This is a genomic window from Micromonospora sp. NPDC049903 (assembly GCF_044460945.1).
Classification (GTDB): Bacteria; Actinomycetota; Actinomycetes; order Mycobacteriales; family Micromonosporaceae; genus Micromonospora.
Map to the genome: position 1 here is coordinate 1 of NZ_JBITKL010000002.1, position 56,882 is coordinate 56,882.

Below are 56,882 nucleotides of genomic sequence, written 5' to 3' on the forward strand. Positions count from 1 at the left end.
AGCAGCACGTCGTGGGTCTGGTGCCACTGCTGGTAGGGCGCCCGGCCGGGCAGGTGGTGCTCGTCCAGGTTGAGATAGGGGTAGTAGCCGGCGCCTGCTTCAGATGGTCCTGGCCTTCTTCGGCACCACGCTGATCGTCTACGCGCTGATGTTCGCCGGCCAGGGCGACCCGATCCAGGCGCTCGCCGGTGAACGTCCGGTCACCGAGGCACAGCGGGCCTACCTCACCGAGAAGTACCACCTCGACGCGACCGGCGTCGGCGGCTTCTTCTACCGCTACGTCGACTACCTCTCCAACCTGCTCCGCGGCGACCTCGGCGAATCCCTCACCGGACGGTCGATCGGCGACATCCTCGCCACCGCCTGGCCGGTCACCATCAAACTGGCGCTGATCGCCATCGCGGTCGCCGTGATCTTCGGGGTCACCGCAGGCGTCCTCGCGGGCATCCGCCGGGCCGGCATCTTCGACAACGCCACCCTGCTGCTGACGCTGCTGGTGCTCGGCATCCCGACCATCGTGCTCGCGCCGCTCGCGCAGTACTTCCTGGGTGTCAGGTGGCAGGTCTTCCCGCCCACCGCCGGTGCCGACCCCGACTTCCGCTCCCTGCTGCTGCCCGGGATCGTGCTCGGCTCGCTCTCGCTGGCCACCGCGCTGCGGCTGACCCGTACCTCGGTGGCCGAGAACCTGCGCGCCGACTACGTGCGTACCGCCCGCTCCAAGGGCCTGCCGAACCGGCGGGTGGTCAGCGTGCACGTCCTGCGCAACTCGCTCATCCCGGTGATCACCTTCCTCGGCGTCGAGGTGGGCAACCTGATGAGCGGCGCGATCATCACCGAGGGCGTGTTCAACATCCCCGGCGTCGGCTTCAACCTGTTCCGTGGCATCCGCACCGAGGACGGCCCGCTGGTGGTGGGCATCGTCAGCGTGCTCGTCGTGGTCTACCTGGTCTCCAACCTGGTGGTGGACGTCCTGTACGCCGTCCTGGACCCGAGGATCCGCTATGAGTGAGCGCAGCGAACGAATCATCAGCTCAGCGGAAATGCCGAAACCGAGCGCAGCGAGGGGGCGGCATGAGTGAGCGCCAGCGAACGAATCATCGACGCAGCGGAAATGCCGAAACCGAGCGCAGCGAGGGGGCGGCATGAGTGAGCGCCAGCGAACGAATCATCAGCTCAGCGGAAATGCCGGCACCGAGCGCAGCGAGGGGGCGGCATGAGTGACTTCGAGACCGTTGCGGCGTCGGAGAACCAGGCCGCGCGACGCGGGCCGTCGGGTGAACCGGGCGCGCCCGACCAGGTCGGCCGGCCCCGCAAGCCGCGCAGCCTCGCCGGGGATGCCTGGCGCGACCTGCGCCGCAAGCCGATCTTCTGGATTAGCCTGGCGCTGGTGCTGCTGGTGGCCGCGATGGCCGCCGTGCCCGGGCTGTTTACCAGCAACGATCCGGGCGACTGCGTGTTGTCCCGGCAGCACGCCGCCCCGTCCGGCGGGGCTATCTTCGGATACGACTTCCAGGGCTGCGACACGTACGCCCGCGCGGTCTACGGCGCCCGGGCGTCCCTGCTGGTCGGCGCCCTCTCCGCGCTGATCACCGGGGTGATCGCGCTGGTCGTCGGGATGCTCGCCGGCTACTTCGGCGGTTGGGTCGACGCGGTGCTGAGCCGGGTGATCGACATCGTGCTCGGCATCCCGCTGCTGCTGGCCGCGATCGTGCTGCTCAAGCGGGTCGCCAGCGACAGCGCCACGGTACGCGTCGGTGCCGTCATCTTCGTGCTCGCGGTGCTCGGCTGGACCACCGCCGCCCGGGTGGTCCGTTCCTCGGTGATCACCGCGCGGGAGCAGGACTACGTCTCCGCCGCCCGGATGCTGGGCGCCGGCAACGGCCGGATCATGTGGCGGCACATCCTGCCGAACGCGCTCGCCCCGGCGATCGTGGTGCTGACCATCGCGCTCGGTTCGTTCATCGCCGCCGAGGCGACGCTCTCCTTCCTCGGCATCGGCCTGAAGGAGCCGACCATCTCCTGGGGCATCGACATCAACAACGGGCGGGTGCACATGCGCGAGTCGGCGACGCCGCTGGTCGTCCCGTCGACGTTCCTGGCCCTGACCGTGTTGGCGTTCATCATGCTCGGCGACGCCATCCGCGACGCGTTCGACCCGAAGCTGCGGTGACCGACATGACCACGACACCACCGACCCCGGCCACCCCCACCCCGCCCGGCGGTCACCTGCTCCAGGTACGGGACCTGCACATCGAGTTCCGTACCGGCGAGGGTGTGGCCAAGGTGATCAACGGGGTCGGCTACCACCTGGACCCGGGCGAGACGCTGGCGGTGCTGGGCGAGTCCGGCTCCGGCAAGTCCGTCACCGCACAGGCCGTGATGGGCATCCTGGACAGCCCACCGGCGCACGTCACCTCCGGGCAGATCCTCTATCAGGGGCGCGACCTGCTCGCCCTGCCCGAGGAGCAACGCCGGCAGGTCCGGGGCAAGGAGATCGCGATGATCTTCCAGGACGCCCTCTCCGCGTTGAACCCGGTCTTCCCGGTCGGCTGGCAGATCGGCGAGACACTGCGCCAACGGCTCGGCATGTCCCGCGCCGACGCCCGTCGCCGCGCGGTGGAGTTGATGGACCTGGTGCAGATCCCGGCCGCCGGTCGGCGTCTCGGCGACTACCCGCACCAGTTCTCCGGCGGCATGCGCCAACGCGTGATGATCGCGATGGCGCTGGCCATGGAACCCAAGGTGCTCATCGCCGACGAGCCGACCACCGCGCTCGACGTCACCGTGCAGGCACAGATCATGGACCTCCTCGCCGACCTGCGGCGGGACCTCGACATGGCGATGATCCTGATCACCCACGACCTGGGCGTGGTCGCCGACGTGGCGGACCGGATCGCCGTCATGTACGCGGGCCGCATCGTCGAGCACGCCGACGTACGTTCGCTGTACCGGGCACCCGCGCACCCGTACACCAAGGGACTGCTGGCGTCGATTCCGCGCCTGGACCAGCGCGGCGGGCCGCTCTCCACCATCCGGGGCCTGCCGCCGAACCTGATGCGCATCCCCAGCGGCTGCCCGTTCCATCCCCGATGCCCGTACGCGCAACAGGTCTGTGTCGACGAGGTACCGCACGACCTGGTCCTCGGCGACGGCCGGACCAGCGCGTGCCACTTCGCGCAGGAGGTACGTGATGACCGCGCCGGCTGAGCCCACCACGGTGACCGGCGAGACGATCCTCGACGTCGACCACGTGGTCAAGCACTTCCCGATCACGCAGGGGGTGTTGTTCCAGAAGAAGGTCGGCGCGGTGAAGGCCGTCGACGGGGTGAGCTTCCAGCTCCGCCGGGGCGAGACGCTGGGCATCGTCGGCGAGTCCGGCTGCGGCAAGTCCACCCTGGCCCGGCTGTTGATGCGGCTGGAACGCCCGACCGCCGGCCGGGCCACCCTGGCTGGGCAGGACCTCTTCGCCGCCTCCGGAGCCCGGTTGCGCCGGATCCGCCGGAACATGCAGATGGTCATGCAGGACCCGTACACCTCGCTGAACCCGCGAATGACCGTCGGCGACATCATCGGCGAGCCGTTCGAGATCCATCCCGAGGCCGCCCCGAAGGGCAGTCGCGAGCGGCGGGTGCAGGAGTTGCTCGACGTGGTCGGGCTGAACCCGGAACACGTCAACCGCTACCCGCACCAGTTCTCCGGTGGCCAGCGGCAGCGCATCGGCATCGCCCGGGCACTCGCGCTGCGTCCCGAGGTGATCGTCTGCGACGAGCCGGTCTCCGCGCTGGACGTCTCCATCCAGGCCCAGGTGATCAACCTGTTGGAGCAGCTCCAGGACGAGTTCGGGCTGTCGTACATCTTCATCGCGCACGACCTGTCCGTGGTGCGGCACATCTCGGACCGGATCGCGGTGATGTACCTGGGCCGGATCGTGGAGATCGGCACCGAGGACGAGATCTACCAGCGGGCCACCCATCCGTACACGCAGGCGCTGCTCTCGGCCGCGCCGGTGCCGGACCCGGACGCCCGGGAGCGCCGGACGGTGATCCGGTTGCGCGGTGACGTGCCGAGCCCGGCCGACCCGCCGAGCGGCTGCCACTTCCGGACCCGGTGCTGGAAGGCGCAGGAGATCTGCGCGGTCGAGGATCCGCAGGCGGTGCCGCGGGCCGCCGATCCGCACCCGTCCGCCTGTCACTTCGCCGAGCTGCGCCCATCGGTGTAAGGAAGGGTCCCCTGCTAACGCCTGGTGTATAGCAGGGGACCCTTCCTAACATCACAGCCGCAAGCGCGCACGGCGCCGCCGGTCGCGCGGCGGCGGGTCAGTGGAAGAAGTGCCGGGTGCCGGTCAGGTACATGGTGACGCCGGCCTGCTTGCAGGCGGCGATCACCTCCTCGTCCCGGATCGAGCCGCCCGGCTGCACGATCGCCCGGATCCCGGCGTCGATCAGGATCTGCGGGCCGTCGGCGAACGGGAAGAACGCGTCCGAGGCCGCCACCGCGCCCCGCGCCCGGTCCGCACCGGCCCGGCTGACCGCCAGCCGCGCCGAGTCGACCCGGTTGACCTGGCCCATCCCGACGCCGACCGTGGCGCCGTCCTGCGCCAGCAGGATCGCGTTGCTCTTCACCGCGCGCACCGCCCGCCAGGCGAAGGCCAGGTCGGCCAGGGTCGCCTCGTCGGCCGCCTCGCCGGTGGCCAGCCGCCAGGTCTCCGGGGCGTCGCCCTCGGCGTCGATCGCGTCGCGTTCCTGCACCAGCACACCGCCGGTGATCTGCCGCCACTCGGTCGGCAGCGGGCGGAACTCCGGTGCCCGCAGCAGCCGGATGTTCTTCTTGGCCTGGAGCACCTCGGCGGCCCCCGGCTCGTACCCGGGCGCCACCACGACCTCGGTGAAGATCTCGGCGATCTGCCCGGCCAGCTCGACCGAGACCGGCCGGTTAACCGCGATGACGCCACCGAAGGCGGAGACCGGGTCGCAGGCGTGCGCCTTGCGGTGCGCCTCGGCCACGTCCGCGCCGACCGCGATGCCGCACGGGTTGGCGTGCTTGATCACGGCCACCGCCGGCTGGTCGGCGAAATCGTTCGCGGCCCGCCAGGCGGCGTCGGCGTCGACGTAGTTGTTGTAGGACATCTCCTTGCCGTGCAACTGCTCGGCCTGGGCCAACCCGGGCGGGCTCGCCGGGTCCGCGTAGACCGCCGCGCCCTGGTGCGGGTTCTCGCCGTACCGCAGCACCGCCTGCCGCCGCAGCGCCAGCCCGGCGAACTCCGCTCCGCCGTCCTGCGCCGGGGCCAGGGACGTGGCGAACCAGCCGGCGACCGCCACGTCGTACTCGGCGATGTCGGCGAAGGCGCGGGCGGCCAGCGCCCGCCGCTGCGCCAGGGTGAAGCCACCGCCGTCGAGCGCGGCCAGCAGCAGCGGGTACGCGGCCGGGTCGGTCACCACGGCCACCGAGGCGTGGTTCTTGGCGGCGGCGCGCACCATCGCCGGACCACCGATGTCGATCTGCTCGACGCACTCGTCCTGGCTCGCGCCGGAGGCGACGGTCTGCTGGAACGGGTACAGGTTGGACACCAGCAGGTCGATCCCGGCGATGCCGTGCTCGTCGAGCTGGGCGACGTGGGTGTCCTTGCGCAGGTCGGCGAGGAGTCCACCGTGGATCTTCGGGTGCAGGGTCTTCACCCGGCCGTCGAGGATCTCCGGGAAGCCGGTCACCTGCTCCACGGCGGTCACCGGCACACCGGCACCGGCGATCGTCGACGCGGTGCTCCCGGTGGAGACGATCTCCACCCCGGCGGCGTGCAACGCCCGGGCCAGGTCGACCAGACCGCTCTTGTCGTAGACGCTGACCAGTGCCCGCCGGATCGGGCGGCGCCCGTCCTCGATGGAACTCACGGAACTGTGACCTTTCTCCCGGTGATCGTCCAACCCTCGCGGACCAGCCGGCCCACCTGCTCGACGAGTTGCTGCCGCTCGGCTTCCTTGATGCGTTCGGTGAGCGTGTCCACGTCGTCGTCCTCGTGCACCGGCACCGCCACCTGCGCCACGATCGGGCCGGTGTCCATCCCGGCGTCGACGAAGAAGAGCGTCGCCCCGGTGACCTTCACCCCGTAGGCGAGCGCGTCCCGGGGGCCGTGGATGCCGGGGAACGCCGGCAGGAGGGTGTTGTGGGTGTTCAGGTAGCGGTCGCCGAAGGCGGCGAGGAACCGCGTACCGACCAGCTTCAGGAACCCGGCGGAGACGACCAGGTCGGGCCGGTGCTCGGCGACCCGTTCGGTGAGCGCCGCGTCCCACTCCTCACGGGACGGGTGGTCCTTGACCCGCGCCACGAAGGTCGGCACCCCTGCGGCGGCGGCCCGGTCCAGCCCGGCGATGCCGTCGCGGTCCGCGCCCACCGCGACCACCCGGGCCCCGTACGCCGGGTCGGCGGTCGCGTCCAGCAGCGCCTGCAGGTTGCTGCCGGAGCCGGAGACGAGGACGACGATGCGGGCGGGCTCGGTCACCGGCACACCCTATCCGGCGGTGGATCGGTGCTGGTCCGGTGCCCACCCGGTGGGCCGCCGACCCTTCACCGACCACCGAAGTCGCACGGACCGGGTACGCTGCCGGTCGCTTGGGACCGGCGCGTGTCCGGCCCGCACACATCAGCGACACGTACGTGAGGAGCTCGTCACCATGCAGCCCGGATACCCCTCCCAGCCGCCCCAGCAGGTCGACAACAACATGACGATGTCGATCGTCGCCATCTTCCTCTTCTGGCCGCTGGCGATCCCCGCCATCATCAACGCCTCGAAGGTCAACCAGCTGCTCCAGCAGGGTGACTACGCCGGCGCCCAGGCCGCGTCCGCCGAGTCGAAGAAGTGGTCCAAGTGGGCCATCATCGTCGGTGTCGCGTGGCTCGCGATCGTGCTGCTCTGCTGCCTGGGCGGTGGCGTCCTCGGTTCGCTCAGCGGCTCGAACGTCTGAGTTACGGAACCACATGCAACCCGGTAACCCCGGTCAGGACCCGTACGGCCAGCAACAGCCGTACGGGGACCCGACAGCTCCACCTCCGCACAACCCGTACGCGCCGCCGCCGGCCAATCCCTACGCACCGCCGCCGGCCAACCCGTACGCCACACCTGAACCGCACACGCCTGCGGCCGACCCGTACCAGCAGGCCGACCCGTATCAGCAGGCCGACCCGTACGGTCAGCAGCCGCCCGCCTCGGGGCAGCCCTACGACCCGTACGGCCAGCAGCCGCCCACCTCCGGGCAGCCGTACGACCCGTACTCGGCCCCGCCCGCCGGAGCGCCGGCGTACGGTCAGCCGCCGACGTCGGGGCACCCCTACGGTGGCCAGCCCTACCATGACCCGTACGCCCCGCAGCCGTACGGCGGTGCGCCGATGTACCCGCACGCGGGCTTCGCTGGCTCGGGGGGACAGCAGAACACCCTCGGCCTGGTGTCGATGATCCTCGGCATCGCATCGATTCCGCTGGTCTGCTGCTATCTCGGCATCCCGCTGGGGTTGGCCGCGGCCATCACCGGTTGGATGGGCAAGCAGAAGGCCGATCAGGGCCTGGCGAGCAACTCCGGGCAGGCTCTCGCCGGCCTGATCTGTGGTGGCATCGGGCTTCTACTGGGCGTGCTCCAGATCGTAATGATCTTGATCAGCTTTGTGACCCGTGGCTAGAGACAACGACAAAGCTGGTCGAGGGGCGCTCCGCACTGCCAGAGCGCCCCTCGCCCGTTTCTGGCGTTCTCGCCGTGGTGACGGGCGGCCCAGCGGTCAGCTCGGGTGACGGGTGAGCCAGCGGGTGGCCGCCGCGCCGAGCACCGCCCCGCCACCCGTGATCAGCGTCGCGGCCAGCGCCACCTGCCAACCGACCGGGCCGACCTCGGCCAGCCGCCCGGCACCGAGCGGCCCGCCGGAGACCTCGGCGAGCACCCCGAGAAGCGCCCCGGCCACCGGGCCGACGAGCACGGCCGGCACCAGCAGCCGCCGCCAGCGCAGCGGTGCGCGGTCGGCCCCGGCGGACCGGATCAACCGGCGGGCCAGTAGCCAACCGGCGCCCATGCCCACCAGGACCGGCATCGCGAGAATCACGATCGAGCCGAGCCCGTCGACCGGCCCGCTCGGCAGTCCGGCGAACAACGGCAGCGCCGGTAGCGCGCCGACGGACACCTCGCTGGTGCGGACCGCCGTATCGGTGCCGACGGCGAAGCCGGGCCCGAGCAGGTAGCTGGTGGACCAGAGGGTGACGTTCGGCGCGTACGCCAGGCTGACCAGGGTGATGCCCGCCTGCCCGGCCACGCCGGTGCGATAGGCGCCGATCAGGTCGGCCGCGTCGCCCCCGCCGGTCGCCACGGCCAGTCCCGCCCCGGCCGCCCCCGCGCCGAGCAGCACCAGTGCGGCCACCAGGCCGGCCCGGGCCCCTTCGCGCACCGGCGTCGGCACCTGCCCGGCGAGCACGTCGGCCAGCTCGGTGGTCCGGGCCGCGCCGAGACCGGCGGCGAGTGTGCCGAGCACGGCGAGCGTCACTGCGGCCCGTGACCACGACACACCGGTGTCGCCGGTGCCCACGAGCAGCGCAGCGAGCAGCCCGATCAGGCCGTACCCGACTCCGACCGCCGCCGCGACGGCCAGCGTGCGTCCCGGCGACCGGCTGCCGCGCGCGCCGACCGCGCGGCTGGCGTGCACGCCGGCCCGGCTGAGCCGCCAGATCGCCAGCACGGTGACCGCGAGCGGGGCCAGGCCCAGGGGGCCGGCGGCGGTGTCCAGGGGTACGCCGTGCCCGAGCAGCCATCCGGCCGCCCCCGCGCGGATCGCGCCCAGCAGGGTGGCAGCACCCTCGCTGAGCTGGAACAACCAGAGCGCGAACGCCACCGGCAGCCAGGAGGTGAGCGCGGCCCCACCGGCGGCCACCAGCGCGGCGACCGCGAGGGGCGGGTGACGGCGACCGCCGGGCGTGCCCCGTTGCACCGGTACCCGGCGGGGCGGGCCGGCGCGACCGGGTGGCCGGGCGCCGACTCCGCGGGCGTCGGTGGCCCGGCGCGGCTGGTCAGGGGTGACGGAGGACATCGTCTCTACTCTGGCATGCCGGGGCCGCCCCGGCTGTCCGACACCACCCCGTCCGGAGGTGAGTTCGCCTGATCCGGCCTGCCGGCGGCAGGGGCCGGTCTAGCCTCGGCTCAGGGCCGTGACCGACGTCGCGGCAGCTAGTGTCCGAGAGGGAAGTGCCGTGAACGCTCCGTATCCACCGCCCCCGCCGCCACCGGCAGGCCGGGACCGCACCACTCTGTGGGGCGTGCTGGGCATCGTGACCGGGGTGCTCTGTTGCGGCATCCTCGGCATCGTCTTCGGCTGGTTGTCGATCCGCGACGCGCGCCGCTACCGGCAGTCCCCGGTGCTCGGCTACGTCTCGATCGGCCTGGGTGTGCTCAACATCGTGATCAGCCTGATCCTGTCCGCCACGGGCAACTACCCGTACTGGAACCGCTGAGGGGCCGACCTTCCGGTCGGCCCCTCGAAGACTGTCGTACCGGCTCAGCCGGCGGACATGATCTCCCGCATCAGCTTGGCGGTCTCGGTCGGGGTCTTGCCGACCTTGACGCCGACCGCCTCCAGCGCGGCCTTCTTCGCGTCGGCGGTACCCGCCGAACCCGAGATGATCGCACCGGCGTGGCCCATGGTCTTGCCGGGCGGGGCGGTGAAGCCGGCGATGTAGCCGACCACCGGCTTGGTGACGTTGGCCTTGATGTACTCGGCCGCCCGCTCCTCGGCGTCGCCGCCGATTTCACCGATCATCACGATGGCGTCGGTGTCCGGGTCGGCCTCGAACGCGGCCAGCGCGTCGATGTGCGTGGTGCCGATGATCGGGTCACCACCGATGCCGACGCAGGTCGAGAAACCGATGTCACGCAGCTCGTACATCATCTGGTAGGTCAGCGTGCCGCTCTTGCTGACCAGGCCGATCCGGCCGCTGCCGGTGATGTCGGCCGGAATGATGCCGGCGTTGGAGGCGCCCGGCGAGGCGATGCCGGGGCAGTTCGGCCCGACGATCCGGGTCCGCTCGCCCTTGCCCGTGTTGTACGCCCAGAAGGCGGCGGTGTCGTGCACCGGCACACCCTCGGTGATCACCACGGCCAGCGGGATCTCGGCGTCGATCGCCTCGATGACCGCGCCCTTGGTGAACTGCGGGGGCACGAAGATGACGGTGACGTCGGCGCCGGTGTCCTTCATCGCGTCCGCGACGCTGGCGAAGACCGGCAGCTCGGTGCCGTCGAAGTCGACGGTGGTGCCCGCCTTGCGCGGGTTCACACCGCCGACGACGTTGGTGCCGGCCGCGAGCATCCGCCGGGTGTGCTTGGAACCCTCGGAACCGGTCATCCCCTGGACGATGACCTTCGAGTCCTTGGTCAGCCAGATAGCCATTGTCAGACCCCCGCAGCCGCCAGCTCGGCGGCCCGCTCGGCCGCGCCGTCCATGGTGTCGACCCGCTGCACCAGCGGGTTGTTCGCGCTGTCGAGGATCGCCCGACCAGCTTCGGCGTTGTTGCCGTCGAGCCGCACGACGAGCGGCTTGGTGACCTGCTCCCCGCGCTGCTCCAGCAGGGCCAGCGCCTGGATGATGCCGTTGGCGACCTCGTCGCAGGCGGTGATGCCACCGAAGACGTTGACGAAGACGCTGCGGACCGCCGGGTCGGAGAGCACGATCTCCAGGCCGTTGGCCATCACCGCGGCGCTCGCACCGCCGCCGATGTCGAGGAAGTTGGCCGGCTTGACGTTGCCGTGCCGCTCACCGGCGTACGCGACCACGTCGAGCGTGGACATGACCAGACCCGCGCCGTTGCCGATGATGCCGACCTCGCCGTCGAGCTTGACGTAGTTGAGGTCCTTCTCCTTGGCGGCCTGCTCCAGCGGGTCCACGGTCGCCTGGTCGACCAGGGCCTCGTGGTCCGGGTGCCGGAAGCCGGCGTTCTCGTCCAGCGAGATCTTGGCGTCCAGCAGCAGCAGCGTGCCGTCACCGGTCTTGGCCAACGGGTTGACCTCGACCAGGGTGGCGTCCTCGGCGACGAACGCCTTCCACAGCCCCACCGCGACGTCGACGACCTGGTCGGCGACCTCGGCCGGGAAGCCGGCGGCGGAGACGATCTCCCGGGCCTTGGCCTCGTCGACACCCTTGACGGCGTCGATCGGGGCCTTGACGACCTTGTCCGGGGTGTCGGCGGCGACCTGCTCGATGTCCATGCCGCCAGCGACGCTGGCGATGCAGAGGAAGGTGCGGTTCGCCCGGTCCAGCAGGTACGAGAAGTAGTACTCCTCGGCCACGTCCGCGGTCACCGTGATCATGACCTTGTGGACCGTGTGACCCTTGATGTCCATGCCGAGGATGTCGGTGGCGCGGGCCACCGTCTCCTCCGCGCCCTCGGCGAGCTTGACGCCGCCGGCCTTGCCTCGCCCGCCGACCTTCACCTGCGCCTTGACGACCACTCGGCCGCCGAGGCGATCGGCGATCGCGCGGGCCTCCTCCGGGGTAGTGGCAACGCCGCCGGCGAGCACGGGCAGACCGTGCCGCTCGAACAGGTCCCGCCCCTGGTATTCGTACAGGTCCACGATTGCGCGTCCCGTCCCGTCTCCGCGGCGCACCGTCGCGCCGCCACCAGCGTATGGAAAGTAAACAGTGCGGTGCCTGACATCAGTCGAAGTTGACGCAGACCGCTGAACCTCGCGCGGCCCGAACCGCACGGCACTCGCGCACCGCGCCCGCCCCGTGGATCCTGCGGACCGTGGGCAGAGGTGGTGCGGGGTTCATTGGGCGCAGCCTAACGATGTCGGCACGGGCGGCAACCGAGCGGGTGCGGGGTGTGCGGTAATCCACAGCCACCACCGACGCTGCGTCACCGGCGTGCACCGCGCCGCAGCGGCCGCTCCGGTGTCACCCGTTCGAGCGATCTCGACGGGCCGGGCAGGGAACCCGGTGCCGGTCCGTAACCCGGTCGGCAGGGCCTCGTTGAGTCAGATGTCGGAGCGCTGAACGGCGCGAGGACGCAAGCGGCCGATGCCCTGTCGGTCGAGGGGTGGCGGCGGGGCATCGTGCATAGAGGGGCCGGACGTGTGAGGGGTGCGTCCGGCCCCTCCCCTTGCGCGCTTTTCCGCGTCGATTCCCGTGCGCGCCCGATCGGGTCCGCGCGTGTCGGGTTCAGCTCACCGGTTGGGCGACGTTGCTGCGGACCCACTCCACGATGGACTGGGTGGTCGCGCCCGGAGTGAAGATCTTGGCCACGCCGAGCTGCTCCAGCTCCGGGATGTCGGCGTCCGGGATGATGCCCCCGCCGAAGACCACGATGTCCCGGGCGTCGCGCTCGCCCAGCAGTTCGAGCACCCGGCGGAACAGCGTCATGTGCGCGCCGGAGAGCACGGAGAGGCCGACGGCGTCGGCGTCCTCCTGGATCGCGGTCTCCACGATCTGCTCCGGCGTCTGGTGCAGGCCGGTGTAGATGACCTCCATGCCGGCGTCCCGGAGAGCGCGGGCCACCACCTTGGCCCCACGGTCGTGGCCGTCCAGGCCCGGCTTGGCGACGACGACCCGAACACGAGAGCTCATCTGCGCATCCCTTTCACCGGCTCCGGGGCTTTCACCTGAACGAACGGTAACCCGCGACCCCGAACTCGGGGAACCGGGGCCGGGACCCGAGGGCGGACCCGCCGCCACGACGACCTCACACAGAGGCATGACCAACCCGGTCCGGGTCAAGGAGGACGACTCCGCCGATCGGTCACGGTGTGCGACGAACGGACGATAACGAGGGCAGCCCTCCAGTGCCGCGAGCCATGACATTAATGGACGGAAAGGGACAGAAAGGTCCAACGAGTTCGGCGCTCCGGCTTGTGGGGCGACTGACGGTTGGCTACCGTGTCCACGGTTGTCATCAGGTTTGCGGACGGGTGACGACGCGACCAGCCGGCGGACGGATCACTGATCCGGACGGCGGCCGAACGCTTCGGAACCCCGACAACGGAGGGTGTGCGTGCGCCAGCGCCTGTCGTCTGAGCCCGATCGATATCGCGGTCGCCGCCGCGTACCCACCCCCCCGCGTAGCCGCTACGCCGCAGTCGTCACCACCGCCTTCGTCGGTGCCGGTGTGGTGGCACTGGGCGCCGGCGCACTGCCGGACGCCAAGAGCGTCGAACAGTCTGTTCTCGACGAGCTGAAGCAGGCAGCGGTCAGCAGCCAGGGTGCCGCCGAGCGCGCCGACGCCGCCGAGCGGTCCTCCCGGGACAGCCGGAGCGCTCCGGAGACCGTCGAGGACTCCGGCGTCTGGCTGCTGCCACTGCAGGGCTACGACTTCAACTCCCCCTACGGCATGCGGTGGGGCAAGCTGCACACCGGCATCGACCTGGTCGCGCCGGAGGGCACCCCGTACGTCTCGATCCACGAGGGCACCGTCACCAAGGCCGGCTGGTTCGGCGGGTACGGCAACGCCGTGATCGTGCAGCACCCCGACGGCAGCGAGGCGATCTACGGCCACTCCTCGGCCGTCAGCGTCCGCGAGGGCCAGCAGGTCAAGGCCGGCGACCAGCTCGGTCTGGTCGGCAACACCGGACACTCCTACGGGGTCCACCTGCACCTGGAGATCCATGTCAAGGGCAAGCCGCTCGACCCGGTGCCCTGGCTCCAGGAGCGCGGAGTGGACATCAAGCTGCAAGTCGAGGCAATTTACAGCGAGGTAGCGGAGTCCTGACACCCCGTTGCACCCGTTAACCGCCCGGATCGATCGATCCGGGCGGTTTTCTGTGTGTGCCCGAATCGGAAAGTGTCCCAGGACACAGTCCCCATTGTGGCCGAGCGCACACCACGCCCGACCCCGCGACCCGGTCACCCGACGACAACCGGGGACAGAACCGGGCAGCGGCCCCGCCGCCATCGTTGCCCCGTCGAACCCCCGGTACCCGACACGCACCCGGCCGACACCAGGATTTCCAGGTCACGTACCCCTCGATCCAGTGAGGTCCACCCCGTGCAGGACGACAGCTCCACCCCGAACCCCGAGCTTCCCCACGCCCCCGCCCGGCACCGCCGCCGGATCGGCCGGCGCGGCCGTCGGCTGGCCGTCGGCGCGGTCGCCGTACTGGGACTCGGAATCGGTGGCGTCGTCGTGACCAATCTCGACGACAGCCCGACCGCGAGCCCCGTCTCACTCGACGCGCAGGCCAGCGCCGAAGCCGCCGCCCGCGCGGAGGCCGCCGACCGCGCCGACCGCTCGGCCCGCGAGTCGGCCGCCCCGGAGAGCCCGACGCCGACCCCGACGGCCAGTCCGTCCACGACACCCAGCGCGAGCCCGACCGCGAAACCCCGTCCGACGGCGACCAAGGCCAGCAAGGCCGCCACGAAGACCACCACGAGCACGGCACCGAAGCCCGACTGGGTCATCCCGATGGCCGGCGCCGCCATCACCTCGTGCTACGGCCCCCGCTGGGGCACGCTGCACGCCGGTATCGACTTCGCGCTGCCCGCCGGCACACCGGTGCGGGCCGCCTCCAAAGGCACCGTCACGAAGGCCGGCGACGTCGGTGACGGATACGGCATCTCGGTCGTCGTCGACCACGGCAACGGCTACCTCACCCACTACGCCCACCTGAGCACCACCCGGGTGAGCGTGGGCGAGAAGGTCAGCACCGGGCAGACCATCGGCCTGGAGGGCTCCACCGGCGATTCCACCGGGCCGCACCTGCACTTCGAGGTGCACCAGGGTCAGATGTGGAACCAGATCGACCCAGCGCCGTTCCTGCGCGCCCGGGGCATCGACGTGGCGTGCTGACCTGACGCCCAGCGTCCGGCGCACCGGCCCACCCCGGGCCGGTGCGCCGACCCGTCAGATCTTCTCGATCGGGGCGTGCCGCAGCACCAGCCACAACGTCTGGTCGCCGAAGTCGATCTGTGCGCGGGCACCCGGACCGTGGCCCTCCACCGTCACCACCCGACCGAGTCCGTACCTCTGGTGGTTGACCCGGTCCCCGGCGGAGACCTTGGGGCCCTGCGGCAGCTCGCTCGCGGTGGCCAGCCGACTGCCGTCCACGCCGAGCTTGCGGGCCAACTGGACCGCGCGGGGCGTACCGCCGGTGAAGCCGCCGCCCACCCGGTCCGCGCGACCGCCCACGCCGCCGCCACCGCCACCCCAGGAGGTGTACGACCCCTCGGTGCGCTCCCAGCGGACCAGCTCGGTCGGCAGCTCCTCCAGGAACCGCGACGGCGGGTTGTACGCCGGCTGTCCCCACGCCGACCGGGTCACCGCACGGGACAGGTAGAGGCGCTGCCGGGCCCGGGTGATGCCCACGTACGCCAGCCGCCGTTCCTCCTCCAGCTCCCGGGTGTCGCCCAGCGAACGCAGGTGCGGGAAGACGCCGTCCTCCAGGCCGGTCAGGAAGACCACCGGGAACTCCAGTCCCTTGGCGGTGTGCAGGGTCATCAGCGTGACCACGCCCTGGTGCTCGGGATCGTCGGCGGGGATCTGGTCGGCGTCGGCCACCAGGGCCACCTGCTCCAGGAAACCGGCCAGCGTGGCCCGCTCCCCCTCCGCGCCGGTCGCCTCGATCCGTTCGGTGTACTCCCGGGCCACACTGACCAGTTCCTGGAGGTTGTCCACCCGGCCCGCGTCCTGCGGGTCCAGGCTCTCCTCCAGCTCGGTCAGGTAGCCCGAGCGGGTCAGCACCGCCTCCAGCACCTCCTCGGGGGTGCCGTCGACGGCCACCTCCCGGGCGGAGTCGAGCAGCGCGACGAAGTCGGCGATGCCGTTGGCCGCGCGGGTGGAGATGCCCGGCGCGTCCTTGGCCCGGCGCAGCGCGGCACCGAAGGAGATGCGGTCCCGGCTGGACAGTGCCTCCACGCACGCCTCGGCCCGGTCACCGATGCCCCGCCGGGGCGTGTTCAGGATCCGGCGCAGACTCACCGTGTCGTCGTCGTTGACCACCGCGCGCAGGTAGGCCAACGCGTCGCGGACCTCCTTGCGCTCGTAGAAGCGCACCCCGCCGACGACCTTGTACGGCAGGCCGACCCGGATGAACACCTCCTCGAAGACGCGGGACTGCGCGTTGGTGCGGTAGAAGACCGCCACGTCGCCCGGCCGGGTCTCGTCGGCGTCGACCAGTCGATCGATCTCCCGACCCACCCAGTCCGCCTCGGCGTGCTCGGTGTCGGCGACGTACCCGACGATCTGCTCGCCCGCCCCGGCGTCGCTCCACAGCCGCTTCGGCTTGCGCGAGGTGTTGCGGTCGATCACCGCGTTGGCCGCGTTCAGGATGGTCTGGGTGGAGCGGTAGTTCTGCTCCAGCAGGATGGTGCGGGCGTCGCCGAAGTCGCGTTCGAACTCCAGGATGTTGCGGATCGTCGCGCCGCGGAAGGCGTAGATCGACTGGTCCGCGTCACCGACCACGCACAACTCCGCCGGGGCCAGCCCCTCCGTGCCGGAGACCAACTCCTTGATCAGCACGTACTGCGCGTGGTTGGTGTCCTGGTACTCGTCGACCAGCACGTGCCGGAACCGGCGGCGATAGGTCTCGGCGACGTGCGGGTGCGACTGGAGCAGGTGCACCGTCGTCATGATCAGATCGTCGAAGTCCAGCGCGTGCGCCTCGCGCAGCCGTCGCTGGTACAGCGTGTACGCCTCGGCCAGCGCCCGCTCGTTCGGCCCCGACGCCCGGCCCGCGAAGGTCTCCGGGTCGACCAGCTCGTTCTTGAGATTGGAGACCTGGGCCGCCAGGCCCCGCGCCGGGTAGCGCTTCGGGTCCAGGTCGAGCTCGCGGGTGACCATCTGCATCAACCGACGGGAGTCGTCCGCGTCGTAGATCGAGAAGGTGGACTTGAGCCCGGCGTGCTCGTGCTCGGCGCGCAGGATCCGTACGCAGGCGGAGTGGAACGTGGAGACCCACATCATCCGCGCGCGCGGACCGACCAGGGCGGCCACCCGTTCCTTCATCTCACCGGCGGCCTTGTTGGTGAAGGTGATCGCGATGATCTCGCCGGGGTGCACGTCCCGCGCGGCGAGCAGGTACGCGATCCGGTGGGTCAGGACCCGGGTCTTGCCGGAACCGGCACCGGCGACGATCAACAGCGGTGAGCCGGCATGGGTGACCGCGTCCCGCTGGGGACCGTTGAGGCCCTCCACCAACTCGGACGGATCGAGGCGGCCGGGAGCCGGCCGGCGCGGTGGCAGCGCCCGGTCGGGCTCGGGCGCGGACGGGGACGCGGGGATGTCGAAGAGAGGATGCATCGCAGGGCGAGTCTATGCCGCCGCCCCGACATCCCCGCCCCACGCCGCCGCCCGGTGTAAGGAAGGGCCCCTACTAACGCCTCGTGCATAGGAAGGGTCCCTTCCTAACCGGTTTCCTTGCGCGGCGGCTGCTGCTGCGGGCATACTCGACGGCGTGTTCGACCAGCGCTTCTACTTTTACTACGGCCCCGGGAGTCCGGCAGCCGTAGGTCGCGCCTGATCGACAAGACCTACGAAAAGCCCCGGGCTCTCGGAGTCCGGGGCTTTTGTCGTCCCGGGATCCGGGCACCGGGCACCACACCGTGAGAGGTACCCGAAGATGACAGACGTGATGGAGCAGAACGGCGTCCCAGGCGAGTCCGGCACGGCCCCGAACGGCACCGGCGCGGAGGGCAGCACCAGCCCCGGCGCGGACACCCCGGGCACCGGGACCGCAGAACCGGGCGCCGCCGCCCGCATCGCCGAAATCCGGGTACGGATCGACGAGATCGACCGCACGATCGTCGAGCTGTGGCAGGAGCGGGCCGCCCTGTCCCGCGAGGTCGGCGCGACCCGGATGGCTTCCGGCGGCACCCGGCTGGTGCTCTCCCGGGAACAGGAGATCCTGGAGCGCTTCCGGGTCGCCCTCGGCGCCGACGGCACCCAGTTGGCGCTGCTGCTGCTGCGGGCCGGTCGCGGCCCGCTCTGACCCGCGCGGGTCGCGGCCCGCTATGACCCGTGCGGGTCGATCGGCGTGGCACACCGGGGATCGGCCGTCCCCATGAGTAGGCGCCGGACCGACCGTGGGCGACCCGGCTGCGAGCGCCCCGGCCGTGGCGACCCTGCCGCAGGCGACCCGACCGTGGCGACCCCGCACGGCAGCCCTGACACGGCGGCCCGGACACGGCAGTCCGGCGCCAGGGCAGTCCGGGCACGGCGGCTCGGACGCGGACCGGGGCGCCGGCCGCTGGTGACGGCCGACGCCCCGAATCACTGAGGAGGCACTACCTTCACCGCCGCTCCCGGTTTGGATGACCGGCCACGACGGCGTCTGCGTGGCTACTCCGTCGCGTGCACCACGTCGCGTACCTCGGCGAAGTGGCAGGCGCTCGGGTGGCCGGACTTGTCCCTGATCTGCAGCAGTGGCTCCTCTTCCGCGCAGACGTCCTGGGCCTTCCAGCAGCGGGTGCGGAACCGGCAGCCGGACGGCGGGTTGGCCGGCGACGGCACGTCGCCGGTCAGGACGATCTGGTCACGGTGCCCACGCAACTTCGGGTCCGGCACCGGCACCGCCGACAGCAGCGCCTGGGTGTACGGATGCGTGGGCGTCTCGTAGATCTGGTCCTCGGTGCCGATCTCGACGATCTTGCCGAGGTACATCACCGCGACCCGGTCGGCGATGTGCCGCACCACGGACAGGTCATGGGCGATGAAGATGTACGACAGACCCAGCTCGTTCTGGAGCTTCTCCAGCAGGTTGATCACCTGCGCCTGGATGGAGACGTCCAGGGCCGAGACCGGCTCGTCACAGAGGATGATCTCCGGGTTGAGCGCCAACGCCCGGGCGATGCCGATGCGCTGCCGCTGACCGCCCGAGAACTGGTGCGGGTAGCGGTTGATGTGGTCGGGGTTCAGGCCGACCAGCTCCAGCAGCTCCTGCACCTTGGGCCGACGCTGGCCCTTCGGCACCACGTCCGGGTGCACCTCGAACGGCTCACCGATGATGTCGCCGACGGTCATCCGCGGGTTCAGCGAGGTGTACGGGTCCTGCATCACCAGTTGGATGTTCCGCCGGCCCCGACGTCGTTCCTCGGCGCCGACCTTGGCCATGTTCTTGCCCTGCACGAACAGGTCACCGGAGGTCGGCGTCTCCAGGCCGACGAGCATCCGCGCCAACGTCGACTTACCGCAGCCGGACTCGCCCACGATGCCGAGGGTCTCGCCGCGCCGCAGCTCCAGGTTGACCCCGTCGACCGCGCGCACCGCGCCGACCTGCTTCTTGAACACGATGCCCCGGGTCAGCGGGAAGTGCTTGACCAGGTCACGGGTCTCCAACACCACGTCACTCATCGCCCTTGACCTCCTTCCAGAAGTGGCAGGCAGCCGTCCGGCTCGGCGACACCTGGTACAGCGGCGGCGCCGGGTCCTGCTTGCAGACGTCCTGGGTGTAGCGGCAGCGAGGGTTGAAGGCACACCCCGGCGGGATGTTGGTCAACGCCGGGGGCAGCCCCTTGATGGCGCTGAGTTCCTGACCCTTGAGGTCCAGCCGCGGGATCGACTCCAGCAGACCCTTGGTGTACGGGTGGGCCGGGGTGGCGTAGATGTCGTCCACGCCGGCTTCCTCGATGACCCGACCGGCGTACATGACGGAGATCCGGTCGGCCACGTCGGCCACCACACCCATGTCGTGGGTGATCAGCACCAGCGCCATGTTCCGTTCCCGCTGGAGCTCGGCCAGCAGGGCCATGATCTGGGCCTGCACGGTCACGTCCAGTGCGGTGGTCGGCTCGTCCGCGATCAGCACCTCGGGGTCGAGCGCCAACGCCATGGCGATCATGACGCGCTGCCGCATACCGCCGGAGAACTGGTGCGGGTAGTCGTTCACCCGCTGCTGCGCCGCCGGGATCTTGACCAGGTCGAGCAGTTCGACGGCTCGGGCCTTGGCGTCCTTGCGGGACATGCCCCGGTGCTTGCGGAACAGCTCGCCGAGCTGGAACCCGACGGTGAAGACCGGGTTCAGCGCGGAGAGCGCGTCCTGGAAGATCATCGCGATCCGGTTCGCGCGCACCTTGCGGCGCTCGGACTCCGGCAGCTTGAGCAGGTCGACACCCCGGTAGAGGATCTCGCCACCGGTGATGAACCCGGGCGGGCTGTCCAGGATGCCCATGATCGCCTGGGCGGTCACGCTCTTGCCGCAGCCCGACTCACCGAGGATCGCCCGGGTCTCGCCGGCCCGCACGTCGAAGCTCACCCCGTTGACCGCGCGAGCCACGCCGTTACGGGTACGGAACTCCACCTGCAGGTTCTTGACCTGTAGTGGCAACGCGTTCGGGTCGAGGCCCGGCAGCGCGTCCAACTTGACGTTCACATCACTGCTCATGCCTGCACTCCGCTTCGCTCCGCGCCACCGTGTGGCACGACCGCCTTGTGCTGATGGTTGGCCCGCTGGGATCCGCTCATCGGAATCACCGGAACTTCGGGTCGAGGGCGTCACGCAGTGCGTCACCCATGAGGATGAAGGACAGCACCGTGCCGACCAGCAGACCACACGGGAAGAGCAGCAGCCACGGGTCCTCCAGGAAGTAGACCTGGTGCACCGAGATCATGATGCCCCACGACTGCGCCGGCGGCTGGAGCCCGACGCCGAGGAAGGTCAGCGTGGCCTCCGCGGCGACGAACGAACCGAGCACGATGGTGGCGTACACCAGCATCGGAGCGATCGCGTTCGGCAGGATGTGCCGGAACATCAGCCGCGAGTTGCGGGCACCGACCGCCTTGGCCGCGTGTACGTAGTCCAGGTCCTTCGAGGAGATGACGCTGCCTCGGGTGATCCGGGCGATGGTCGGCCAGGCGAGCAGGAACAGCACCAGGGTCAGGGTCCAGATGTTCTGCCGCTTGATGACCGTGAGGAACACGATCGCGCCGAGCAGGAACGGCAGCGACAGGACGATGTCCATCACCCGGGAGATGATCGTGTCGACCCAGCCGCCGTAGTAGCCGGCGAGCAGGCCGAGCGTGCCACCGACCAGCACGATGCCACCGGTCGCCATGACCGCGATGACCATCGACGGCCGCGCGCCGTAGATCGCGTGCGCGTAGTAGTCGCAGCCCAGGATGTCGTACCCGAAGGGGTGTTCCCAACTGGGCGAGATCCGGGACCGGTCGGTGTTGCAGGCACGCGGGTCCTGGCTGGTCCAGAGCTTCGGGAAGGCCGCCATCGAGCCCACCACGAGGATGTACAGGGAAGCGATCATGAAGACCGGGTCGCGCAGCAACTGCCGCCGGGCGTCCGCCCAGAGACTGGCGCTGCGCTCCTTGCCACCGACCGGCGCATCGGTCGTGGGGCCGTCACCGCCCACCGGTGCCCCGCCGACGGCGGCGCCCGCGCTACTCAGATCACTCATGCCGACGCTCCGCTTCGCTCCGCGCCGCCATGAGGCACCAACACACTGAGCCTGATGATTCGCTCGCTACGCACACTCATGTCCACACCTCGTTTCGCTCCACCGGCACCCGGGAGCGGTCGGAAGATCCTGCGTCGGCATCGTCACCACGGTCCGGTCACTCATAACGGATCCTCGGGTCGAGCACGGCGTACAGGAGGTCGACCAGCAGGTTGGCGATCAGGACGACCAGCACCAGCATGGTCACCACGCCGATCACCACCGAGGACTCCCCGGTACGCGCGGACATCGTCACCAGTCGACCGATACCCGGCACGTTGAAGATGGTCTCGGTGACCACCGCGCCGGCCATCGCGGCGCCGATGTCGACGCCCAGGAAGGTGATCACGGGGATCAGCGAGTTACGCAGCGTGTGCACACCGATGACGCGCTTGGTGGTCAGGCCCTTGGCCTTCGCCGTCCGGACGTAGTCGGCCCGGATGTTCTCCATGATGCTGGTCCGGGTGAGCCGGGCGGTGACCGCCAGCGACGTCGCACCGAGCACCATGCCCGGGATGATCAGACTCGCCCAGGGATAGTCGGGCTTGAAGCCGGGGCTGAACATACCGGTGGAGATCACGTCGGGGATCCAGCTCTGGCCCCGCAGCACGTTGCCGAACTTGACGCCGACGAACTCCCGCACGATCAGGCCGAGCACGAAGATCGGCACCGAGATGACGAAGACCGTGCTGATCTTCACCGTGTAGTCGGCGAAGCTGCCGCCGCGCAGACCGGCGAGCACACCGGCGGCGATACCCACGACCGCCTCGAAGACGATGGCGATGAGCAGCAGCTTGAGCGTGAACGGAATGGCGTCCGCCACCAGGTCGGTGACCTCACGCTGGCGCAGGTTGATGCCGAAGTCGAAGTTCAGGAAGATGCCCTGCAGCCGGTCCAGGAACATCCCGAAGCAGGGGTTGCCCTTCTGGTCGAGGCAGGGATCACCGTAGCCGAGTCGCTCGGTGATCGCCTCCAGCAGCGCGGGCGGCGGCGTCCGGTCCCCGAAGAGCGCCCGGACCGGGTTCCCGCTGAACTGGATCGCCAGTGAAGTCAGGTAGTGGAGCAGGAACATGGTGCCCAGCACGGTGGGGATGAACTGGAGCAACCGTCGAATGACGTAGCGCCCCATGTCGGGGTCTCCTCTCGGCGCTGACGTGGCGGCAACGATCACCCTGGTGGGGAGACCGTTGCCGCCACGTCGTGTTACGGCAGGATCAGGCGGTTGAAGCTCAGTTCTGCTTCAGCGAAATCGCTGCGTAGTCGGCGTCCGAGACGGAGTTCCAGACGAACTGGTCGACGTTCTCGCTGTAAAGGGCACCAACCTTGTTGAACCACATCGGGATGACCGGCAGGTCCTCACCGACCAGGTCCTCCGCCTTCTGGTAGGACGGGATCGCGGCCTGGATCGAGTCGGCCGAGTCACCCTCCTTCATGGCGGCGTCGAACTCGGGGTTGCTGTAGGTCGAGTTGTTGCTGCCCGAGCCCGTGGCGTACAGCGGGTAGAGGAAGGTCTCCATGAACGGGTAGTCCGGACCCCAGCCGAGGCGGAACCCACCGGTGAACTTCTTCTGGTCGGCGGTCTCCAGGTACTCGGCGAACTGCAGGTTCACCCGCAGCTCGTAGTCGATACCCAGGGCCTCCTTGATCTGGTCACCGACCGCCTGCAGCCACTGGTCGTGGCCGGCACCGGCGTTGGCCCACAGGATCAGCTTCTCACCGGCCGGCCAGCCGCCGGCCTCGGCGAGCAGCTGCTTGGCCTTCTCGACGTCCTTCACGGCGTACGGGGTGACGTTCTCCCGAGCGCCCTCGAAGGTCGGGGCGACGAAGCCGGTGGCCGGGGTGAACCGGCCGTCGAAGACGGCGTCGATGATCGACTGGCGGTCGATCGACAGCGAGAGCGCCTGGCGGACCCGCTTGTCCTTGAAGTTGTCCTGGTACAGCGGCATGCCGACGTAGGTGAAGCTGTCACCCGGCTGCTCGTACATCCGGTCGGCGTAGGTGGCCTTGGCCTCCTTGTACCGGGCCGGCGGCACGGTGTACAGCACGTCCAGCTCGCCGGCCTGGAAGGCGGCGTAACCGGCGTCGATGTCGGCGAAGATCCGGTACTCGATGCGGTCCGGCTTGCCGGGCTCGCCCTTCCAGCTGTCGCTGCGGACCACGTTGATCGCGACGTTGTGCTGCCAGTTGCCGTCGATCTTGTACGGGCCGTTACCGATCGGCTTCTCGTTGCAGGCCGCGATGTCGGCGATGCAGGCCTCGGCCATCGGGAAGAAGCCCGGGTAGCCGATCGTGGTCGGGAAGCCGGAGAACGGGGCCTCCAGCTCGACGGTGAAGGTCAGGTCGTCGACCTTCTTCAGGCCGGACAGCTCCTTGGCCTTCGGCTCCGGGGCCTTCTGCGGGCCGTCGCCGTCCGGGTCCTCGGACTGGACGTCCTTGATACCGGCGATCCGCTTCATGAAGTAGCCGTTGTTCTGGGCGTTCGGGCTGTAGGCCGCGAAGTTCCAGGAACGGATGAAGGCGTCGGCGTTGACCGGCTCACCGTTGTCGAAGGTGTAGCCGTCCTTGATCTTGATCGTCCAGAGCTTCTGGTCGTCCGAGTCGACCGACTCGGCCAGGTCCATCTCGACCGCAGCGCTCTCGGCGTTGTACTTGACCAGACCACGGAAGAGCGAACGGATCACGTACAGCGACGGCTCGTCGTCACCGCCGGAGGGCGTCAGGAACGCCGGCTCCGCGTTGTAGACGCGCAACGTACCGCCGGCCTGGCCGCTCGATTCGTTGTCGTTGTCGCTACCACCGCCACAGGCGGTGGCCAACATGGCGGTGGCGGTCGCCGCGACCGCCACCTTCAGGAATTTCCCGCGCATGGGAGTGCCTCCTCAGGGCGCTCGGCTCACGAGGGGGTTGTGAGGTGCCTGCCACTGTGACACCCGATGCGCCCAAGCCGAAAGGCGTGTTATCAACCCGATACCCGCCCGGGACGGCCTCGACATCGACCCGGAGCCCCGTCCACGCCGCCCGACAGGCATGCTATGAGCTGCCCGTCAACGGCTTTTTCGCGCCCGAATGGCCGATTGCCGGCGCGGCCGGAGCACCCCGAAGCATCGACCAGGAAACCTGAGGTGAATCCCGCCACGTCGCCCCGAATCCTAACCGAAAGGACGATGCCGATTCCAGACAGGAGACCGAATCAGTTCCTCGGGTGATCGTCTGCCCGAGGGGCCCGGACGAGCCCCCGTCCGCTCACACCAACCGGCGGTCGGCGGCCCAGCGGGACAGCTCGTAGCGGTTGGACATCTGGAGCTTGCGCAACACGTTGGAGACGTGGGTCTCGACCGTCTTGATCGAGATGTACAACTCCCGGGCGATCTCCTTGTACGCGTACCCCCGGGCCAGCAGCCGCAGCACCTCGCGCTCGCGGTTGGTGAGCTGGTCCAGCTCGGGGTCGGCGACCGGGGCGTCGGGGCGGGCCGCGAAGGCGTCCAGCACGAACCCGGCCAGCCGGGGGCTGAACACGGCGTCGCCGTCGGCCACCCGTCGGATCGCCGCGGCCAGCTCGTCCGGCGAGATGGTCTTGGTGACGTAACCCCGGGCACCGGCCCGGATCAGCCCGATCACGTCCTCGGCGGCATCGGAGACGCTGAGCGCCAGGAACCGCACCTGCGGGTGGCTGCGCCGCATCGCCTCCAGCACCGCACGACCGCCCCCGTCGGGCATGTGTACGTCGAGCAGCACCACGTCGGGTTCGGTGGCCGCGATCCGGGCGACCGCCTCGGACACCGTGCTCGCCTCGCCCACCACCTCGACGTGCGCGCCCAGCTCGGCGCGTACCCCGGCGCGGAACATGGCGTGGTCGTCGACCAGGAACACGCGCAGCCGCTCGGGTCCGGCTCCCGTCGGCTCGGCCGCTGGCGTCGACTGCTCGGTCATGATCTGTCCCTTTCCGCCGTGGCCGAGTCCCGACTGATCGGCAGGATCAGTCGCACCTCGGTCCCCTCCCCCGGCCCGGAGCGGATCTCCGCCCGGCCGCCGTGTCGCTTCATCCGCCCGATGATCGAGCCCCGTACACCGTGCCGGTGATCCTCCACGGTATCCGGATCGAAACCCGCCCCCCGGTCCCGTACGAAGACGCTGACCTGGTCGGGTTCCACCTCGGCATAGAGCGAGACGGTCTGCACCCCGGCGTGCCGGGCGGCGTTCACCAGCGCCTCCCGGGCCGCGGCGACGATCGCGCCGACCCGTTCGTCGGTCTCCCGGTCACCGACCACCACCGCCTCCACGGTGATCGCGAACGTGTCCTCGACCTCGGCTGCGGCCTGCTCCAACGCGGCGGCGAACCGCTCGGTGGGCGACGCGGTCGGCTTGTAGAGCCAGTTCCGCAACGAGCGCTCCTGGCCCCGGGCCAGCCGCTGGACGGCCTTCACGTCACTGGCGTTGCGCTGGATCAGCGCGAGGGTGTGCAACACCTGGTCGTGCACCATGGCGGCCAACTCGGCCCGTTCCTGTTCCCGGATACGTCCCTCACGCTCGGAACGGAGCTGGTTCCAGGTCCGCCAGAGCACCGGTGCCGTCACCACCCCGACCCCGGCCAGGCCGACCAGCGCGAAGATCACGCCGTTGATCACCGCGTCCAGGTTCTGCGCCGGGGAGTACACGGCGGCGACGCCGATGATGCCGACGGCGACCAGCACCCCACCACCGACGAACCGGAGCACGAAGGCCCGCCGGTCGCTCTCCTCCACCACCGCGCCGAGCCACGGCACCGGCAGCGACTCGCCCCACTGCCGCCGCCGTTCCGGGGTGGACTGGTGCCAGATCACGCCGGCCCCCACCGCGATGATCGCGACCAGCCAGCCGGCGGTGCCCGCGGCACCCACCGAGTCGAAGAGCACCACCTGGACCAGCAGGGCGCCCAGCCCGATCGCCACGAACGGCAGCAACTGCCCGAACTCCCGCCGGGGCGGTACGGCGGTGTCTCCCGGACGCAGCGGCACGACGGCCCAGAAGGCGGCGTAGAGCAGCAGGCCGAGCCCGCTCAGCCCGAGCAGCACCATGAAGGCGACCCGGACCCGGAGCACCGGGACGCCGAGGTGCTCGGCGATGCCGGTAGCCACCCCGGCGGCCATCCGGTGCTCCGGGGCGCGATAGAGGCGCGGTGGCTGACTGACGGTGCTGATCACGTACTCCCTGGTCAGGACGGATCGCGCCGGAGAAGGACGGTGCGGCGGCGCTGGTCCGATCGTCACACGCGCGGTGGTCGGCCGACCACGGGGACGCCCCGGACATCACCGGCCCACCGATCTCAGGGTGGGGTCAGGGTCGTCTCCGGAGGTCGCTCGGGTCCGCCGCGCAGCAGTATCGAGACATGACCGACGACGCTGCTCAGCCGCACCGGCCCGGGCCCACGGAGAAGGCACCGGGGCACGACGTCCCGGCGCCGGACGCGTCCGGACCACCGGGGGCCGTCCAGGACGGTCCCGACGCCCCGGCCGCCGAGCCGGACGGTTCCGGCACCTCGGCCGCACCGCCGCCGGCGGGGGGAACGGCCTGGGACGCGACGCCTCCGCCGGTCGGCACGCCACCACCCGCCGGGCCGGGGGGGCCGGGCGGGTCAGGCGGGTACGGCGAGTCGGCGTACCCCGGTGGCCCGTCGGCCGCCCCACCGCCCGGGGGAACCGGCACGCCACCGCCCGGGGGAACCGGCACGCCACCGCCCGGGGGAACCGGCACGCCACCGCCCGGGGGGACCGGCGCGCCACCGCCGTCGGACGGCCCCTGGTCGCATTTCGGCGGCGCCGGATTCACCTCGCGGTACGGGTTGGTCCGTCCCCGCGACGGCCGCTACCTGGCCGGGGTGTGTGCCGCCGTCGGTCGCGCCACCAACACCGACCCGGTGCTCTGGCGGGTGCTGCTCGCGGTGCTCGGCTTCTTCGGCGGCATCGGCATCCTGCTCTACGTCGCCGCCTGGTTGATCATCCCGGGCGAGGGTGACACCGCCTCACCGGTCGAGTCCATGCTCGGTCGGGGTCGGTCCAGCATGTCCCCGGTGACCGTGATCGTGCTCAGCATCCTGGTCGCGATCAGCTTCGGCTTCATCGTCACCGACGCCTTCCGCGCGGTGCTGCTCGGCGCGGCGATCCTGGTCGGCGGCGCGTTGCTGCTCAACCGCCACCAGCAGCGCGCCCCGCAGCCGGCGGGCGGTCCGGGCGGAGCACCGGTGCCACCTGCCGGACCACCCGGCCCGGTGCCACCGGTGAGCTATCCCGGCCCCGCCGGGTATCCGCCGCCGGCCGGCGGGTTCGGCCGCACCACTCCGGCGTTCGCCGCGCCGGCCGCCTTCCACGCGCCCGCCCCGGCCCCCGGAGCGGCACCCGCTCCGGCCGGGCAGAGCGAGGAGCCGACGCGGTACCTGCCGCCGACGCCCCCGTGGCCGTCCATGGGCGCGCCGACGCCACTGGTGGTGCCGCCGACCGTGCCGCCGCACTCGCCGACCTACCGTGCCCCGTTCGCCCCGCACGGACCGTACGCCGGGCAGACCCCGGTGGTACCGCCGCCGCCCAGGCCCAAGCCGCCGAAGAAGCCCCGCGAACGCTCCGCCCTCGGTGCGGTGACCTTCTCGCTGATCTTCGTCGCGCTGGGTGTGGTGGGCATCCTCGACCTGCTCGACGTCTTCCACGTCGGTGCGTCGGCGTACTTCGCGGCGGTGCTCGCCGTGATCGCGCTGGGCCTGCTCGTGGGCACCTGGTTCGGCCGGGCCCGCTGGCTCATCGCCCTCGGTCTGGTGGCCTCCGCCGCGCTGGCGGTGGCCACGGTCGCCGAGTCGTACGACCGGGTCCGTGGGGTGGACGGCACCGTGACCTGGGCACCGACCGACCACCGCGAACTCGCGGTGCGGTACGAGCAGAGCTTCTCCGACGCGGTGCTCGACCTGCGCGGGGTCGACTTCGACCAGAAGGAAACCGAGATCACCGTGGTCATCAACTTCGGCGAGGCCACCGTGGTCGTTCCGCCGAACGTGGACGTGACGGCCAACGCGCATGTCACCGCCGGTGACGCCAACGTCTTCGGCCAGCGTGCCGGCGGCCTGGACAACCGGCTCACGGAGATCGTCGACCTCGGCGCGGACGGTGCCGGTGGCGGCAAGCTCCGCCTCAACCTGCAGATCAACGCCGGACACATGGAGGTGACCCGGTGAGGGTGCATCGCACGGACCTGGTGTCGTTCGCCTTCGGGCTGCTCTTCCTCCTACTCTCCGCGTGGTGGCTGCTGGCCCAGGTGCTCGGCCTGGTCCTGCCGCCGGTGGGCTGGTTCCTGGCCGGCGGGCTGATCCTGATCGGTGTGCTCGGCCTGGTCGGCGCGCTGCGGTCCAGCCGGCACAGCGCGGCGGCGGACGAGGCCACCGCGGCCGACCCGGCCGGACCGTCGACCGGCGACCCGGACGCCGCTGCGGGCGCATCGTCGGCGACCGACCCGGACTCGCCGACGGCCTTCACGCCGACCGACCTCGACGCGCCGACGCCCTTCCGGGCGGCCGACCCCGACGCACCGACGGGCACCTGGCCGGACCTGGCCGACGACCGGACCACCGGGGCGGCGTCGGACCGGACCGAACCGGACGACCGGACCCTCGATCTCCCCCACCCCGACGACACGTCGCCCCCGTCGCCACGAGGGCCCGCCGCCTGACCATGCGACGCTTGTCGCCAGCGGCCTATGCTGGCCGGTGTGCTCCCGCCTCCGTCGGCCGGTCCACGCCGCAGGGCGTCCTGCGCTGGCCGCCGGCTCGCGCGGGCCGTCCGTGGCGGGCCCGGCCCCGCCGCTGGCGGTGATCTCGCGACAGTCGCCTCTACCTCGTCAGGAGCCCGTTCGACATGACCCAGTCCCCCGCCGTGCGTGTCCCCGGGCGGTCCGGTCCGGTCCGCCTCGGCGAGCGTGCCGCCCGTACCCTCGTCGCCGAGTTCGCTCGGATCAACGACCCGAAGGCCGCCCTGCTGGTGGGCGCCGCCCCGGAGTCCGCTGTGCTGGCCGCGGCGATCGACGCGCTGCTGCCCGGCGACACCCTCACCCTGGTGCCCACCGAGCGGGTCAGCGCGACGGCGCTGCGGGAACACGTCACCGCCCAGGGGCGCTGGGTCGCCGACCGGGTCCGCGTGGTGGACATCCTCACCGAGGCCGAGCCCGCCACCGTGGTCGTCGCCGGTGAGGCGTTCGTCGGCACCGCGGACGAGACCCGGAGCGCCGTCGAGGAGCTGACCAAGTACCTCGCCGACGGCGGAGTGCTGACCGTCTCCACGGCGGTCGCCCGGACCGCCGGCGCCGCCGCCGAGCTGGAGCGGCAGGGCGCACTGCACGGCGTCGGTGCCGATCTGGTGCTGCGCAACTCGCCGCCGGTACGCGTCTACCGGCTCCGCTTCACGCCGGCCGACGCCGCGTCGGCGGAGCGCCTCGCCCCCGCCTACCGGCCGTCGAGCGTGCCGCTGACCCGCGACATGCACATCGACTCCAACGGCGTGGCCGCCGCCGGCATCGCCCTCGGGCTCGCCGCCCTGACCCGCCTGGCCCGACCGAAGTCGAAGCTCTGGCTGCTGCCCGCGCTGGCCGCCGCACCCGTGGCCGCCTTCTTCCGCGACCCACAGCGGGACGTGCCGGAGGACCCGTCGGCCGTGGTGGCCGCCGCCGACGGCGAGGTGCTGTCGGTGCAGCGCCTGCACGACGAGCGCTTCGGCGACGGTGAGTTCCTGCGGGTCGCCGTCTTCCTCTCGGTGCTCGACGTGCACGTCAACCGCGCACCGGTGGCGGGCAAGGTGGTGGACTACTTCGTCGCCGACGGCGGGTTCGTCAACGCGATGAAGCCGGACGCGGAGCACAACGTGGCCGCGTACACGGTGCTGGACACCGCGCACGGCACCGTCGTGGTGGCCCAGCGGACGGGGCTGATCGCGCGGCGGATCGTGCAGCGGGCGCCGATCGGCGCGCTGCTCGCCCGGGGCGAGCGGTTCGGCCTGATCCGGTTCGGCTCGCGTACCGATGTCTACCTGCCGGCAGATGCCGCCGAGCCGCTGGTCGGGCCGGGCGACAAGGTCGTCGGCGGGGCGAGCGTCATCGCCCGCTGGCGCTGACCGACGACAGACAGGGGCGCCGCAGTCTTCACGACTGCGGCGCCCCTGTTCGTGAGGTCGATCAGGATCAGATGGTGCGACGCTGCCGGAGCCAGAGCACCGGGCCGCTGACCAGGTAACCCACCACGATCAGCCCGAACGTGACCCGGATGTCGATCAGCGCGCCGAGCACCGGGGCCACCCAGATCCACGGCGGCAGCTTGACCAGCCGTGCGAGCTTGGCGTACGGGAAGCTGCTGACCATGGTGAAGGCGAGCAGCGCCACCCCGGCGACCTGCACCACCCCCGGCACCGGCAGGCCGATCACGACCATCAGGGCGAGTACGGCAGCCGCCATGGTGGTCGGCACGCCGCAGAAGAAGCGGCCGTCCTTGGGCGAGACGTTGAAGCGGGCCAGCCGGATCGCGGCGCACGCCGCGACCAGTGCGGCGGCCACCCCGGCGGCGGCCATCGGCACCTCACCGGCGAGCGAGGCGTAGACCACCACCGGCGCGGCGAGACCGAACGAGCACATGTCGGCGAGCGAGTCCATCTGCGCGCCGAAGGGGCTGGAGACCCCGAGCTTGCGGGCCAGCGCGCCGTCCAGGCCGTCGAAGGCGACGCAGGCGATGAGCAGCAGGGCGGCCAGTTGTACGTCGCCACGCATGGCGACGAAGATCGCGTTGATGCCCAGCACCAGGCTGGCCAGTGTGCAGGCGTTGACCAGGGCGAACTTCATCCGCCGGGCCATCGTCCGCTCGCCGGGGAGCAGCGGGATCGGTGTCTGGGCGCTCTCCTCGACCGGAGCCGGCACGACGGCGGGGCTGACCGGGGCGATTGTCTCGATCCGGGTGCGGTGGAACCGCTGCAGGCCGTACCGGCGACGCGGGCGGTCCTGGTACCTCGGCTCGGGCAGCACGTCAGCCGTGCCGCCCCCCTCCACACCTCGACGACCGACGCGGACCAACAGGACCTGGCGGGCAAGACTGCCGCTGCGGCGCAGCGGGCCCGTCCAGTTGCGTCCGGCGGGACGCGGGCTGTCAGTGGTACGACGCCGGCGCCATGGGGCTCTCGGCACGCTTCCTCCATCACCGGATCGTTGGCCGCCACCTGGGGCCGGCGTCCGGCTCTCTCGTGCCGGGTCTCTTCGACCCGGCAGCCGTTTTGCGGAGTACACCATTGCATAGGGGGACGGGGATTGGCGATAGCTACCGGCGGTACTTATATCTGCCTCAACCGCGCAAACCGCCGTCTTATTCCCATCTCGGACTTCCTGCCCGTTTTTTGTAGTCAGCCCTGCCTCGACTGTACCGGAGCCGGTCATCACCGGCCTGGTGAGCAGTGGCCCGGGCAGCGACGCGACGCGCGTCACACGAACGCGTCGAACGCCCGGGAGGCGATCTCCGTCAACGGGAGTTCTCGCAGCTCAGGAACGGTGAACCAGGCGGAGTCGGCGGTCGAGCCGCCGGCCAGTTCGGTCACCGCCGCAACGGTCGGAAGGTCGACCAACACCCGATAGACGACGCGGATCCCGTGCCAGTCGAGCGGATAACCCTCCGGACCCAGCGCGGCCGGATTGTGCAGATTGTCCACTGCGATCAACTCGGTCACCCGACCCAGTTGTCCGGACTCCTCGACCAGTTCCCGTAGCAACGCGGTGACCGGCTGTTCGCCATGATCCGTACCGCCGCCGGGCAGGTGCCAGCGGCCGGCACCCGGATAGCCGTCCGCGATCAACGACAGCAACACCCGACCCGCCGGGTCGGTGACCACGCCGTACGCCCCGAAACGTTGCCGCCGGTGGGGCGCCGGAGGCGGGAAGGGCGCGGTCCGGCGCAGCGCCTGCGGCGGCAACGGGACCACCGGCAGACCGAGCGCCTCGGCGGTGAACGGCAGCAGCGGCAGCACGGACGCCTCAGCCGGGTAGAACCAGCGGGCGAGGTCGGTGCTGCCGACCCGCTCGGCGCGTAGCCGCCCGCCCAGCGGGGTCACGTCGAACAGCACCCGGTCGGTGTGCAGGGCCACCCCGAGGTCCGGGTACGGCGTCACGTCCGCGACCACCGCCCGCAGCCCCGTCACCTCGACGGTCAGGCCGGTCTCCTCGGCGACCTCGCGGACCACCGCGTCGGCGGGATGCTCGGCGTGCTCCAGGCCGCCGCCGGGCAGCGACCACACCGCCGGGAAGTCCGCCTCCGCCGAGCCCCGCACCAGCAGCACCCGCCGCTCGGCGTCCCGCAGCACCCCGTACGCCCCGACCCGCCGCACCTGTTCCACGCCCCCGACCCTACGGCCTGTTCCGCCAGCGCCAGGGTCGTCAGGCGTCAGGCGTCAGGTCAGCCGAGCCGCCTGCACGGCCTCGGCCGTGACCTCGGTGAGGCGGTCGGAGGGCAGGGCGCCCAGCTCCTCCCGCGCGAACCAGCGGGCCTCACAGGTGGAACCACCGACGTCGGCGACGGTGGGCGGGGCGGGCTTGTCCACCACGACCCGGTAGAAGGCACGGACGCCGTGCCAGTCGATCGGATAGCCCTCCGGGCCGAGCGAGGCGGCGTCCCGGTGGCTGGCGACCCCGAGCAGCTCGACCAGCCGCCCGTCCTGACCGGTCTCCTCGACCAGTTCCCGGATCAGCGCGGCACCCGGCTGCTCGCCGTAGTCGGTGCCGCCGCCGGGCAGGTGCCAGCAGCCCGCACCCGGGTACCCGTCGGAGACCCGGGTCAGCAGCACCCGCCCGTCCGGGTCGGTGACCACGGCGTACGCGGCGAAACGCTGCGCCCGGTGCAGCCCGTCCGGGCCGGGCACCGCATAGAAGGAGGGGAACTCCGGCGCCTCGTCGGGGACGATGTCCGCCGAGGAGGCGGTCAGCCCCAGCGCGCGGGCCGTGAAGGAGCGCAGCGGCAGGTGCTGCGCCTCCTCCCGGGTGACCCAGCGGGCCAGGTCGGTCGGCCGGTCGACCCGGTCGGTCAACGAGCCGCCCCGGACCGAGACCCGATAGAGCAGCCGGTCGGTGTGGATGGTGATGCCCCGCTCGGGCAGGGCACGCATGTCGGCCAGGACGTCCTGGAGGCCGGCCACGGCCACCGACAGTCCGGTCTCGGCGGCGGTCTCGCGGACGACGGTGTGGTGAGGGTCCTCGCCGTGGTCGACCGCCCCACCGGGCAGGGACCACGTGCCGGGTGTGCCGGAGCGCTCCGATGCGCGGACCAGCAACACTCGGTCAACCGAATCAGCACAGACTGCATATGCCGCGATCCTGCGCAGCGGCTCCAGCATGGTGGTCACGGGGCCAAATTCTCCCCGTGTCCGGTTACCGCTGCGGAAAAGAGTCGGATTCCTGACTGATCACTCGCCCCTGAGGGACAGGTCAGGGTAAGGCTCCGGGCCATCACCGAGGTCGATGAGCGCCGCGACGCGGACCGTGGAGTCATGACTTCCACATCGCAGGCCCCGTACAAGCAGTTGCGCCGCCCGACCACCGACCGGATGATCGCCGGTGTGGCCAGCGGCCTCGGCCGGTACTTCGCCGTCGACCCCACCCTGGTCCGCGTCGCCTTCGCCGTCGGCACGCTGCTGACCGGCGGGATCGCCGCGCTCGCGTACCCGGTCATGTGGTTCCTGATGCCCGAGGAGCCGGCCGACGCCCCGGCCTGGCCGCACCCGGCGGGCGCGCCGCCCTACGCCGCACCGCCGCCCGGACCGACCGGTGGTTCGTCGCACCCCGCCTGGCCCTTCCCAGGCCCCGGAGCAGCACCCACCGCCCCGGCACCCACCCCGCACGCGACGCCACCGGCCCCGCACACTCCGCACCCGACGGCTGTCCCGCAGGAGGCTCCGCAGGCGGCGACCGCCGCACCGGGAGCGCCTCCGGCGGCACCGCCCGCGTCGCCGACTCCGGACGTTCCGCAGGCGGCCACCGCCGCGCAGGGGCCGTCGACACCAGTCGCCGAACCGGGGCCGGTCGTCGAACCGGGGCCGGAGGCCGGGCCGCAGCCGGCCCCCGGGACCTCGCCTCAGCCGCCGGAGAGACCGGCCGCCTGAGGGGTCACTCCCACTCGATGGTGCCCGGCGGCTTGCTGGTGACGTCCAGGACCACCCGGTTCACCTCGGCGACCTCGTTGGTGATCCGGGTGGAGATCCGGGCGATCACGTCGTAGGGCAGGCGGGACCAGTCGGCGGTCATCGCATCCTCGCTGGAGACCGGGCGCAGCACCACGGGGTGACCGTAGCTGCGCCCGTCACCCTGTACGCCGACGCTGCGCACATCGGCCAGCAGCACCACCGGGAACTGCCAGACGTCGCGGTCCAGACCGGCGGCGCTGAGCTCCTCGCGGGCGATGAAGTCGGCCCGGCGCAGCAGGTCCAGCCGCTCCCGGTCGACCGCGCCGATGATCCGGATGGCCAGACCGGGACCGGGGAACGGGTGCCGCCAGACCATCGCCTCAGGCAGGCCGAGCTGGAGGCCGAGCGTGCGGACCTCGTCCTTGAACAGCGTCCGCAGTGGCTCGACCAGGGCGAACTTGAGGTCCTCGGGTAGCCCGCCGACGTTGTGGTGGCTCTTGATGTTGGCGGTGCCGGTGCCGCCGCCGGACTCGACCACGTCCGGATAGAGGGTGCCCTGCACCAGGAACTCGACGTCACCGTGCGCGGCGACCTCCCGAGCGGCGGCCTCGAAGACCCGGATGAACTCCCGACCGATGATCTTGCGCTTCTGCTCCGGGTCGGTCACCCCGGCCAGCGCGCCGAGGAACCGGTCCGCCGCGTCGACCACCTTGAGCTTGATGCCGGTGGCGGCGACGTAATCCTTCTCGACCTGCTCGGCCTCGCCCGCGCGCAGCAGGCCGTGGTCGACGAAGACGCAGGTGAGCTGGTCACCGACGGCCCGGTGCACCAGCGCGGCGGCGACCGCGGAGTCCACCCCGCCGCTCAGACCGCAGATGACCTCCTTGTCGCCCACCTGCGCGCGGATCCGGGCCACCTGCTCGTCGATGATGTTCTCGGGAGTCCAGGTCGGCTCGATCTCGGCGATCTCGTAGAGGAAGCGGGTCAGCATCTCCTGTCCGTGCGCGGTGTGCCCCACCTCGGGGTGGAACTGCACACCGGCCCGCCGACCGGCGAGGTCCTCGAAGGCGGCGACCGGCGCACCGGCCGACTCGGCGGTCACCGTGAAGCCCTCGGGCGCCTCGGTGACGCAGTCGCCGTGGCTCATCCAGACCGGCAGGTCGGCCGGGAGGTCGCGGAGCAGCACGCCCGGGTCGAGCAGGCGGGGCCGCAGCGGGGTGCCGCCGTACTCGCGGTTGCCGGTGCGGGCCACCGTGCCGCCGAGGGAGCGGGCCATCGCCTGGAACCCGTAGCAGATGCCGAAGACCGGGACGCCGGTGTGGAACAGCCCGTCGTCCACCTGCGGCGCGCCCGGCTCGTAGACGCTGGACGGGCCGCCGGAGAGGATGATCGCGGCCGGATTCTTGGCCAGCATCTCGGCCACGGGCATGGTGTGCGGGACGATCTCGGAGTAGACCCTCGCCTCGCGTACCCGGCGGGCGATCAGTTGGGCGTACTGGGCACCGAAGTCGACCACGAGGACAGGACGCGGCAGGCTCATGTGCACGAAGCCTACCGACAGTCACCGGTCGGCCTGGCCGCGCCCTGCGTGCTCCCACCGACCGTCGCGTGACCGGCGTCGAGGCGGCCAGAAGCCGCCCTAGTCGGGCAGGGCACCCGGCGCGCCGGGCGGCACCGCCGGACGGTGCGGGCGGACCGTCGCGAGCCGGCGGTACGGCGCGCCGAGCGGTGGACGAGGGTCCGCCTCGCCCCGGTTGGGCCAGAGCGACGTCGCGCGTTCGGCCTGGGCGGCGATGGTCAGCGACGGGTTGACCCCGAGGTTGGCCGAGACGGCGGCACCGTCCAGCACGTGCAGCCCCGGGTGGCCGAAGACCCGGTGGTACGGGTCGACCACCCCGTCGGCGGGAGACGCGCCGATGACCGCACCGCCCAGGATGTGCGCGGTCATCGGGATGTCGAACGGCTCGGTCAGCGCGCCGCCCGGCGTACCGTCGATCTCCTCCGCCAGTAGTCGGGCGGCCCGGTGACCGGCGGGGATCCAGGTCGGGTTCGGTGCGCCGTGACCGGGGCCGGAGACCAGCCGGCCACCGAGCGGACCGCGCCGCCACCGGGTGGTCAGCGAGTTGTCCACCGCCTGCATGACCAGCGCGATCACGGTGCGTTGCGACCAGCCGCGTACGGAGAGCATCCGCGCGGCCCGGCCGGGATGCCGGACGAGCTGCCCCACCCAGCGACGGACCCGGTGCGGCCCGCCCTCGACCAGCAGCGTCTGGAGCAGCCCCATGGCGTTCGCGCCCCGCCCGTACCGGACCGGCTCGACGTGGGTCTGCGGGTCGGGGTGGAACGAACTGGTGATCGCCACCCCCTCGGTGAGGTCGACCCCGCGCGCCCGGGCCTGCCTGCGGGACATCGAGGCGCCGAGGATCGCCTCCGAGTTGGTGCGGGTCAGCTCACCGAGGCGGGGTGAGAGTCCGGGCAGCGCGCCGACCGCCCGCATCTCGTGCAGCAGCCGCTGGGTGCCCAGCGCACCGGCGGCGAAGACCACCTGGTCGGCGTCGATCACCTGCCGACGCCGCCGCAGCCAGGCCCCGCTGTGCTCGGTGTGCACCCGGTAGCCGCCCTCGACCGGCCGGACCGCGGTCACCGTGGTCAGCGGGTGCACCTCGGCACCGAGCCGCTCGGCCAACCAGAGATAGTTCTTGACCAGCGTGTTCTTCGCGCCGTGACGGCAGCCGGTCATGCAGGCGCCGCAGTGCGTACAGCCGGTGCGGGTGGGACCGGCACCCCCGAAGTACGGGTCGGCGACCGACTCGCCGGGCCGCCCGATGTGCACGCCGACCGGGGTGGCGTGCACGGTGTGCCCCACCCCCATCCGCCCGGCCACCCGCCGCATCACCCGGTCCGCCGGGGTGACCAGCGGGTACGCGGTCACCCCGAGCATCCGCTTCGCCTGGTCGTAGTGCGGGGCCAGCTCGGCGCGCCAGTCCGTGAGATTCCGCCACTGGGGATCGTCGTAGAACGCGTCCAGCGGCTCGTAGAGCGTGTTGGCGTAGACCAGCGACCCGCCGCCGACACCGGCTCCGGACAGCACCAGCACCCCGCCGCCGACTCGGCGGTCGGCGGCGCGCAGCAGGGTGAGACGTTGCAGGCCGAAGCAGCCCAGCCGGGGCGCCCAGAGGAACCGGCGCAGCCGCCACGAGGTCCGGGGGAACTCGTCGTCGGCGAACCGCCGGCCGGCCTCCAGCACGCCGACCGAGTAGCCCTTCTCGGCCAGCCGCAGCGCGGCGACGCTGCCACCGAAGCCGGATCCGATCACGACCACGTCGTACCGCATGCAGGCATCATTACTCGTGAGTAGATCTCGCGCCAGGCGCGGTTTTCGCGCCATCATGCAGCGCACCCGACCGCCGTGGGCCCGACGCGTGCCACGACGCCGTCCCGGACGCCCGCGGACCGGTCGGAGGCAGTTCCGGTCCGTCGCGCGGCGGCGGCCCGGCATCGCAGGAGGAGGCGGGGGATGGCGTTCGGAGGAGAACGTAGACGGCTGACACTGGCGGTGGCCGGCCTGGTCACGGTGGCGGTGGTGGCCGTCGGCGCGGTGGCGGTGGCCCGGACGGTCCGCGACGACCGCGCGCCGGCCGCCGCGCCCACCGACGTCGCCACCTCGCCGACCGCGTCGCCCAGCCCCGTCCCGAGTACGCCACCACCCGGCGCCGACATCACCGGCCCGCTCAACCTGCTGCTGGTCGGCATCGACACCCGGGTCAGCGTGCCCGGCTGGCAGCCGAACGCCGACGCCGTCCTGGTGCTGCACGTGCCGGCCGGGCTGTCCCGGGGGTACCTCTTCTCGCTCCCCCGCGACCTGCTGGTGGACATCCCGGCGTTCCCGGCCGCCGACTACCGGGGCGGGCGGACCAAACTCACCCACGCGATGAGCAACGGCAGCCGGGTCCCGGGCCGACCGAACAAGCCCGACCCGGCCCAGGGGTACGAGTTGCTGCGCCGCACCGTCAGCGAGTACACCGGGCTGCGCATCGACGCGGGCGCGGTGCTCACCTTCGGCGGCTTCGACAAGCTGGTGGACAGCCTCGGCGGGGTGGACATCCGGGTCGACCAGCGGGTCGTCTCCCGGCACCGCCAGCCGGACGGCAAGCACCGCCAACCCGGCCCGGGCGTCGGCGGCTACGTCGGCCCGAGGATGGTCTACGAGCCGGGCGACCGGCACCTCACCGGCTGGCAGGCGCTGGACTACGCACGCCAGCGCTACCTGCCCGGCGGCGACTACACCCGGCAGCGCCACCAGCAGCAACTCGTCCGGGCGCTGATCGGCAGGATCCTCGCCGACGACCTGGCCCGGCAACCACAGCGCGTCGAGCAGGTGGTCGCCGCACTCGGCGACGCCATGGTCTATGTCGGCGGGCGGCGGATCGGGGAGTTCGCGTACGCGCTCAGCACGCTGTCACCGGAGACGCTCACGCTGGTCGGCCTGCCCGGGGCGTCGGTCGGCCGGGGCGGCGCGTACCGGGGCGAGGAACTGACCACCGTCGGTCGCCGGTTCCTGACCGCGCTGCGCGCCGGACGGGCGGACGCGTACCTCGCCGAGCACCCGAAGCTCACCGTGCCGTGAGCGGCCACCGGGGCCCCGTGCTCGGCGGTCAGGGCAGGCCGGGCGGGGTGGTGCCGGTGAGCCAGGTGTCGAAGAAGGCGCCCAGCGACCGCTGGGAGACCCGCTCGGCCAGGGCGACGAAGTCGCTGGTGGTGGCGGTGCCGTCCCGGCGTTCCGTGGTCCAGGAGCGCAGGATCTCGAAGAAGGCGTCGTCGCCCACCGTACGGCGCAACGCGTGCACCACCAGCGCCCCGCGCTTGTAGACGGCGGTGCTGAACATCTGACCCGGACCGGGGTCGAGGGTGGGCCGCGACCAGTCGGTGTCGGCGTACTGGATTTCGAAGCTGCGCTGGGCGGTACGCCCACCGTCGTGCTCCGCCCACAGCCACTCGGCGTAGCTGGCGAAGCCCTCGTTGAGCCAGATGTCGCCCCAGCGGGCCAGCGCCACGCTGTTGCCGAACCACTGGTGGGCCAGCTCGTGCGCGACCACCGCGTAGTTCGGTTCGCCCTCACGGAAGAAGCCCGGCCCGTAGACCGGCCGGGACTGCGTCTCCAGCGCGTACCCGATGCGGCTGTCGTCGACCACCACCCCGCCGTACGCCTCGAACGGGTACGGCCCGAAGCGCCCGGCCAGGAAGTCGGCGATCTCGCCGGTGCGCGCCAGTGACCGGGCCTGCGGACCGGAGGCGGGCATCCCGGTCGGCACGGCGGTCACCAGTGGCTTTCCGCCGTGCGTGCCGGTCTCGACCCGGTAGTCACCGATCACCAGCGTGGTCAGGTAGCTCGCCATCGGCGACCGCTCCGCCCACCGCCAGGTGGTCCAGCCGTCCGCGCTGGTCCGCTCCCCCGGCACCCCGTTGCTCAACGCGGCGAGGCCGTCCGGGACGGTCACCTCGATGTCGTACGTGGCCTTGTCGGAGGGGTGGTCGTTGACCGGGAACCAGGTCGACGCCGAGCGTGGCTGACCGAGCGCGATCGCGCCGTCGTCGGTGTGCTGGAAGCCGCCGCTGCCCAACACGTTGTCGGCGATCGGCTGCGGCACACCGGCGTACGTCACGTCGACCGTGAACCGGCTGCCCTCGGGAAGTCCCCGTCGCGGGGTGACGGTCAGCTCACCGTCGGCGTGCCGGTGCTGCGCCGGTGCGCCGTCCACGGTGACCGTGTCGACCGACAGGCCGGTCAGGTCCAGGTTGAAGCGGGACAGCCCGTGGGTCGCGGTCGCCCTCACCTCGGCCCGGCCGGTGAGCCGGTCGTCGGCCGGGTCGTAGCGCACCACCAACCGGTAGTGGTCCACGTCGTACCCGCCGTTGCCGCTGCCCGGCACGTACGGGTCGGCCAGGTCGACGCTGCCCGCCCGGAAACCGTCCCGGTCCGCAGGTTCGCGGTCACCGGTGCAGCTCACCAGCCCCACAGCGGCCACCACGGCCACCACGCCAGCCCGCCACCGCCGCACCGAACCCCTGCTCATCCGCCAGAGCCTACCGCCGCCCAGGTGATCGATCATGGAGTTGTGGCGGTGGCGAACCGTGCGAAATCAGCACAGCTCACGTGCCACAACTCCATGATCGACGGAGCGACGGGACGGCGGGCGCGCGGCGGGAGGGAGCGTCAGCGGTCGAGGACCAGGCCGACGCGCTGGAACTCCTTGAGATCGCGGTAACCGCACTTGGCCATCGCCCGGCGCAGGCCGCCGAAGAGGTTGAGCTGGCCGTCGGGCTCGTCGGCGGGGCCGAACAGCAGCCGCTCCATCGAGCCCAGCGGCTCACCGGCCACCTCGAACGCACCCCGGGGCAGCGACGGGTGGCTGGCCGCCGAGTGCCACCAGGCCCCACCGGCCGGCGCCTCGGCGCAGAGCGACAGCGGCTCGCCGAGCATCACCGCGTCGGCACCGCAGCCGAGCGCCTTGGCGATGTCACCGGAGGTACGGATGTCGCCGTCGGCGATCAGGTGCACGTACCGGCCACCGGTCTCGTCCAGGTAGTCCCGGCGTGCCGCGGCGGCGTCGGCGATCGCGGTGGCCATCGGCACCCGGATGCCGAGCACCGACTCGGTGGTGGACCACTCGTCCCCGCCGATGCCGACGATCACGCCCGCCGCACCGGTCCGCATCAGGTGCAGCGCGGTCTTGTAGTCGGTGCAACCGCCGACGATGACCGGCAGGTCCAGGTCGGCGATGAACTCCTTGAGGTTGAGCGGTTCGTCGGTGGTCGAGACGTGCTCGGCCGAGACGATCGTGCCCTGGATGACCAGGAGGTCGACGCCCGCGTCGAGGATGACCGGAGCCAGCGCCAGGGTGTGCTGGGGGGACACCCGGACGGCCACCGTGCTGCCGCCCTCCCGCAGCTCCCGGACCCGCTCGGTGATCAGGTCGGGCCGGATCGGCTCGGCGTAGACCTCCTGGAGGCGCTTCGTGGCGCGGGCGTCCTCGCCGAGGTCGGCCAGCTCCTCCAGCACCTTGGTCGGGTTCTCGTACCGCGTCCACAGCCCCTCGACGTTGAGCACGCCGAGGCCGCCCAGCTCGCCGAGCCGGACCGCCGAGGCCGGGCTCATCGTCGCGTCGGAGGGGTGCCCGACACAGGGGATGCCGAACTGGTACGCGTCGAGCTGCCAACCGGTGGAGACGTCGTCGACGTCCCGGGTGCGGCGGCTCGGCACGATCGCGATGTCGTCCAGGTGGTAGCCGCGCTGCGCGGTCTTGCCCAGCCCGATCTCGACCACGTCACGCATGGGGACTCCAGATGTCTTCGGGGGTGGAGGGGGGTGTCAGCGGGTGTGGTAGTTGGGGGCCTCGACGGTCATCTGGATGTCGTGCGGGTGGCTCTCCTTGAGCCCGGCCGCCGTGATCCGGATGAGCTGACCGCGCTCGTGCAGCTCGACGATGCTCTCCGCGCCCGCGTACCCCATCGCCAGCCGTAGGCCGCCGACGAGCTGGTGGGCCACCCGGGCGAGCGGCCCACGGTAGGGAACCTGGCCCTCGACGCCCTCCGGGACCAGCTTCTCGTCGCTGGTCACGTCCTGCTGGAAGTAACGGTCCTTGGAGTACGACTTGGCCTGGCCCCGGGACTGCATGGCGCCGAGCGAACCCATGCCGCGGTACGCCTTGAACTGCTTGCCGTTGACGAAGATCAGCTCACCCGGGCTCTCCTCGCAGCCGGCCAGCAGGCTGCCGAGCATCACCGTGTCGGCGCCGGAGACCAGCGCCTTGGCGATGTCGCCGGAGTATTGAATGCCGCCGTCGCCGATCACCGGCACACCGGCCGGGCGGGCCGCCCGGGCGGCCTCCATGATCGCCGTGATCTGCGGCACGCCGACGCCGGCCACGATCCGGGTGGTGCAGATGGCACCCGGGCCGACGCCCACCTTGACGCCGTCGGCACCGGCGTCGACCAGGGCCTTCGCACCGGCGTAGGTCGCCACGTTGCCGCCGACGATGTCGATCGCGACGTCCTTCTTGAGCCGGCTGACCATCTCCAGCACGGCGCGCTGGTGCCCGTGCGCGGTATCCACGATGATCACGTCGACCCCGGCGTCGACGAGCGCGCGGGCCCGCTTGTACGAGTCCTCGCCCACGCCGATCGCGGCGGCCACCCGCAGCCGGCCCGCGTCGTCCTTGGTGGCGCTCGGGTACTGCTCGCTCTTGGTGAAGTCCTTGACGGTGATCAGCCCGCGCAGCTTGCCGGAGCCGTCGACGATCGGCAGCTTCTCCACCTTGTGCTGGCGCAGCAGGTCGAGCGCGTCCTCCTTGCTCACCCCGACCGACGCGGTGACCAGCGGCGCGCGGGTCATGATGTCGCGCACCGGGGTGGCCGGGTCGGAGACGAAGCGCATGTCGCGGTTGGTGACGATGCCCACGAGCTGGCCCTGCCCGTCCACCACCGGCACACCGGAGATGCGGTAGCGCCCGCAGAGCTGGTCCACCTCGCGCAGCGTGTCGTCCGGGCTGGCGGTCACCGGGTTGGTGATCATGCCGGACTCGGAGCGCTTGACCAGGTCGACCTGGAGCGCCTGGTCCTCGACCGAGAGGTTGCGGTGCAGCACGCCGATGCCGCCCTGGCGGGCCATGGCGATCGCCATCCGCGCCTCGGTGACGGTGTCCATCGCGCTGGAGAGCAGCGGGATGGAGAGCGTCACGTTGCGGGTCAGCCGAGTGACCGTGTTCACCCGGCTCGGCACCACGTCCGACTCGCCGGGCTGGAGCAACACGTCGTCGAAGGTCAGCCCCAGCGGCACCACCCGGGCGGAGCCGGCCGGCAGCTCGGGCAGATGGCCGCCCAGCTCGCCACCCTCGGCGCCGGCGAAAAGGTCGGAACGAGGCGAATTCTCCACGATTGCTCTCCTGAGCTGGTCGAACGGGGCTTCAGCGAGGTGGCACGGGTGGGCACCGGCGAGCGCCGGGCGAGGGTGCGTCAGGGCCATCGTACCCAGTGGCCGGGGTGGTGCCCGCGTCCGGCGGCCCGCGCGGCGAGGTGGCGACGCCCCCACCGGGGTACGTCGGCTTGCGCGAAGGGGGACAGGCGTCCGACGTGCCTTGGGTCTACGGTGAGGGGGTGCACGACGAGCCCATCGACCCGTTCACCGGCGATCCGACCGACCCGTCGGCCGATCTGGACGGCCCCGGTCGCGACGCCCCGCTGGATCCGCTGACCGACGTCGAACGCCAGGACGTGCTGGAAGACCTCGCCGATCTGGAGATCTACCAGGCGCTGTTGGCGCCGATCGGCGTACGCGGGCTCGTCATCGAGTGTGAGGACTGCCGGGAGCCGCACTACTTCGACTGGGACCTGCTCCGGGGCAACCTGCGTCACCTGCTCAGTTCGGGCCGTCCCCGGGTGCACGAGCCGGCCTACGACCCCGACCCGGACCACTACGTCACCTGGGACTACGCCCGGGGATACGCCGACGGCGTGCACGACACCCTCAGCGAGGGCACCGAGGACGAGTCCACCGGCCGGGAGTGATCCCCGCCGCCTGCCGCCGGGCCGTAGCCACCGTCCGATGGCCGGTAAGGAGGGGGCCCTTCCTATACACCAGGCGTTAGCAGGGGCCCCCTGCTAACCAGTCGGGCTCAGGCGACCAGGCCGGCCCGGAAGCCGGCGGCCACCGCGTGTGCCCGGTCCCGGGCGCCCAGCTTGCGGAACAGCCGCCGGGCGTGGGTCTTCACGGTGTCCTCGGAGACGAACAGCTCGCGGCCGATCTCGGCGTTGCTCTTGCCCTCGGCCATGCCGAGCAGCACCTGGAGTTCCCGTTCGGTGAGGCCGACGGTGGACCGGTCGGCCCGCGCCGGGGCGGCCTTGCCGGTCTCGGGGACGGCGTCCGGCTCGGCCGGGTCGTCGCCCCGCTGCACCGGCACCATCGCCGGGCCACCGGCGGCGTCACCGCCCGGCCAGGCCGACGCGGCCTCGCCGGTGGTGGGCCGGGTGCCGGGGGCCGGGCGGCCGGGGCCGCCGACAGCGGCGGTGTCCCGTGCCGGGTCGGCGATCCGGGGCCGGTTGGCCCGACCGGAGGCAGCCAGCAGCAGCAGCGCCTTGGCGACCGCGCTGGTGAGATCGTGGTCCACGCCCTGGATAAGGCCGCGCGCACCGGCGCTGATGGTCGCCGCCGCCGCCTCGGACTCCTCCGCACCGAGCAGCAGCACGCTGGCCTGCGGCGCGCGGGCCAGGACCCGGCGGACGAAGCCGGCGCTGTCGGGCCGGGTGATGGCGGTGTCGGCGAGCACCACGTCGGCGGGGCGCTCGGCGAGCCGCAGCATCACCTCCGGATCGGAGACCGCCGTTCGGACCGCACCCGACAGTCCCAACCGCGCTGCCGCGGAGGTCAGGTGCTGCGCCGCGAGCGGCGTCCGAACGCACACGAGAACCGTACGCACTGTGATCTCCTCTCCGCACACGAGCAGACCATGACCGGGTGGGGTCGGGAGGAGGTTCCCGGCAACTCTTCCAACTTTTCCGACAGATAGGGCATATGCCCCAATCTGCCAAAGGTTTTGGATCACACACGTGTGAGCCGAGAGGGGGCTGGGTACCGAGGGGCTCAGGCCGGGAACGGTGCGCCTGCGCGGCCCGCCGCCCGGACAGCCGGCCACGAAGTATCTCGCGGTGCCGCGCGAGAGGAGGGGTGCAGATGTCGAACGTACGTAGACTGCCCGGACCCATCATCGACCTGTGGGACTGGCAGCGGCTCGGCTCCTGCCGTGGCCGCGACAGCGCACAGTTCTTCCACCCCGACGGCGAGCGCGGATCGTCCCGGCTCCGGCGGGAGTCCTCCGCCAAGAACGTCTGCCGCGCCTGCCCGGTGCGCGCCGAGTGCGCCGCCCACGCGCTGGCCGTGCGGGAGCCGTACGGCGTGTGGGGTGGGTTCAGCGAGTCGGAGCGCCTGCGCCTGCTCGCGGTCGGCTGGGAGGACCTCGCCGACCGTCGGCAGAGCCGGGTCGACGTCAACCGGTTGGAGGCCCGCCTGGGCAGCTCCCACCGGGCGGCCCTCCCGCCCCAACGCAACGTCGCCTGACCGAACGCCCCCGACGCCGCGCTCCCGCCCCCCGGAAGCGCGGCGTCGGTCTGTGCGTCACTCGACCGTCAGGGTGACCGAGTGCCAGCCGGTCGCGCCGTCCGGTGCCACCGCCTGACGCTGCCCGGTCTGCGTCTCGCCGGTGCGGTCCGTCGCCCGGACCTGGAGCGTGTGCTCGCCGGGCGTCGCCTCCCACCGCCAGGACCACTGCACCCAGGTGTCCACCGAGGCGGTCGGCGCCAACTCCGCCTCCTGCCACGGCCCGCCGTCGACGCGTACCTCGACCCGGCGTACGCCCCGGTGCTGCGCCCACGCCACCCCGGCCACGGTGACCGGGCCGGCGGCCGGACGGTGGCGCGGACGGGGCGTGTCGATCCGCGACTGCGTCTTCACCGGCCCTTCGGCGGACCAGCCCCGAGGCACCCAGTACGCGTCGAAGTCGGCGAAACTGGTCAACTCCAGCTCGGTGATCCACTTGCACGCCGACACGTAGCCGTACAGGCCGGGCACCACCATCCGGGCGGGGAATCCGTGCGCCACCGGCAGCGGCTCGCCGTTCATGCCGACGGCGAGCAACGCGTCCCGCCCGTCCCGCAGCACCGCCGTCGGGGTGCCGCAGGTCCAGCCGTCCACCGAGCGCCCGACCACCTGGTCCGCGCCGTCGAGCGGCTGCACCTCGTCGAGCAGCTCCCGGAGCGGCACGCCGAGCCACCGCGCGTTGCCGATCAGGTCGCCGCCGACCTCGTTCGAGACGCAGGCCAGGGTGACGTACCGCTCCACCATCGGCCGGGCCAGCAGGTCCGCGAAGCTCAGCGTCACCGGGTTGCGCACCCGGCCGTGGATGCGCAGCCGCCACGTCTCCGGATCCACCTGCGGCACGACCAGCGCGGTGTCGATGCGATAGAAGCGCCGGTTCTCGGTGACGAAGGACGCCAGGCCCGGCACCTGAAGGTCGACACCGGCGGGCAGCGGCGGCGCGGCGGAGACCGGGGCGGGCAGCCTGACCGCCGCCCGCGCGTCGGCGACACCACGTCGACCGGCCCACCACCGCCCGGCCGCACCGCCGACGACAGCCACCCCGAGCACCGCGCCGACACCGGTGAGGAACCGACGCCGAGACTCCGGGTCGGCACTACGCTGCGGACCCACCCCGTCCGGCGTGGGTGGACGCTGCTCGATTGGCGGGGACCAGGGCCATGGGTCGAGTTCCAGCGGACCGGCGACGAACGCCCAGAGGGTCACGCCGCCGACCAGCGCGCCGACCAGCGACGGCAGCGCGTCCAGTCCGTCCGCGTCGGCCCGGGTCAGCGCCGCACCGGCACCCAGCGCGGCGAACGCCGCGATACCGGCCAGGCCGACCACCAGACGGCGGACGGCCAGCACACCCAGCAGGGCGGCGAAGGCGGCCAGCAGCAATGCCGTCCCGACCAGCAGGGCAATCTTGTCGTACGTGCCGAAGACCGCGATGCCGAACCGCTTCACCGGCTCGGGGGCGGCGTCCACGACCAGCCCACCGACCGCCACCAGCGGGGCGGAACGAGGGCCGGTCAGCACCGCCACCACTTCGGCGGCACCGATGGCCGCCGCTGCGGCGGCGACACCGGCCAGGGCGGCGTACCGGGGAGTCGTACTGCTCACCGGTCCAGTGTTTCCGAACGGACGCCCGCCCGGTAGTCACCTCGACCCGGTGTGACCGGGCCGGAACACACGCGGGGCGCACCGTCGTCGACGATGCGCCCCGCGTCCACGTACTCCTCGGGTCAGAAACCCGGGCCGTGCTGGTGGCCGTGCCCGTGGCCGTGGCCGTGACCACCGGCGGCGGGCTCCGCCTCCTTCGGCTTGTCCACCACGAGGCTCTCGGTGGTGAGCAGCAGACCGGCGATCGACGCGGCGTTGGTGACCGCGTTACGGGTCACCTTGACCGGGTCGATGATGCCCGCCTTGGCCAGGTCGACGTACTCGCCGACGGCCGCGTCGAGACCGGTGCCCCACTCGGCGGCGATGACCTTCTGCACCACCACGTAACCGTCGTGGCCGGCGTTCTGGGCGATCCAGCGCAGCGGCTCGACCAGCGCCTTGCGCACGATCGAGACGCCGACCTTCTCGTCACCGGTGAAGCCCAGGTCGTCGTCGAGCACCGGCAGGATCTGGGCCAGGGCGGCACCGCCGCCGGGGACCGTACCCTCCTCGACCGCAGCCTTGGTCGCGGCGATGGCGTCCTCGATGCGGTGCTTGCGCTCCTTCATCTCGACCTCGGTGGCCGCGCCGACCTTGACCACCGCGATGCCGCCGGAGAGCTTGGCCAGCCGCTCGGCGAGCTTCTCCCGGTCCCACTCGGAGTCCGACGCCTCGATCTCCTTGCGGATCTGGGCGACCCGGTCGGAAACCTCGGTGCCCTGACCGCCACCGTCGACGATCGTGGTGTTCTCCTTGTCGACCACGATGCGCCGGGCGGTGCCCAGCACCTCCAGGCCGACCTGGTCGAGCTTGTAGCCCAGCTCGGGCGCGACCAACTCGGCACCGGTCAGGATCGCCATGTCCTGGAGCATCGCCTTGCGACGGTCGCCGAAGCCGGGGGCCTTGACCGCGCAGACCTTGAGGGTCTTGCGGATCGCGTTCACCACCAGGGTGGACAGGGCCTGGCCCTCGACGTCCTCGGCGACGATCAGCAGCGGCTTGTTGTTCTGGAGGACCTTCTCCAGCAGCGGCAGCAGCTCCTCGATCGCCGAGATCTTCTGCGTGGTGATCAGGATGTACGCGTCCTCAAGGACGGACTCCTGCGACTCCGCGTCGGTGACGAAGTTCGGCGAGATGAAGCCCTTGTCGAACTGGAGACCCTCGGTCACGTCCAGCTCGGTGTGCAGGGCGGAGCCCTCCTCGACGGTGATCACACCGTCGCGGCCGACCCGCTCCATCGCCTCGGCGATCAGCTCACCGATGGTGGAGTCCTGCGCGGAGACCGTCGCGACGTGCGCCACGGCCTTCTTGTCGGAGACCTCGACGGCCTTGCCGAGCAGCGCCTCGGAGACCTTCGCGGAGGCCGCGTCGACGCCCCGCTTGAGGCCGGCCGGGTTGGCACCCGCGGTGACGTTGCGCAGACCCTCGCGGACCATGGCCTGGGCCAGCACGGTCGCGGTGGTGGTCCCGTCGCCGGCGACGTCGTTGGTCTTGGTCGCCACCTCCTTGACCAACTGCGCGCCGAGGTTCTCGTACGGGTTGGTGAGCTCGATCTCCTTGGCGATGGTCACACCATCGTTGGTGATCGTCGGCGCACCGAATTTCTTGTCCAGGACGACGTTGCGCCCGCGCGGCCCGAGGGTGACCTTGACCGCGTCCGCGAGCGCGTTGACACCGTGCTCCAGCAGGTGCCGGGCGTCGTCCGAGAAGCTCAGGATCTTCGCCATGAATGTCCCTTCGACGCGACGTTGCCCCGGCCCGGCGAGCCGGACCGGGGCAACGTCACTGATCGGTTGGTTACTTCTCGATGACCGCGAGGACGTCGCGGGCGGAGAGCACCAGGTACTCCTCGCCGGCGTACTTGACCTCGGTGCCGCCGTACTTCGAGTAGAGGACGGTGTCGCCGACGGAGACGTCGATCGGCACGCGGTTGCCCTTGTCGTCGATCCGGCCCGGGCCGACAGCGAGGACGGTGCCCTCCTGCGGCTTCTCCTTGGCGGTGTCGGGGATCACGATGCCCGAGGCGGTGGTGGTCTCGGCCTCGTTCGCCTGGACCACGATGCGGTCCTCGAGCGGCTTGATCGCAACCTTGGTCGCGGTAGTCACGGGCATACCCTCCTGGGGTACTTGGTTTCGTTACCGATCGGCATGCCGACCGGCGTCAATTGCCACATGCCACCGGGCGGGGCCGTCGTCGCGGGTGCCGGTCCGCCTGGCGTTCAACCCCCGGGCAGCAGGGCCCGGACGTTGGCACCCTCAGGGTGAGAGTGCTAATCGCAGGTTATTCCTCGGCTAGCACTCCGTCAAGGAGAGTGCCAACCCGCCACCCCGTGTCGCCACTCTTTCCGCACTCTTGCGCCACTCTTTCTCCACCGTTCGCCACGGTTGACCGCGACACGCCGACACTCGCTTCCGCCCCGAACGACCAATCCTTACTCTCCGGCGCGACTACGTGACGGAGGGCGGACAGATGGCGGACATGCCAACCCTGGGTTTCCTGCGCGACCAACTGCGCCGGGCCCGCAAGCTGCGCGGGCTCAGCCAGGAGGAACTGGGCAAGATGGTCAACTACGCTCCGTCGTCGATCAGCGCGATGGAGACCGGGCAGAACCAGCTCAGCGCCGACTACCTGGCCCGGTTCGACAAGGTGTTGGAGACCGGCGGACTCTTCGTCGGGATGCTGGAGCTGATCCGGCTGCACGCCGAGCCGGACTGGTTCCGACCGTGGGGCGAGATCGAGCGGGAGGCCATCGCGCTGCGCTGGTACGACCCGACGGTGGTGCCGGGCCTGCTCCAGACCGAGGCGTACGCACGAGCGATGCTGCGGGCCGGGCCGCCGCTGACCGACGAGCAGATCGAGAAGCGGGTGCTGGCCCGGATGGCGCGGCAGAAGGTCCTCGCCCGCGAGGAGCCGCCACAGCTCGTCGCGGTGCTCGACGAGCAGGCGCTGCGCCGGCAGGTGGGCGAGCCCACGACCATGTACGAGCAGGTGAAGCACCTGCGCGCCCTCGCCGACCATTCGCACGTCCAGGTACGGATCGTGCCGGCCGAGACGCCGTGGTACATCGGGCTCCACGGTCCGTTCGTGCTGGCCCGGCTCGCCGACGGCACCGAGGTGGCCCACCTGGACAACCAGCTCCGGGGCCACACCGTGGACAGCCCGAACGAGCTTGCCAGCCTCGGACGGCGTTGGGAGACTGTGGCCGGTGAGGCGCTGCCGCGCCGGCAGTCCGCCCGCCTGATCGAGGAAGTGGCGAACTCATGGACCTGACCCGTGCCGCCTGGCGCAAGTCCTCCCGCAGTAACGCCAACGGCGGCGCCTGCGTCGAGGTAGCCGACAACCTGCCCGGCGTCGTCGCCGTACGTGACAGCAAGGACCCGACCGGCCCGGCGCTCACCTTCACCCCGGCCGCCTGGCACGCCTTCGTCACCACCCACCACCCCACCCGCTGACCACGCCCCGGCGCTGATGCTGGTGCGGACCACCCTCAGCACCCGCCGCCGCCGTCGCCCCGCCTTCCCATCGCCCTGCCGCCGCCTCGCCGCCGTCCCGCTGTCGCGCTGTCCCGCCGTCCCGTCGCCCGTCGTCCCTCGTCCGTCGCCTCGTCTCCCGCCCGCCTCGTCGATCATGGAGTTGTGGTCGACGAAACGCCCCGATCCGGGGCATTTGCACGAGCCACGACTCCATGATCGACGGGGCGATGGGCGGGCTGCCGCATGGTCGGCGGGGCGATGGGCGGGCTGCCGCATGATCGGCGGGCGGACGAGATGCCGCGAACGGTGTCGAGGTCACCTGCCTCCGCGAGGAACCCGTCGACCGCCCGCAGCCGCTCGATCCAGGATCGAGTGGTATCCAGGCGACCGCGAGACCACTCGATCCTGGATCGAGCACGATCATGACCAGGACAGCGCCGGGCGGGGCGGTCGGCCACGGTCGGGGCGGGGACAGCGCCGGTCGGGGACAGCGGCGGGAGCGGCCGGGGACAGCGGCGGGGGCAGTGGCGGGGGCAGTGGCGGGGGGCGGTCGGGGCGGGGACGGAAGGCGGCCCGGACAATGGGCGGGTGGATCTGGAGCAGTTTGCCGCGTTGCGTACCGACGAGGGGTCGGCGGCGCTCGACGCGGCGGGGCGGGTGGCCGGCGGCGACCCGCTGCACGCGGCGGCCACGCTCCGCGCGGCCGGGGTGCCGGCCGGACTGGCGGCGGCGGCACTGACCCAGGCGGAGTTGCGCCGCCGCGCCACCGGCAAGTTCGGGCCGGAGGCGAGCGACATGTTCTTCACCCGGCCCGGTCTGGAGCAGGCCACCCGCCGGGTCGTCGCGGATCGCCGGGCGCGCCGCCTGCGAGCGGCCGGGGTGGGCACCCTGGCGGACCTGGGGTGCGGGTTGGGCGCCGACGCGCTGGCCGCCGCCCGCGCCGGCATCCGGGTGTACGCGGTGGAGGCCGACCCGCTCACCGCCGCGCTCGCCGAGGCGAACGCTCACGCCGCCGGGGTGGCCGACCTCGTCACGGTCGAGTGCGGCGACGCCACCACGTTCGACGTGACCCGGGTCGACGCGGTCTTCTGCGATCCGGCCCGCCGTCGGGCCGGCACCGGTCGCCGGATCTTCGACCCGAACGCGTACTCGCCGCCCTGGGACTTCGTCGTCGGGCTCGCCGAACGGGTGCCGCGCACAGTGGTGAAGGTGGCGCCAGGGATCGACCATGCGCTGATCCCGGCCGGTGCCGAGGCCGAGTGGGTCGGCGTCGACGGCGACCTGGTCGAGGCAGCCCTCTGGTGCGGCCCGCTCGCCGAGCACCCGCGCCGCGCGACCGTGTGCAAGGAGGGGTCCCCTACTAACGCCTCGTGCATAGCAGGGGTCCCCTCCTTACATCCCGGCGACGGGCCGCGCGTGTACCAGCTCACCGGGCAGGGGACGGCGCAGGCGTCGGTCGGGCCGGTACGCAGGTTCGTCTACGACCCGGATTCGGCGGTGGTGCGGGCGCACCTGGTCGCCGAGCTGGCCGAAGACCTGGACGCCTCGCTGGCCGACCCGAGCATCGCCTACCTCTACGCCGACCGGGCCACCCCCACCCCGTACGCCCGGTGCCTGGAGGTGACCGACGTGCTGGCGTTCTCGCTCAAGCGGCTGCGGGCGCTGCTGCGGGAGCGCCGGGTCGGCCGGGTGGAGATCCTCAAGCGGGGCTCCGCGCTGGAACCGGAGCGGCTCCGGCGGGACCTGCGGCTGGCCGGTGACCAGCCGGCCAGCCTGGTGCTGACCCGGGTCGCCGACACCCCGACGGTGCTGGTCTGCCAGCCGGTGCCCTGATCCGCCGGATCACCGCACGGCGAGCACCTGACCGCCAGCTCCAACCGGAACGCCAGCGATGACGCCGGACCGCCGGCGGGCCACACCGGACCGCCGCTGGCCCACCGGACGATCGGCGCACTAGGTTGGCGGGCATGGCGGGACGGGGTACGCCGGCGATCGCGCTGCTGGCGAAGCGGCGGATCACGCACCGCACCCACCCGTACGACGTGCCGGCGGACGCCGCCAACTACGGCGGGTTGGTCGCCGCAGCGCTCGCGGTCGCGCCGGAGCGGGTCTTCAAGACGCTGGTCACCGAGGTCGACGGTGCGCTGACCGTGGCGGTGGTGCCGGTCACCGGCGAGCTGGACCTCAAGGCCCTGGCCTCCGCCGTGGGCGGTAAGCGGGCGGCGCTGGCCGACCGCGCGGTGGCCGAGCGTGCCACCGGGTACGTGCGGGGCGGCATCAGTCCGCTCGGCCAGCGCAAGCGGCTGCCGACGGTGCTCGACGAGTCCGCCCTGACCCACCCCACCGTGTACGTGTCGGCCGGCCGCCGGGGCCTCCAGGTGGAATTGGCGCCCACGGATCTCGTGGCGCTCACCGAGGCCCGCACCGCCGCGCTGACCACCGGCTGACCGCACTCCACCTGCGCACTCACGCACCGTCGCTCGGCCCCGTACCGGGCGGGTGTCGTCGGCGTTGCTGAATTGTTACCGCCGACAACAAACTCATCGCCATCGCACTCTTGTGCTGGCGGGTGGGGGGAAATACGTTGCCGGACACAACAAAACAAACACCGATACCTTCCCCCACCCTCGAAAGGACCCTGCAGATGCGCAAGGGCTTCCTCGCCGTCGGCGCCGTGGGTCTCCTGACCCTCGGCTCCCTGACGGCCTGCGGCGACGACTCCGGCGGCGACCAGGCCGGTTCCGACAAGACCCCGAAGATCGGGGTGATCCTGCCGGACAGCAAGTCCTCGGTCCGCTGGGAGAGCGCGGACCGCAAGTTCCTGGAGGAGGCGTTCAAAGCCGCCAACGTCGAAGCGACCATCCAGAACGCCCAGGGTGACAAGAACGCGTTCCAGACCATCGCCGACCAGATGATCACCAGCGGCGTCACCGCGCTGATGATCGTCAACCTGGACTCCGGCACCGGCAAGGCCGTGCTCGACAAGGCCAAGTCGCAGGGCGTCGCCACGATCGACTACGACCGCCTCACCCTCGGCGGCTCGGCGGAGTACTACGTCAGCTTCGACAACGAGGCCGTCGGCAAGCTCCAGGGCGAGGGCCTCGTCAAGTGCCTCACCGACGCCAAGGTGGAGAAGCCGGCGATCGCCTACCTGAACGGCTCGCCGACCGACAACAACGCGACCCTGTTCAAGAACGGGTACGACTCGGTCCTCAAGCCGAAGTTCGACTCGGGCGAGTACACCCAGGCCGCCGACGACTCGGTGCCGGACTGGGACAACGCGCAGGCCGCCACCATCTTCGAGCAGCAGCTCACCAAGGCCGGCGGCAAGATCGACGGCGTGCTGAGCGCGAACGACGGCCTGGGCAACGCCGCCATCTCGGTGCTCAAGAAGAACAACCTCAACGGCAAGGTCCCGGTGACCGGCCAGGACGCCGACCCGCAGGGTCTGCAGAACATCCTCGCCGGTGACCAGTGCATGACCGTCTACAAGGCGGTCAAGCAGGAGGCGGACGCCGCCGCCGAGCTGGCCATCGCGCTGGCCAAGGGCGAGCGCAAGGAGACCGGCCAGACGGTCAAGGACCCGGAGAGCGGCCGCGACGTGGCCAGCGTCCTGCTCACCCCGAAGGCGATCTACAAGGAGAACGTCAAGGACGTCATCGCCGACGGCTACGTGACCAAGGAAGAGGTCTGCACCGCCGACTTCGCCAAGCTCTGCACCGAAGCGGGCATCAGCTGACCCACCCGCCAAGGCGACGCCGCCCGGCACGGCAACCCCGTGCCGGGCGGCGCGACGCCGCTGGACGGGCCCCGATCTCCCTCCGTGCCTAAGGAGAACCCCGTGTCCGCGACCCCACTGCTGGAGCTACGCGGGATCGACAAGAGTTTCGGTCCCGTCCAGGTCCTGCGCGACGTCGCCTTCGCCGCCTACCCGGGCGAGGTGACCGCGCTCGTCGGCGACAACGGCGCCGGCAAGTCGACCCTGGTCAAGTGCATCAGCGGCATCTATCCCACCGACTCCGGCGAGTTCGTCTTCGACGGTCGCCCGGTGCACATCAACAGCCCCCGGGACGCCGCCTCGCTCGGCATCGAGGTCGTCTACCAGGACCTCGCGCTCTGCGACAACCTCGACATCGTGCAGAACATGTTCCTCGGGCGCGAGAAGCGCAGCGGCATCGTGCTGGACGAGCCGACCATGGAGCAGATGGCCGCGGAGACCCTCGCCGGGCTCTCCGTACGCACCGTCAAGTCGCTGCGCCAGCACGTCTCCAGCCTCTCCGGCGGCCAGCGCCAGACCGTGGCGATCGCCAAGGCGGTGCTCTGGAACAGCAAGCTGGTGATCCTGGACGAGCCGACCGCCGCGCTCGGCGTCGCACAGACCGCCCAGGTGCTCGAACTGGTCCGCCGGCTGGCCGACAACGGTTTGGCCGTGGTGCTCATCTCGCACAACATGAACGACGTCTTCGCCGTCTCCGACCGGATCGCCGCGCTCTATCTCGGCCAGATGGTCGCCCAGGTGAGGACCACCGACATCACGCACTCGCAGGTGGTCGAGCTGATCACCGCAGGTCGTTCCGGCGGGCTCGGGCTCGCCACCGAACCGGCCGTCAACGGCAACGGTGGAGCACCCGCCAGCGGCAGCACAGGAGGGCTGGCATGAGCGAGCCTCGGCGAGCGAATCATCAACTCCGGGCCGATGCCGGCCCGCAGCGCAGCGGAGGGTCGGCATGAGTTCCACCGCCGTCAAGCAGGACGGGCCGGCCGCCGTGGCGCCCGCACCCACCGTCGGCAGTCACGTACGCGGCTACTGGCGTCGGGTACGCGGCGGCGACATCGGTGCGCTGCCCGCCGTCGCCGGGCTGCTCGTGCTCTGCACGATCTTCTCGATCATGCGTCCGAGCTTCCTCACCGCAGGCAACTTCGCCAACCTGTTCACCCAGGGCGCGGCGGTCACGTTGATCGCCATGGGCCTGGTCTTCGTCCTGCTGTTGGGCGAGATCGACCTGTCCGCCGGTTTCGCCAGCGGCGTCTGCGCGGCGGTGCTGGCCAACGTGGTGACCGTCCTCGGGTACCCCTGGTACGTGGCGGTGCTCGCGGCCGTGCTCACCGGCCTGGTCATCGGCACCACGCTGGGCTTCCTGGTCGCCAAGGTCGGCATCCCGTCGTTCGTGGTCACCCTCGCCGGCTTCCTCGCCTTCCAGGGCGTGGTGCTGCTGCTGATGGAAGAGGGCCGGAACATCTCGGTCCGTGATTCGGTCCTGGTGGCGATCGCCAACCGCAACCTGCCGCCGGCGCTCGGCTGGGCCCTGACCGCACTCGCGGTCGCCGGCTTCGCCGCGGTGCAGTTGCTGCGGTACCGCAAGCGTGCCGCACGCGGCCTGATCAACGACCCGCTGGCCATGGTGCTGGGCCGGATCGGCATCCTGGCCGTGGTCCTCGGCGTCGCCGTCTACGTGCTCAACCTGGAGCGCAGCCGCAACGTGCTGATCAGCTCGCTCAAGGGTGTGCCGATCGTGGTGCCGATCATCGCGATCCTGCTCGTGGTCTGGACGTTCGTGCTCCAGCGCACCAGCTACGGCCGGCACATCTATGCGGTCGGCGGCAACAAGGAGGCCGCGCGCCGCGCCGGCATCAACGTGGACCGGATCCGCATCTCGGTCTTCGTGATCTGCTCCACGATGGCGGCGATCGGTGGCATCGTGGCAGCGAGCCGGGCCAACTCGGTCGACCCGAACACCGGTGGTAGCAACGTCCTGCTGTACGCGGTGGGCGCGGCGGTGATCGGTGGTACCAGCCTCTTCGGCGGCAAGGGACGCGTCCTGGACGCGGTCCTCGGCGGCGCCGTGGTGGCGGTGATCGACAATGGCATGGGGCTGATGGGCTACAGCTCGGGCGTGAAGTACGTGGTCACCGGCGTGGTGCTGCTGCTCGCGGCGAGTGTCGACGCGTTGTCGCGACGACGAGCCTCGGCCACCGGCAACCGCTGATCCGCTGTACCGAAGGTAGTAACGCCCGATGCGCGTAGGACCCAGCCAGGACGAGATCCGCCGGCAGAATCTCGGTGCCCTGCTGCGCTACGTGCA

General features: G+C 71.5%; 49 protein-coding genes and 2 pseudogenes (1 of these 51 running past the window's edge). 25 read left to right on the forward strand and 26 right to left on the reverse strand.

Translation table 11 applies throughout. From position 1 onward, the window contains the following. Positions 1–103 precede the first annotated feature (103 nt). From ACIBO1_RS04750 to ACIBO1_RS04765, 4 genes are all read left to right on the forward strand, one after another. A complete protein-coding gene (locus ACIBO1_RS04750; protein WP_396741540.1) occupies positions 104–1,009 on the forward strand; it encodes an ABC transporter permease in 906 nt (301 codons plus the stop codon). Positions 1,010–1,213: 204 nt separating this feature from the next. Then, complete coding sequence (locus ACIBO1_RS04755) at positions 1,214–2,170, forward strand: ABC transporter permease (protein ID WP_396741542.1); 957 nt, start codon at positions 1,214–1,216, stop codon at positions 2,168–2,170. A 5-nt stretch (positions 2,171–2,175) separates the two neighbouring features. Next, complete coding sequence (locus ACIBO1_RS04760; protein ID WP_396741544.1) at positions 2,176–3,207, forward strand: ABC transporter ATP-binding protein; 1,032 nt, start codon at positions 2,176–2,178, stop codon at positions 3,205–3,207. After that, positions 3,191–4,219 carry an ABC transporter ATP-binding protein gene (locus tag ACIBO1_RS04765; RefSeq protein ID WP_396741546.1) on the forward strand — a complete coding sequence of 343 codons (1,029 nt, stop codon included), beginning with the start codon at positions 3,191–3,193 and terminating at the stop codon, positions 4,217–4,219. Before ACIBO1_RS04760 ends, ACIBO1_RS04765 begins: the two co-directional genes overlap by 17 nt. 97 nt (positions 4,220–4,316) lie before the next feature. On the opposite strand, the gene purH is transcribed toward ACIBO1_RS04765, so the two are convergent. Further along, positions 4,317–5,888 carry a bifunctional phosphoribosylaminoimidazolecarboxamide formyltransferase/IMP cyclohydrolase gene (gene purH / locus ACIBO1_RS04770; RefSeq protein ID WP_396741548.1) on the reverse strand — a complete coding sequence of 524 codons (1,572 nt, stop codon included), beginning with the start codon at positions 5,886–5,888 and terminating at the stop codon, positions 4,317–4,319. Beyond that, positions 5,885–6,496 (reverse strand): phosphoribosylglycinamide formyltransferase, encoded by a 612-nt coding sequence (gene purN, locus ACIBO1_RS04775; protein ID WP_350692723.1) that lies wholly within the window; start codon positions 6,494–6,496, stop codon positions 5,885–5,887. The genes purH and purN overlap by 4 nt, the downstream gene beginning before the upstream one ends. 172 nt (positions 6,497–6,668) lie before the next feature. Between purN and ACIBO1_RS04780 the strand changes: the two genes are divergently transcribed. Both ACIBO1_RS04780 and ACIBO1_RS04785 read left to right on the forward strand, forming a co-directional pair. Further along, entirely contained in the window at positions 6,669–6,959 is a 291-nt protein-coding gene (locus ACIBO1_RS04780) for a CD225/dispanin family protein (protein WP_396690415.1), read from the forward strand. Between the two features lie 13 nt (positions 6,960–6,972). Continuing rightward, complete coding sequence (locus ACIBO1_RS04785; protein ID WP_396741551.1) at positions 6,973–7,668, forward strand: DUF4190 domain-containing protein; 696 nt, start codon at positions 6,973–6,975, stop codon at positions 7,666–7,668. Positions 7,669–7,764: 96 nt separating this feature from the next. Here the strand turns inward: ACIBO1_RS04785 and ACIBO1_RS04790 are convergent, their stop codons facing one another. Next, on the reverse strand, positions 7,765–9,057 hold the full coding sequence (locus ACIBO1_RS04790) for a DUF6350 family protein (RefSeq protein ID WP_396741553.1): 1,293 nt from the start codon (positions 9,055–9,057) through the stop codon (positions 7,765–7,767). Positions 9,058–9,217: 160 nt separating this feature from the next. On the opposite strand from ACIBO1_RS04790, the gene ACIBO1_RS04795 reads away from it, so the two are divergent. Further along, positions 9,218–9,478, forward strand: a complete 261-nt coding sequence (locus ACIBO1_RS04795) for a DUF4190 domain-containing protein (RefSeq protein WP_350692730.1) — start codon at positions 9,218–9,220, stop codon at positions 9,476–9,478. A gap of 44 nt (positions 9,479–9,522) precedes the next feature. Here the strand turns inward: ACIBO1_RS04795 and sucD are convergent, their stop codons facing one another. From sucD to ACIBO1_RS04810, 3 genes are all read right to left on the reverse strand, one after another. Beyond that, positions 9,523–10,410: a succinate--CoA ligase subunit alpha gene (gene sucD / locus ACIBO1_RS04800; protein WP_176095199.1), complete on the reverse strand. Its 888-nt coding sequence runs from the start codon at positions 10,408–10,410 to the stop codon at positions 9,523–9,525. Positions 10,411–10,412: 2 nt separating this feature from the next. Next, entirely contained in the window at positions 10,413–11,591 is a 1,179-nt protein-coding gene (gene sucC, locus ACIBO1_RS04805; RefSeq protein WP_350692732.1) for an ADP-forming succinate--CoA ligase subunit beta, read from the reverse strand. Between the two features lie 586 nt (positions 11,592–12,177). Then, positions 12,178–12,582, reverse strand: coding sequence for a cobalamin B12-binding domain-containing protein (locus tag ACIBO1_RS04810; protein ID WP_350692734.1), 405 nt, complete (start codon positions 12,580–12,582; stop codon positions 12,178–12,180). Positions 12,583–13,006: 424 nt separating this feature from the next. Between ACIBO1_RS04810 and ACIBO1_RS04815 the strand changes: the two genes are divergently transcribed. Continuing rightward, positions 13,007–13,720 (forward strand): M23 family metallopeptidase, encoded by a 714-nt coding sequence (locus ACIBO1_RS04815; protein ID WP_350692736.1) that lies wholly within the window; start codon positions 13,007–13,009, stop codon positions 13,718–13,720. A gap of 276 nt (positions 13,721–13,996) precedes the next feature. Next, positions 13,997–14,797, forward strand: coding sequence for a M23 family metallopeptidase (locus tag ACIBO1_RS04820; protein ID WP_396741556.1), 801 nt, complete (start codon positions 13,997–13,999; stop codon positions 14,795–14,797). A 54-nt stretch (positions 14,798–14,851) separates the two neighbouring features. Here ACIBO1_RS04820 and pcrA read toward each other — a convergent pair whose 3' ends face one another. Next, positions 14,852–17,245 (reverse strand): DNA helicase PcrA, encoded by a 2,394-nt coding sequence (gene pcrA, locus ACIBO1_RS04825; protein ID WP_396741558.1) that lies wholly within the window; start codon positions 17,243–17,245, stop codon positions 14,852–14,854. Between the two features lie 319 nt (positions 17,246–17,564). Here pcrA and ACIBO1_RS04830 point away from each other — a divergent pair, with 319 nt between their 5' ends. Beyond that, positions 17,565–17,933, forward strand: coding sequence for a chorismate mutase (locus ACIBO1_RS04830; protein WP_396741560.1), 369 nt, complete (start codon positions 17,565–17,567; stop codon positions 17,931–17,933). 350 nt (positions 17,934–18,283) lie between these two features. On the opposite strand, the gene ACIBO1_RS04835 is transcribed toward ACIBO1_RS04830, so the two are convergent. The 7 genes from ACIBO1_RS04835 to ACIBO1_RS04865 form a co-directional block, all read right to left on the reverse strand. Then, a complete protein-coding gene (locus ACIBO1_RS04835) occupies positions 18,284–19,294 on the reverse strand; it encodes an ABC transporter ATP-binding protein (protein WP_396741562.1) in 1,011 nt (336 codons plus the stop codon). Next, positions 19,287–20,324: an ABC transporter ATP-binding protein gene (locus tag ACIBO1_RS04840; RefSeq protein WP_396741564.1), complete on the reverse strand. Its 1,038-nt coding sequence runs from the start codon at positions 20,322–20,324 to the stop codon at positions 19,287–19,289. Before ACIBO1_RS04840 ends, ACIBO1_RS04835 begins: the two co-directional genes overlap by 8 nt. Before the next feature lie 85 nt (positions 20,325–20,409). Next, positions 20,410–21,348, reverse strand: a complete 939-nt coding sequence (locus ACIBO1_RS04845; protein ID WP_396741566.1) for an ABC transporter permease — start codon at positions 21,346–21,348, stop codon at positions 20,410–20,412. 157 nt (positions 21,349–21,505) lie between these two features. Continuing rightward, positions 21,506–22,516, reverse strand: coding sequence for an ABC transporter permease (locus ACIBO1_RS04850; RefSeq protein WP_131053632.1), 1,011 nt, complete (start codon positions 22,514–22,516; stop codon positions 21,506–21,508). A gap of 100 nt (positions 22,517–22,616) precedes the next feature. Beyond that, positions 22,617–24,254, reverse strand: a complete 1,638-nt coding sequence (locus ACIBO1_RS04855; RefSeq protein ID WP_396741568.1) for an ABC transporter substrate-binding protein — start codon at positions 24,252–24,254, stop codon at positions 22,617–22,619. Between the two features lie 376 nt (positions 24,255–24,630). Continuing rightward, positions 24,631–25,317, reverse strand: a complete 687-nt coding sequence (locus ACIBO1_RS04860) for a response regulator (protein ID WP_396741570.1) — start codon at positions 25,315–25,317, stop codon at positions 24,631–24,633. After that, positions 25,314–26,582, reverse strand: a complete 1,269-nt coding sequence (locus ACIBO1_RS04865) for a PspC domain-containing protein (RefSeq protein ID WP_396742435.1) — start codon at positions 26,580–26,582, stop codon at positions 25,314–25,316. Before ACIBO1_RS04865 ends, ACIBO1_RS04860 begins: the two co-directional genes overlap by 4 nt. 170 nt (positions 26,583–26,752) lie before the next feature. Between ACIBO1_RS04865 and ACIBO1_RS04870 the strand changes: the two genes are divergently transcribed. From ACIBO1_RS04870 to ACIBO1_RS04880, 3 genes and pseudogenes are all read left to right on the forward strand, one after another. After that, on the forward strand, positions 26,753–28,582 hold the full coding sequence (locus tag ACIBO1_RS04870; protein WP_396741572.1) for a PspC domain-containing protein: 1,830 nt from the start codon (positions 26,753–26,755) through the stop codon (positions 28,580–28,582). Continuing rightward, positions 28,579–28,761 (forward strand): annotated as a pseudogene (locus ACIBO1_RS04875) (hypothetical protein); the annotation flags it as partial. The gene ACIBO1_RS04870 and the pseudogene ACIBO1_RS04875, both read left to right, overlap by 4 nt. Before the next feature lie 497 nt (positions 28,762–29,258). Continuing rightward, a complete protein-coding gene (locus ACIBO1_RS04880) occupies positions 29,259–30,506 on the forward strand; it encodes a phosphatidylserine decarboxylase (RefSeq protein ID WP_396741574.1) in 1,248 nt (415 codons plus the stop codon). Positions 30,507–30,573: 67 nt separating this feature from the next. On the opposite strand, the gene ACIBO1_RS04885 is transcribed toward ACIBO1_RS04880, so the two are convergent. The 3 genes from ACIBO1_RS04885 to ACIBO1_RS04895 form a co-directional block, all read right to left on the reverse strand. Further along, positions 30,574–31,488 (reverse strand): CDP-alcohol phosphatidyltransferase family protein, encoded by a 915-nt coding sequence (locus tag ACIBO1_RS04885; RefSeq protein WP_396742437.1) that lies wholly within the window; start codon positions 31,486–31,488, stop codon positions 30,574–30,576. Positions 31,489–31,853: 365 nt separating this feature from the next. Beyond that, positions 31,854–32,759, reverse strand: coding sequence for an NUDIX hydrolase (locus ACIBO1_RS04890; protein ID WP_396741576.1), 906 nt, complete (start codon positions 32,757–32,759; stop codon positions 31,854–31,856). A 54-nt stretch (positions 32,760–32,813) separates the two neighbouring features. Further along, the gene (locus tag ACIBO1_RS04895; protein WP_396741578.1) at positions 32,814–33,761 is read right to left on the reverse strand and encodes an NUDIX domain-containing protein; all 948 of its coding nucleotides are present in this window, start codon (positions 33,759–33,761) and stop codon (positions 32,814–32,816) included. Between the two features lie 144 nt (positions 33,762–33,905). Here ACIBO1_RS04895 and ACIBO1_RS04900 point away from each other — a divergent pair. Further along, a pseudogene (locus ACIBO1_RS04900) lies at positions 33,906–34,244 on the forward strand (PspC domain-containing protein); the annotation flags it as partial. A gap of 277 nt (positions 34,245–34,521) precedes the next feature. On the opposite strand, the gene guaA reads toward ACIBO1_RS04900, so the two are convergent. Both guaA and ACIBO1_RS04910 read right to left on the reverse strand, forming a co-directional pair. Continuing rightward, positions 34,522–36,078, reverse strand: a complete 1,557-nt coding sequence (gene guaA / locus ACIBO1_RS04905) for a glutamine-hydrolyzing GMP synthase (protein WP_396741580.1) — start codon at positions 36,076–36,078, stop codon at positions 34,522–34,524. 99 nt (positions 36,079–36,177) lie between these two features. After that, a complete protein-coding gene (locus ACIBO1_RS04910) occupies positions 36,178–37,872 on the reverse strand; it encodes an FAD-dependent oxidoreductase (RefSeq protein ID WP_396741582.1) in 1,695 nt (564 codons plus the stop codon). Between the two features lie 183 nt (positions 37,873–38,055). On the opposite strand from ACIBO1_RS04910, the gene ACIBO1_RS04915 reads away from it, so the two are divergent. Next, positions 38,056–39,165, forward strand: a complete 1,110-nt coding sequence (locus ACIBO1_RS04915) for an LCP family protein (protein WP_396741584.1) — start codon at positions 38,056–38,058, stop codon at positions 39,163–39,165. Between the two features lie 28 nt (positions 39,166–39,193). Here the strand turns inward: ACIBO1_RS04915 and ACIBO1_RS04920 are convergent, their stop codons facing one another. The 3 genes from ACIBO1_RS04920 to guaB all read right to left on the reverse strand — a co-directional run bounded on the left by ACIBO1_RS04920 (position 39,194) and on the right by guaB (position 43,470). Beyond that, on the reverse strand, positions 39,194–40,612 hold the full coding sequence (locus tag ACIBO1_RS04920; protein ID WP_396741586.1) for a M1 family metallopeptidase: 1,419 nt from the start codon (positions 40,610–40,612) through the stop codon (positions 39,194–39,196). Between the two features lie 140 nt (positions 40,613–40,752). Then, complete coding sequence (locus ACIBO1_RS04925; RefSeq protein ID WP_350692766.1) at positions 40,753–41,871, reverse strand: GuaB3 family IMP dehydrogenase-related protein; 1,119 nt, start codon at positions 41,869–41,871, stop codon at positions 40,753–40,755. A 36-nt stretch (positions 41,872–41,907) separates the two neighbouring features. After that, positions 41,908–43,470, reverse strand: a complete 1,563-nt coding sequence (gene guaB / locus ACIBO1_RS04930) for an IMP dehydrogenase (protein WP_350692768.1) — start codon at positions 43,468–43,470, stop codon at positions 41,908–41,910. 221 nt (positions 43,471–43,691) lie between these two features. Here guaB and ACIBO1_RS04935 point away from each other — a divergent pair, with 221 nt between their 5' ends. Next, the gene (locus tag ACIBO1_RS04935) at positions 43,692–44,102 is read left to right on the forward strand and encodes a DUF5319 domain-containing protein (protein WP_396741589.1); all 411 of its coding nucleotides are present in this window, start codon (positions 43,692–43,694) and stop codon (positions 44,100–44,102) included. Between the two features lie 107 nt (positions 44,103–44,209). Here ACIBO1_RS04935 and ACIBO1_RS04940 read toward each other — a convergent pair whose 3' ends face one another. Next, positions 44,210–45,010, reverse strand: coding sequence for a response regulator transcription factor (locus ACIBO1_RS04940; protein ID WP_396741591.1), 801 nt, complete (start codon positions 45,008–45,010; stop codon positions 44,210–44,212). Positions 45,011–45,264: 254 nt separating this feature from the next. Between ACIBO1_RS04940 and ACIBO1_RS04945 the strand changes: the two genes are divergently transcribed. Next, positions 45,265–45,648 (forward strand): WhiB family transcriptional regulator, encoded by a 384-nt coding sequence (locus ACIBO1_RS04945; protein ID WP_396741593.1) that lies wholly within the window; start codon positions 45,265–45,267, stop codon positions 45,646–45,648. A gap of 57 nt (positions 45,649–45,705) precedes the next feature. Here the strand turns inward: ACIBO1_RS04945 and ACIBO1_RS04950 are convergent, their stop codons facing one another. The 3 genes from ACIBO1_RS04950 to groES form a co-directional block, all read right to left on the reverse strand. Continuing rightward, on the reverse strand, positions 45,706–47,286 hold the full coding sequence (locus ACIBO1_RS04950) for a molybdopterin-dependent oxidoreductase (protein WP_396741595.1): 1,581 nt from the start codon (positions 47,284–47,286) through the stop codon (positions 45,706–45,708). Positions 47,287–47,408: 122 nt separating this feature from the next. Further along, positions 47,409–49,052 (reverse strand): chaperonin GroEL, encoded by a 1,644-nt coding sequence (gene groL / locus ACIBO1_RS04955; RefSeq protein WP_396741597.1) that lies wholly within the window; start codon positions 49,050–49,052, stop codon positions 47,409–47,411. A 70-nt stretch (positions 49,053–49,122) separates the two neighbouring features. Further along, the gene (gene groES, locus ACIBO1_RS04960) at positions 49,123–49,437 is read right to left on the reverse strand and encodes a co-chaperone GroES (protein ID WP_089155197.1); all 315 of its coding nucleotides are present in this window, start codon (positions 49,435–49,437) and stop codon (positions 49,123–49,125) included. 358 nt (positions 49,438–49,795) lie between these two features. Between groES and ACIBO1_RS04965 the strand changes: the two genes are divergently transcribed. The 8 genes from ACIBO1_RS04965 to ACIBO1_RS05000 all read left to right on the forward strand — a co-directional run. Further along, on the forward strand, positions 49,796–50,596 hold the full coding sequence (locus tag ACIBO1_RS04965) for a helix-turn-helix domain-containing protein (protein ID WP_396741599.1): 801 nt from the start codon (positions 49,796–49,798) through the stop codon (positions 50,594–50,596). Then, positions 50,587–50,778, forward strand: a complete 192-nt coding sequence (locus ACIBO1_RS04970) for a DUF397 domain-containing protein (RefSeq protein ID WP_396741601.1) — start codon at positions 50,587–50,589, stop codon at positions 50,776–50,778. Before ACIBO1_RS04965 ends, ACIBO1_RS04970 begins: the two co-directional genes overlap by 10 nt. A gap of 609 nt (positions 50,779–51,387) precedes the next feature. Continuing rightward, positions 51,388–52,632: a methyltransferase domain-containing protein gene (locus tag ACIBO1_RS04975; protein WP_396741603.1), complete on the forward strand. Its 1,245-nt coding sequence runs from the start codon at positions 51,388–51,390 to the stop codon at positions 52,630–52,632. 134 nt (positions 52,633–52,766) lie between these two features. Continuing rightward, entirely contained in the window at positions 52,767–53,246 is a 480-nt protein-coding gene (ybaK, locus tag ACIBO1_RS04980) for a Cys-tRNA(Pro) deacylase (RefSeq protein WP_396741605.1), read from the forward strand. A gap of 197 nt (positions 53,247–53,443) precedes the next feature. After that, positions 53,444–54,538 carry a sugar ABC transporter substrate-binding protein gene (locus ACIBO1_RS04985; protein ID WP_396741607.1) on the forward strand — a complete coding sequence of 365 codons (1,095 nt, stop codon included), beginning with the start codon at positions 53,444–53,446 and terminating at the stop codon, positions 54,536–54,538. Between the two features lie 102 nt (positions 54,539–54,640). Next, a complete protein-coding gene (locus ACIBO1_RS04990) occupies positions 54,641–55,459 on the forward strand; it encodes an ATP-binding cassette domain-containing protein (RefSeq protein ID WP_396741609.1) in 819 nt (272 codons plus the stop codon). A gap of 67 nt (positions 55,460–55,526) precedes the next feature. Further along, a complete protein-coding gene (locus ACIBO1_RS04995; RefSeq protein WP_396741611.1) occupies positions 55,527–56,786 on the forward strand; it encodes a sugar ABC transporter permease in 1,260 nt (419 codons plus the stop codon). 28 nt (positions 56,787–56,814) lie between these two features. Beyond that, positions 56,815–56,882, forward strand: the beginning of a protein-coding gene (locus ACIBO1_RS05000) for an ROK family protein (RefSeq protein WP_396741613.1). 1,114 nt of this gene lie beyond the right edge of the window; 68 of the gene's 1,182 nt are visible here — the first part of the coding sequence; the start codon lies at positions 56,815–56,817; the stop codon falls past the right edge of the window.

What these genes read in the sequence shown, in the direction of transcription:
- ACIBO1_RS04925 (WP_350692766.1), bottom strand. Translation starts at nt 41,871, where the DNA reads ATGCGTGACGTGGTCGAGATCGGGCTGGGCAAGACCGCGCAGCGCGGC.
- ACIBO1_RS04790 (WP_396741553.1), bottom strand. Translation starts at nt 9,057, where the DNA reads ATGTCCTCCGTCACCCCTGACCAGCCGCGCCGGGCCACCGACGCCCGC.
- ACIBO1_RS04965 (WP_396741599.1), top strand. Translation starts at nt 49,796, where the DNA reads ATGGCGGACATGCCAACCCTGGGTTTCCTGCGCGACCAACTGCGCCGG.
- groES (WP_089155197.1), bottom strand. Translation starts at nt 49,437, where the DNA reads ATGCCCGTGACTACCGCGACCAAGGTTGCGATCAAGCCGCTCGAGGAC.
- pcrA (WP_396741558.1), bottom strand. Translation starts at nt 17,245, where the DNA reads ATGCATCCTCTCTTCGACATCCCCGCGTCCCCGTCCGCGCCCGAGCCC.
- ACIBO1_RS04860 (WP_396741570.1), bottom strand. Translation starts at nt 25,317, where the DNA reads ATGACCGAGCAGTCGACGCCAGCGGCCGAGCCGACGGGAGCCGGACCC.
- ACIBO1_RS04765 (WP_396741546.1), top strand. Translation starts at nt 3,191, where the DNA reads ATGACCGCGCCGGCTGAGCCCACCACGGTGACCGGCGAGACGATCCTC.
- ACIBO1_RS04920 (WP_396741586.1), bottom strand. Translation starts at nt 40,612, where the DNA reads ATGAGCAGGGGTTCGGTGCGGCGGTGGCGGGCTGGCGTGGTGGCCGTG.
- ACIBO1_RS04840 (WP_396741564.1), bottom strand. Translation starts at nt 20,324, where the DNA reads ATGAGCAGTGATGTGAACGTCAAGTTGGACGCGCTGCCGGGCCTCGAC.
- ACIBO1_RS04855 (WP_396741568.1), bottom strand. Translation starts at nt 24,254, where the DNA reads ATGCGCGGGAAATTCCTGAAGGTGGCGGTCGCGGCGACCGCCACCGCC.
- ACIBO1_RS04845 (WP_396741566.1), bottom strand. Translation starts at nt 21,348, where the DNA reads ATGAGTGATCTGAGTAGCGCGGGCGCCGCCGTCGGCGGGGCACCGGTG.
- ACIBO1_RS04870 (WP_396741572.1), top strand. Translation starts at nt 26,753, where the DNA reads ATGACCGACGACGCTGCTCAGCCGCACCGGCCCGGGCCCACGGAGAAG.
- ybaK (WP_396741605.1), top strand. Translation starts at nt 52,767, where the DNA reads ATGGCGGGACGGGGTACGCCGGCGATCGCGCTGCTGGCGAAGCGGCGG.
- ACIBO1_RS04970 (WP_396741601.1), top strand. Translation starts at nt 50,587, where the DNA reads ATGGACCTGACCCGTGCCGCCTGGCGCAAGTCCTCCCGCAGTAACGCC.
- ACIBO1_RS04830 (WP_396741560.1), top strand. Translation starts at nt 17,565, where the DNA reads ATGACAGACGTGATGGAGCAGAACGGCGTCCCAGGCGAGTCCGGCACG.
- ACIBO1_RS04850 (WP_131053632.1), bottom strand. Translation starts at nt 22,516, where the DNA reads ATGGGGCGCTACGTCATTCGACGGTTGCTCCAGTTCATCCCCACCGTG.
- ACIBO1_RS04995 (WP_396741611.1), top strand. Translation starts at nt 55,527, where the DNA reads ATGAGTTCCACCGCCGTCAAGCAGGACGGGCCGGCCGCCGTGGCGCCC.
- sucD (WP_176095199.1), bottom strand. Translation starts at nt 10,410, where the DNA reads ATGGCTATCTGGCTGACCAAGGACTCGAAGGTCATCGTCCAGGGGATG.
- ACIBO1_RS04915 (WP_396741584.1), top strand. Translation starts at nt 38,056, where the DNA reads ATGGCGTTCGGAGGAGAACGTAGACGGCTGACACTGGCGGTGGCCGGC.
- ACIBO1_RS04780 (WP_396690415.1), top strand. Translation starts at nt 6,669, where the DNA reads ATGCAGCCCGGATACCCCTCCCAGCCGCCCCAGCAGGTCGACAACAAC.
- ACIBO1_RS04910 (WP_396741582.1), bottom strand. Translation starts at nt 37,872, where the DNA reads ATGCGGTACGACGTGGTCGTGATCGGATCCGGCTTCGGTGGCAGCGTC.
- ACIBO1_RS04985 (WP_396741607.1), top strand. Translation starts at nt 53,444, where the DNA reads ATGCGCAAGGGCTTCCTCGCCGTCGGCGCCGTGGGTCTCCTGACCCTC.
- ACIBO1_RS04835 (WP_396741562.1), bottom strand. Translation starts at nt 19,294, where the DNA reads ATGAGTGACGTGGTGTTGGAGACCCGTGACCTGGTCAAGCACTTCCCG.
- ACIBO1_RS04750 (WP_396741540.1), top strand. Translation starts at nt 104, where the DNA reads ATGGTCCTGGCCTTCTTCGGCACCACGCTGATCGTCTACGCGCTGATG.
- groL (WP_396741597.1), bottom strand. Translation starts at nt 49,052, where the DNA reads ATGGCGAAGATCCTGAGCTTCTCGGACGACGCCCGGCACCTGCTGGAG.
- ACIBO1_RS04785 (WP_396741551.1), top strand. Translation starts at nt 6,973, where the DNA reads ATGCAACCCGGTAACCCCGGTCAGGACCCGTACGGCCAGCAACAGCCG.
- ACIBO1_RS04810 (WP_350692734.1), bottom strand. Translation starts at nt 12,582, where the DNA reads ATGAGCTCTCGTGTTCGGGTCGTCGTCGCCAAGCCGGGCCTGGACGGC.
- ACIBO1_RS04755 (WP_396741542.1), top strand. Translation starts at nt 1,214, where the DNA reads ATGAGTGACTTCGAGACCGTTGCGGCGTCGGAGAACCAGGCCGCGCGA.
- ACIBO1_RS04760 (WP_396741544.1), top strand. Translation starts at nt 2,176, where the DNA reads ATGACCACGACACCACCGACCCCGGCCACCCCCACCCCGCCCGGCGGT.
- ACIBO1_RS04880 (WP_396741574.1), top strand. Translation starts at nt 29,259, where the DNA reads ATGACCCAGTCCCCCGCCGTGCGTGTCCCCGGGCGGTCCGGTCCGGTC.
- ACIBO1_RS04945 (WP_396741593.1), top strand. Translation starts at nt 45,265, where the DNA reads ATGTCGAACGTACGTAGACTGCCCGGACCCATCATCGACCTGTGGGAC.
- guaA (WP_396741580.1), bottom strand. Translation starts at nt 36,078, where the DNA reads ATGAGCCTGCCGCGTCCTGTCCTCGTGGTCGACTTCGGTGCCCAGTAC.